Annotated in this window: 47 protein-coding genes and 1 tRNA gene (2 of these 48 running past the window's edge); 30 read left to right on the top strand and 18 right to left on the bottom strand. The window is 63.7% G+C overall.

Features of this window, described 5'->3' with window-relative positions; translation table 11 throughout:
• From mobA to QD228_RS14015, 7 genes are all read left to right on the top strand, one after another.
• Positions 1–664 carry the 3' portion of a molybdenum cofactor guanylyltransferase MobA gene (gene mobA, locus QD228_RS13985; RefSeq protein WP_077374547.1) on the top strand. 86 nt of this gene lie to the left of the window's left edge, so the window shows 664 of its 750 coding nt (coding positions 87–750); its start codon lies beyond the left edge, outside the window; the stop codon is at positions 662–664.
• A 464-nt stretch (positions 665–1,128) separates the two neighbouring features.
• Positions 1,129–1,752: a molybdopterin-guanine dinucleotide biosynthesis protein B gene (mobB, locus tag QD228_RS13990; RefSeq protein WP_279875943.1), complete on the top strand. Its 624-nt coding sequence runs from the start codon at positions 1,129–1,131 to the stop codon at positions 1,750–1,752.
• Between the two features lie 35 nt (positions 1,753–1,787).
• Entirely contained in the window at positions 1,788–3,158 is a 1,371-nt protein-coding gene (gene glp / locus QD228_RS13995) for a gephyrin-like molybdotransferase Glp (protein ID WP_279875913.1), read from the top strand.
• A gap of 167 nt (positions 3,159–3,325) precedes the next feature.
• Positions 3,326–4,141 (top strand): cyclic pyranopterin monophosphate synthase MoaC, encoded by an 816-nt coding sequence (gene moaC / locus QD228_RS14000; protein WP_077374543.1) that lies wholly within the window; start codon positions 3,326–3,328, stop codon positions 4,139–4,141.
• 1 nt (position 4,142) lies between these two features.
• The gene (locus tag QD228_RS14005; RefSeq protein WP_077374541.1) at positions 4,143–4,706 is read left to right on the top strand and encodes a molybdenum cofactor biosynthesis protein MoaE; all 564 of its coding nucleotides are present in this window, start codon (positions 4,143–4,145) and stop codon (positions 4,704–4,706) included.
• Positions 4,703–5,692 carry a GTP 3',8-cyclase MoaA gene (gene moaA / locus QD228_RS14010; RefSeq protein WP_084208155.1) on the top strand — a complete coding sequence of 330 codons (990 nt, stop codon included), beginning with the start codon at positions 4,703–4,705 and terminating at the stop codon, positions 5,690–5,692. The genes QD228_RS14005 and moaA overlap by 4 nt, the downstream gene beginning before the upstream one ends.
• A 238-nt stretch (positions 5,693–5,930) precedes the next feature.
• The gene (locus QD228_RS14015; protein ID WP_077374537.1) at positions 5,931–6,218 is read left to right on the top strand and encodes a hypothetical protein; all 288 of its coding nucleotides are present in this window, start codon (positions 5,931–5,933) and stop codon (positions 6,216–6,218) included.
• A 214-nt stretch (positions 6,219–6,432) separates the two neighbouring features.
• Here QD228_RS14015 and QD228_RS14020 read toward each other — a convergent pair whose 3' ends face one another.
• Positions 6,433–8,013 carry a ribonuclease J gene (locus tag QD228_RS14020; protein WP_084209644.1) on the bottom strand — a complete coding sequence of 527 codons (1,581 nt, stop codon included), beginning with the start codon at positions 8,011–8,013 and terminating at the stop codon, positions 6,433–6,435.
• Positions 8,014–8,376: 363 nt separating this feature from the next.
• Here QD228_RS14020 and purU point away from each other — a divergent pair, with 363 nt between their 5' ends.
• A complete protein-coding gene (purU, locus tag QD228_RS14025) occupies positions 8,377–9,231 on the top strand; it encodes a formyltetrahydrofolate deformylase (protein WP_077374535.1) in 855 nt (284 codons plus the stop codon).
• Positions 9,232–9,348: 117 nt separating this feature from the next.
• On the opposite strand, the gene QD228_RS14030 is transcribed toward purU, so the two are convergent.
• Positions 9,349–10,317, bottom strand: coding sequence for a LysR family transcriptional regulator (locus tag QD228_RS14030; RefSeq protein ID WP_077374533.1), 969 nt, complete (start codon positions 10,315–10,317; stop codon positions 9,349–9,351).
• Between the two features lie 181 nt (positions 10,318–10,498).
• Between QD228_RS14030 and trpB the strand changes: the two genes are divergently transcribed.
• From trpB to QD228_RS14050, 4 genes are all read left to right on the top strand, one after another.
• A complete protein-coding gene (trpB, locus tag QD228_RS14035) occupies positions 10,499–11,734 on the top strand; it encodes a tryptophan synthase subunit beta (RefSeq protein WP_077374435.1) in 1,236 nt (411 codons plus the stop codon).
• Between the two features lie 125 nt (positions 11,735–11,859).
• Positions 11,860–12,699, top strand: a complete 840-nt coding sequence (gene trpA / locus QD228_RS14040) for a tryptophan synthase subunit alpha (protein WP_084208158.1) — start codon at positions 11,860–11,862, stop codon at positions 12,697–12,699.
• Between the two features lie 470 nt (positions 12,700–13,169).
• Complete coding sequence (locus tag QD228_RS14045) at positions 13,170–15,545, top strand: EAL domain-containing protein (RefSeq protein WP_279875914.1); 2,376 nt, start codon at positions 13,170–13,172, stop codon at positions 15,543–15,545.
• A 96-nt stretch (positions 15,546–15,641) separates the two neighbouring features.
• Positions 15,642–15,718, top strand: a tRNA-Arg gene (locus tag QD228_RS14050).
• A gap of 274 nt (positions 15,719–15,992) precedes the next feature.
• On the opposite strand, the gene QD228_RS14055 is transcribed toward QD228_RS14050, so the two are convergent.
• The gene (locus QD228_RS14055; RefSeq protein WP_164850279.1) at positions 15,993–17,162 is read right to left on the bottom strand and encodes a glycosyltransferase; all 1,170 of its coding nucleotides are present in this window, start codon (positions 17,160–17,162) and stop codon (positions 15,993–15,995) included.
• A 327-nt stretch (positions 17,163–17,489) separates the two neighbouring features.
• On the opposite strand from QD228_RS14055, the gene QD228_RS14060 reads away from it, so the two are divergent.
• A complete protein-coding gene (locus tag QD228_RS14060; protein WP_279875915.1) occupies positions 17,490–18,347 on the top strand; it encodes a methyltransferase domain-containing protein in 858 nt (285 codons plus the stop codon).
• A 72-nt stretch (positions 18,348–18,419) separates the two neighbouring features.
• Positions 18,420–19,475 carry a methyltransferase gene (locus QD228_RS14065; RefSeq protein WP_191237424.1) on the top strand — a complete coding sequence of 352 codons (1,056 nt, stop codon included), beginning with the start codon at positions 18,420–18,422 and terminating at the stop codon, positions 19,473–19,475.
• A 45-nt stretch (positions 19,476–19,520) separates the two neighbouring features.
• On the opposite strand, the gene QD228_RS14070 is transcribed toward QD228_RS14065, so the two are convergent.
• On the bottom strand, positions 19,521–20,060 hold the full coding sequence (locus tag QD228_RS14070) for a GreA/GreB family elongation factor (protein ID WP_279875916.1): 540 nt from the start codon (positions 20,058–20,060) through the stop codon (positions 19,521–19,523).
• Between the two features lie 243 nt (positions 20,061–20,303).
• On the opposite strand from QD228_RS14070, the gene QD228_RS14075 reads away from it, so the two are divergent.
• From QD228_RS14075 to cysN, 6 genes are all read left to right on the top strand, one after another.
• Positions 20,304–20,993 (top strand): hypothetical protein, encoded by a 690-nt coding sequence (locus QD228_RS14075; RefSeq protein ID WP_077374285.1) that lies wholly within the window; start codon positions 20,304–20,306, stop codon positions 20,991–20,993.
• A 152-nt stretch (positions 20,994–21,145) separates the two neighbouring features.
• A complete protein-coding gene (locus tag QD228_RS14080) occupies positions 21,146–21,784 on the top strand; it encodes an NUDIX domain-containing protein (RefSeq protein WP_176504087.1) in 639 nt (212 codons plus the stop codon).
• A gap of 268 nt (positions 21,785–22,052) precedes the next feature.
• Complete coding sequence (locus QD228_RS14085; RefSeq protein ID WP_077374279.1) at positions 22,053–22,499, top strand: DUF1249 domain-containing protein; 447 nt, start codon at positions 22,053–22,055, stop codon at positions 22,497–22,499.
• Positions 22,500–22,705: 206 nt separating this feature from the next.
• Positions 22,706–23,440: a metallophosphoesterase gene (locus QD228_RS14090; protein WP_279875917.1), complete on the top strand. Its 735-nt coding sequence runs from the start codon at positions 22,706–22,708 to the stop codon at positions 23,438–23,440.
• Between the two features lie 278 nt (positions 23,441–23,718).
• Positions 23,719–24,630, top strand: coding sequence for a sulfate adenylyltransferase subunit CysD (cysD, locus tag QD228_RS14095; protein WP_279875918.1), 912 nt, complete (start codon positions 23,719–23,721; stop codon positions 24,628–24,630).
• A gap of 178 nt (positions 24,631–24,808) precedes the next feature.
• Positions 24,809–26,260 carry a sulfate adenylyltransferase subunit CysN gene (gene cysN, locus QD228_RS14100; protein ID WP_084208200.1) on the top strand — a complete coding sequence of 484 codons (1,452 nt, stop codon included), beginning with the start codon at positions 24,809–24,811 and terminating at the stop codon, positions 26,258–26,260.
• A gap of 231 nt (positions 26,261–26,491) precedes the next feature.
• On the opposite strand, the gene QD228_RS14105 is transcribed toward cysN, so the two are convergent.
• The gene (locus tag QD228_RS14105; RefSeq protein WP_279875919.1) at positions 26,492–27,709 is read right to left on the bottom strand and encodes a globin domain-containing protein; all 1,218 of its coding nucleotides are present in this window, start codon (positions 27,707–27,709) and stop codon (positions 26,492–26,494) included.
• Positions 27,710–27,966: 257 nt separating this feature from the next.
• Here QD228_RS14105 and norR point away from each other — a divergent pair, with 257 nt between their 5' ends.
• On the top strand, positions 27,967–29,712 hold the full coding sequence (gene norR, locus QD228_RS14110; RefSeq protein ID WP_279875920.1) for a nitric oxide reductase transcriptional regulator NorR: 1,746 nt from the start codon (positions 27,967–27,969) through the stop codon (positions 29,710–29,712).
• Between the two features lie 95 nt (positions 29,713–29,807).
• On the opposite strand, the gene cmoB is transcribed toward norR, so the two are convergent.
• Positions 29,808–30,836, bottom strand: coding sequence for a tRNA 5-methoxyuridine(34)/uridine 5-oxyacetic acid(34) synthase CmoB (gene cmoB / locus QD228_RS14115; RefSeq protein WP_279875921.1), 1,029 nt, complete (start codon positions 30,834–30,836; stop codon positions 29,808–29,810).
• A gap of 31 nt (positions 30,837–30,867) precedes the next feature.
• Positions 30,868–31,614, bottom strand: a complete 747-nt coding sequence (cmoA, locus tag QD228_RS14120) for a carboxy-S-adenosyl-L-methionine synthase CmoA (protein WP_176503991.1) — start codon at positions 31,612–31,614, stop codon at positions 30,868–30,870.
• A gap of 204 nt (positions 31,615–31,818) precedes the next feature.
• On the opposite strand from cmoA, the gene pgi reads away from it, so the two are divergent.
• The 6 genes from pgi to QD228_RS14150 all read left to right on the top strand — a co-directional run bounded on the left by pgi (position 31,819) and on the right by QD228_RS14150 (position 40,630).
• Complete coding sequence (gene pgi, locus QD228_RS14125; RefSeq protein ID WP_084208205.1) at positions 31,819–33,522, top strand: glucose-6-phosphate isomerase; 1,704 nt, start codon at positions 31,819–31,821, stop codon at positions 33,520–33,522.
• A gap of 139 nt (positions 33,523–33,661) precedes the next feature.
• Positions 33,662–34,408 (top strand): YqiA/YcfP family alpha/beta fold hydrolase, encoded by a 747-nt coding sequence (locus tag QD228_RS14130; RefSeq protein ID WP_279875922.1) that lies wholly within the window; start codon positions 33,662–33,664, stop codon positions 34,406–34,408.
• Positions 34,409–34,562: 154 nt separating this feature from the next.
• On the top strand, positions 34,563–36,443 hold the full coding sequence (parE, locus tag QD228_RS14135; protein ID WP_077374248.1) for a DNA topoisomerase IV subunit B: 1,881 nt from the start codon (positions 34,563–34,565) through the stop codon (positions 36,441–36,443).
• 161 nt (positions 36,444–36,604) lie between these two features.
• On the top strand, positions 36,605–38,881 hold the full coding sequence (parC, locus tag QD228_RS14140) for a DNA topoisomerase IV subunit A (protein WP_279855255.1): 2,277 nt from the start codon (positions 36,605–36,607) through the stop codon (positions 38,879–38,881).
• Positions 38,882–38,948: 67 nt separating this feature from the next.
• Positions 38,949–40,160, top strand: coding sequence for a phosphoserine phosphatase SerB (gene serB, locus QD228_RS14145; protein ID WP_077374242.1), 1,212 nt, complete (start codon positions 38,949–38,951; stop codon positions 40,158–40,160).
• A 221-nt stretch (positions 40,161–40,381) separates the two neighbouring features.
• A complete protein-coding gene (locus QD228_RS14150) occupies positions 40,382–40,630 on the top strand; it encodes a TIGR02647 family protein (protein ID WP_077374239.1) in 249 nt (82 codons plus the stop codon).
• Positions 40,631–40,737: 107 nt separating this feature from the next.
• Here QD228_RS14150 and QD228_RS14155 read toward each other — a convergent pair whose 3' ends face one another.
• A complete protein-coding gene (locus QD228_RS14155) occupies positions 40,738–41,097 on the bottom strand; it encodes a 5-carboxymethyl-2-hydroxymuconate Delta-isomerase (RefSeq protein ID WP_077374236.1) in 360 nt (119 codons plus the stop codon).
• A 174-nt stretch (positions 41,098–41,271) separates the two neighbouring features.
• Positions 41,272–42,375 (bottom strand): EF-P beta-lysylation protein EpmB, encoded by a 1,104-nt coding sequence (gene epmB, locus QD228_RS14160; RefSeq protein ID WP_279875923.1) that lies wholly within the window; start codon positions 42,373–42,375, stop codon positions 41,272–41,274.
• 156 nt (positions 42,376–42,531) lie between these two features.
• On the opposite strand from epmB, the gene efp reads away from it, so the two are divergent.
• Both efp and epmA read left to right on the top strand, forming a co-directional pair.
• A complete protein-coding gene (gene efp, locus QD228_RS14165) occupies positions 42,532–43,098 on the top strand; it encodes an elongation factor P (RefSeq protein WP_077374233.1) in 567 nt (188 codons plus the stop codon).
• A 162-nt stretch (positions 43,099–43,260) separates the two neighbouring features.
• Positions 43,261–44,295: an EF-P lysine aminoacylase EpmA gene (gene epmA / locus QD228_RS14170; RefSeq protein WP_279875944.1), complete on the top strand. Its 1,035-nt coding sequence runs from the start codon at positions 43,261–43,263 to the stop codon at positions 44,293–44,295.
• 484 nt (positions 44,296–44,779) lie between these two features.
• Here epmA and asd read toward each other — a convergent pair whose 3' ends face one another.
• Positions 44,780–45,688 (bottom strand): archaetidylserine decarboxylase, encoded by a 909-nt coding sequence (gene asd / locus QD228_RS14175; RefSeq protein ID WP_077374230.1) that lies wholly within the window; start codon positions 45,686–45,688, stop codon positions 44,780–44,782.
• Positions 45,689–45,842: 154 nt separating this feature from the next.
• Positions 45,843–46,736: a rhodanese-like domain-containing protein gene (locus QD228_RS14180; RefSeq protein ID WP_077374227.1), complete on the bottom strand. Its 894-nt coding sequence runs from the start codon at positions 46,734–46,736 to the stop codon at positions 45,843–45,845.
• A gap of 477 nt (positions 46,737–47,213) precedes the next feature.
• On the opposite strand from QD228_RS14180, the gene QD228_RS14185 reads away from it, so the two are divergent.
• A complete protein-coding gene (locus QD228_RS14185; RefSeq protein ID WP_084208211.1) occupies positions 47,214–48,548 on the top strand; it encodes an NCS2 family permease in 1,335 nt (444 codons plus the stop codon).
• Positions 48,549–48,648: 100 nt separating this feature from the next.
• Here QD228_RS14185 and QD228_RS14190 read toward each other — a convergent pair whose 3' ends face one another.
• The 7 genes from QD228_RS14190 to rsxC form a co-directional block, all read right to left on the bottom strand.
• Complete coding sequence (locus QD228_RS14190) at positions 48,649–48,936, bottom strand: hypothetical protein (RefSeq protein WP_077374218.1); 288 nt, start codon at positions 48,934–48,936, stop codon at positions 48,649–48,651.
• Positions 48,937–49,137: 201 nt separating this feature from the next.
• Entirely contained in the window at positions 49,138–51,345 is a 2,208-nt protein-coding gene (locus QD228_RS14195) for an EAL domain-containing protein (RefSeq protein ID WP_176494416.1), read from the bottom strand.
• A 149-nt stretch (positions 51,346–51,494) separates the two neighbouring features.
• Entirely contained in the window at positions 51,495–52,130 is a 636-nt protein-coding gene (gene nth / locus QD228_RS14200; RefSeq protein WP_279875924.1) for an endonuclease III, read from the bottom strand.
• Between the two features lie 133 nt (positions 52,131–52,263).
• Positions 52,264–52,974, bottom strand: coding sequence for an electron transport complex subunit E (locus QD228_RS14205; protein ID WP_084208213.1), 711 nt, complete (start codon positions 52,972–52,974; stop codon positions 52,264–52,266).
• Positions 52,967–53,746 carry an electron transport complex subunit RsxG gene (rsxG, locus tag QD228_RS14210; protein ID WP_279855250.1) on the bottom strand — a complete coding sequence of 260 codons (780 nt, stop codon included), beginning with the start codon at positions 53,744–53,746 and terminating at the stop codon, positions 52,967–52,969. The genes QD228_RS14205 and rsxG overlap by 8 nt, the downstream gene beginning before the upstream one ends.
• A complete protein-coding gene (rsxD, locus tag QD228_RS14215; protein ID WP_077374202.1) occupies positions 53,743–54,783 on the bottom strand; it encodes an electron transport complex subunit RsxD in 1,041 nt (346 codons plus the stop codon). The genes rsxG and rsxD overlap by 4 nt, the downstream gene beginning before the upstream one ends.
• A gap of 91 nt (positions 54,784–54,874) precedes the next feature.
• Positions 54,875–57,671, bottom strand: partial view of an electron transport complex subunit RsxC gene (gene rsxC / locus QD228_RS14220; RefSeq protein WP_279875925.1) — the 3' portion only. The gene runs 164 nt beyond the window's last position; the window shows 2,797 of its 2,961 coding nt (coding positions 165–2,961); its start codon lies off the right edge, out of view; the stop codon is at positions 54,875–54,877.

Raw genomic sequence — 57,671 nt, forward strand, 5'->3', positions numbered from 1 at the left:
TGAACAGCTGGCGGCCTCGCTGACGCCGGCCAACATCACCGGTGTGATCCTGGCAGGCGGCCAGGCCCGGCGCATGGGCGGTGTCGACAAGGGACTGGTCATGCTCAATGAGGTGCCCTTGATCGCGCATGTGCTGGCACGCCTCACGCCCCAGGTCGGTGAGCTGCTGATCAATGCCAATCGCTCGCATCAGGAATATGCCGCCTATGGTCATCCGTTGGTGGAAGACCGTGAGGCGGGCTATCACGGCCCTCTGATGGGCATGGCCAGTGCGCTGGCCGCCGCGCATACCGAGTGGGTGATGGTGGTGGCCTGCGACGTGCCGCACCTGCCCAATGACCTCGTGGATACCCTGAGCGTGGCGCTGATAGATCACGCCAACGGTGACAGGCTGGCCGGCTACCGTGTGCAGGGGGATGACACCTCGGCTGAGCCGGCGCTGCTGGCGGTGGCCGCCGATGACGAGCGCTATCACCCCGTCATCTGCCTCCTGCACCGTGGCCTTTTGCCATCACTGGAAGCCGCCCTGGCGGCAGGTGAGCGCAAGATCGACCGCTGGTTCGCGCAACATGTCTGGCTGACGGTGCAAGCGGGCAAGGCCGAAGACTTCGCCAATCTCAATACGCTGGATGAGTGCAGAGCGATGGAATCCGGCCCCCGCTGAGACTGCCCGCATCGATTGCCATTGCGGCGCGGCCGCTGCCGAGCCTGAGCCTGAGCCGCAGGACATTCAAGGCGTGTCATCCGACCCCACTCCGCTGGCCAGTCGAGTCATAATGATCCACGGTCAGTGCTCACCTGCCGTACATGTTGGAATTCAGCGGCGTATTGTCCTGCCGCGGCAGGCATGCCTGGCCTTGGACTTGCAGATTTACAGGCAAGCCTGTTGCGGCAGGCCACCCTTTTTTCATCATGTCGCCAGCGCTCCTCATGAGCGGCGCTGAGAGAAAAGGGCCCGACATGTGGGTCGATGCCATCAGAATCATCGAATCGTATCGGCCATCACGTCGTGAGCACGCCGGAAACCTCAAGAGAATCGTCATGCCCGAGTTGCCCACTGATGCCATGGGGCGCGAAGCGTCCACTGTCTCTCATTCTTGCTCTTCCGCTGATACCGGCGGCGGGGCGATGTCACCCGGTTGGGCGGCGAGACTTGCCGCCTCGGCCTGTCCGCTGTTGGGCATCGCCGCCTGGAGCGGCACGGGCAAGACCACCTTGCTGGAACAGTTGCTGCCGGCCTTGCGTGAGCGTGGTCTGCGAGTCGCCGTCATCAAGCACGCTCATCATGCCTTTGATGTGGATACGCCGGGCAAGGACAGTCATCGCCTGCGCTCGGCGGGGGCAACTCCCATGCTGGTTGCCTCTGCCCGGCGCTTTGCGCTGATGATGGAGACGCCCGATCAAGAGGAGGCGGATCTGGAGCAGCTTGTCGCGCAGCTCGATGGGCTGGCGGTGGATCTGATTCTCGTCGAGGGGTTCAAGCAGTGGCCATTGCCCAAGCTTGAGCTGCATCGCGCGGCCGTCGGCAAGCCGCTGCGGGCCTTGCATGACCCCTGGATACGGGCACTTGCCGTGCCGGGTCCAATGGATGAGCCAGTTGATGAGCCCGATGGCGAATTCCCGGTGGCGCTTCCCGCGGATCTGACGCGGCTGGATCTCGATGATATCGATGCCTTGGCGGCCTGGGTGGCGGCCTGGCCGGTGCAATGGCGATTGAATGGCGGCCAGCCCCGTCAGGAGGCGGCCTCTTGAGTCTGTCGTGCTTTGACCCAAGATTCGGTGAGCGGATGCTGAGTGTCGACGAGGCGCTTGCAGTGCTGGGAGGCAGTCTGGCGAAGCTCGCGGCGACACGGCCCACTCAGCGCGTGCCACTCGCCCAGGCCGTCGGACATGTTCTGGCTGAGCCGGTGATATCGCCATTGGACGTGCCTGCCCAGACAAATGCCGCGATGGACGGTATCGCGCTGGCCCACGCGTCGCTGGCTGCCGGCGCGCTGGATGAGGGGGATCGATGCCAGCTCCGAGTCATCGGCAGCTCGCTGGCAGGGCACCCCTGGACGGGGCGTGCCCTGGCTCCGGGGGAGGCATTGCGCATCACGACCGGTGCGGCCATGCCGGCGGGTGCTGACAGTGTGGTCATGCAGGAGCAGCTCGACTATTTCACGCCCGACGCCTCGCCTGATTCAATGCTTGATGCCGATAGCCAGGCGGGTGACGCCGAGACTGCCGAGCAGGTCGTGATTGACGGCGCCAGCAGCGTTCGCGCAGGGCAGAATGTGCGTCAGGCCGGCGAGGATATCGCCCGTGGTAGTGACGTGATCTCGGCGGGGCAATGGCTGTCGCCGGCGGCCATCGGGGTACTTGCATCGCTGGGACTGGCCGAACTCACCGTTCATCGTCCGCTGCGTGTAGCGATCTTCTCGACCGGTGATGAAGTGACGGCGCCGGGAGAGCCCTTGCCGGCCGGCGGCATCTATGATGCCAACCGTTTCAGCCTCACGGCTGCCTTGCATGCCGAGGGAGTCGAGGTGCTGGATCTCGGCATTCTGCGTGACCAGCGCGAGGCGTTGAGCATTGCCCTGCGAGATGCCGCGGCGCGGGCGGATCTGGTGATCACTTCCGGCGGCGTGTCGGTCGGCGAGGCAGATCATGTGCGCAGCGCGCTGGAGGCCTGTGGCCAGCTGGCGCTGTGGCGGATTGCCATGCGTCCCGGGCGCCCTCTGGCCTTTGGCGCACTGGCGGCAGAGGAAGGCCGGCAGGTGCCGTTCTTCGGTCTGCCCGGCAATCCGGTCGCCACCATGGTGACCTATCTGCAGTTCGTGCTGCCGGCGTTGCGCATGCTGGGGGGGCTGGGTCCGCTGAGCCCGGCACCGGCAGACCACTCGGAGACCCTGGCATGCTGGCAGTCACCGCGTCTGCAGATGGTGGCAGGCGAGACGCTGCGCTCACGGCCTGAACGAGTCGATTATCATCGCGGCCGGGTGACGCTCGATGACCAGGGGCGTCAGGTCGTGACTACTACTGGCCGCCAGGGATCGGGGATTCTGACTTCGATGCTGGCCGCGCAGTGTCTGATCGAGATCCCGGCAGGCTGCGCCTCCCTCCAGGCCGGCGACCCGGTCATGGTGCAATGGCTGGGGACGCGTGGCCTGTCCTGATGGCCTGCCAGGCCGAGCGATCGAACGCGGAGTTCGGCGGGTCGTCCGACATCCTCGGTCCGCCGACAGACCAAGAAACAGGATCTACCGGGCTGTCGTGACGACCGCCCATGCTTACAGAGGTAACCGCCACCCCCGGCGGACCTGATACGGATACGAGACAGCTAATGAGCCTTACCCATCTCAACGCCCGCGGCGAAGCCCATATGGTCGATGTCGCGGACAAGCAGGAAACCCGGCGCGAGGCCCGTGCCAGTGCGCGGGTCAGCATGCTGCCTGCCACGCTGGCCTTGTTGGCGGAGGGCGGCCTGCCCAAGGGAGATGTGCTGGCCACGGCGCGTATCGCCGGCATCCAGGCAGCCAAGCGCACCCATGAGCTGATCCCGCTCTGCCATGCCTTGATGCTCTCCAAGGTCACGGTCGATTTCACGCTGGATGAAGTGAACAGCTGTGTCGAGATACAGGTGTTCTGTCGCCTCAACGGCCGCACAGGTGTCGAGATGGAAGCGCTGACGGCTGCCTCCGTGGCAGCACTGACCCTGTATGACATGTGCAAGGCGGTGGATAAGGGCATCGTGATCGGCGACATCCAGCTGGAAACCAAGACAGGTGGCAAGAGCGGTGACTGGCAGCGTGAGGCCATGCAGGAGGAGGCGCCAGCCCCGACGGGAGTGCCGGCCGCCCTGGCAGTCGCATCCGAGGACGTGTCGCCTGTCACGGCGGTGAACGGCAATCTGCGCATCCTGTTTCTGGCCGAGCTGCGTGAGCGTCTCGACCTTGAGTCACTCTCGCTCAACCCTGCCACCCTGGCCGATGCCACGGTTGGTGGGCTCAAGCGCACCCTGGCACTGCGTGATCCGCAGCTGGAAGCGCTCAATGACTCGCGCGTGCTGTGCGCCGTGAACCAGGACATGGTGCGTGATGATCATCCTCTGAAGGCCGGTGATGAAGTCGCTTTCTTCCCGCCCGTCACGGGAGGCTGAGATGACGACACCCCTTGCGACTGCCGATCGGGCCTTTTCGGTCAGCATCCAGTCAGCGGATTTCGATATTCGCGCCGAGCAGGCGGCCCTGACCCATGCTCGGGGGGATATCGGTGCGGTGGTGACCTTTACCGGGCTGGTGCGTGATTTCAATGAACGCCCCGATGTCCAGGCACTGACACTGGAGCATTATCCCGGCATGACGGAGCGCAGCTTGCAGGCGTTGCTGGTGGAAGCGCAGGAACGTTTCGCGCTGACAGGGGCGCGTATCATCCATCGCATCGGGCGCCTGGCGCCCATGGACAATATCGTGCTGGTGCTGGTGGCGAGCGCGCATCGTCAGGCCGCCTTTGCCGGTTGTGACTTTCTGATGGACAACCTCAAGTCGCGTGCGCCTTTCTGGAAAAAGGAGCATACCGCCTCTGGCGATTACTGGGTGCAGGAGCGCTCCAGTGATCGCGATGCTCTGGAGCGCTGGCACTCTTCGGCAGAAGGCGCTCGGACACACTCTGCCAAGCAGGATTCCCTGACTCCTGTGACACCTCAGACCCTGGGAGATGGTTGATGGAAACCCTGGTCGATGATTTCGGGCGTCGCATTCGCTATGTGCGTCTCTCCGTGACGGATCGCTGTGACTTTCGCTGTGTCTATTGCATGAGCGAGGAGATGACATTTCTACCGCGGGACGAGGTATTGAGTCTCGAGGAAATCGCCCTGCTGGCACGCGCCTTCGTGGAGCTTGGGGTCGAAAAGATTCGCCTGACCGGTGGTGAGCCATTGGTCAGACGCGATATCGGTACTCTGGTGGAAGATATCGGCGCGCTTGACGGGCTGAAGGATTTCTCCATGACCACCAATGGGGCGGGCCTGGTCAAGCATGCCGCTCGTCTCAAGGCCGCCGGCATGCAGCGCCTCAACATCAGTCTTGATTCTCTGGATTCTGAGCGCTTCAAGGCCCTGACGCGTACGGGGGATCTCGACAAGGTGATCGCCGGTATCCGGGCCGCGCGGGCAGAAGGCTTTCGCATCAAGCTCAATGCTGTCGTGCTCAAGGGGCGCAATGATCATGAGGTCGTTTCTCTGGTCGACTTCGCGCGCCAGGAAGGGCTGGATATCAGCTTCATCGAGGAAATGCCGCTTGGGCAGGTGTCCGATCACGGGCGTGAGGAGACGTTCTGTTCCAGCGATGAAGTGCAGGCACGGATAGAGGAGCATCACGCGCTCATACCGACGCTGGAAGACAGTCTGGGACCGGCCCGGTATTTCCGCATGGCAGACAGTGAAACGCGCGTAGGCTTCATCTCGCCGCACAGTCATAACTTCTGCTCGACCTGCAATCGTGTTCGAGTGACGGTAGAAGGGCGTCTGCTGCTATGTCTGGGCAATGAGCACTCGCTGGATCTGCGTGCCATCATGCGCCGCGACCCCGGCAATATCGAACCTCTCAAGGCGGCCATCATCGAGGCGATGCATCTCAAGCCGGAGCGTCACCACTTCACGACCGATGGTGATGTCCAGATCGTCCGCTTCATGAACATGACCGGTGGCTGACGAAATCGCCATCTGAATCTCTTGGCTGGCTTTGGATATCCACTCGACAACACGATGAACCTTCACAAGAACCCTGCCTTCGAGCAGGGTTCTTGTTGGGCGGTGCTGTGGCAACACTGCCTTGCTTTTGACAAGGCTTGTCAGCTTTCAATTAAGGCTTATACTTTGCTGCAACATCCAATCAACTATCGTGTCCCTCATTGGATTCCAGTTTCGCCCGCATGGTGGAGGTAGCAAGATGACCGCAGAATCCCTGGAAAAGATCGCTCGCAACAAGAATGTCGCACGTGCAGCGGCACGCCAGTTGTCCATGGAACAACTGCACAAGCTTTCTGAAGTCATCAATGAAGTCATTGAGCAGAAAGCCGAGGAAGATGAACAGCGTCGCGAAGAAGAAATCGCCAAGGAGCGCAAGCTTGCCGAGATTCGTGATGCGATGATCGAAGCGGGTCTTTCCGTCGATGATCTGGTCAGTGACCAACCGAAGCGTCGCGGTCGTCCGCCGAAGAACAAGTCAGCACAGTAAGCGTTGCCCGGCACGGGGCCCCAGTGGATGAGGTGGATCACACTGGCGGTCATGACGGTAGAGTGGGACGTCTCTGCTGATGGATGTTCCAGCGTGCATTCAGGCATGAAAAAGCCCGATCGGTATTTTTCCGATCGGGCTTTTTCATGCTTCAAGGCAGGTGAAAGGCCGGGGGAATCGCAGTAGCCTGACAGGCTTGCCTGTCATGGCGTCTTCAGCTGTCACCCATGGTCATCACATGCAGAAAGAGCACCGGCTCGTGACGCAGATGATTGCGTAGCCAGCGATTGATTCTGCTGTTCAATTGCTGTTTCACGGTGTCGATGTCGGTGGTCTCGAGTCCGGCCAGGGTGTCATCGAGCCACTCGGCGAAGCTGTCTTCATCCAGTCTGGCCGTACCACTGACGTCCAGCATCAGGCGGCCGATACGCACCCAACCGGCTTCCTGCAGCGTCAGGGGCAAGGCGAGCGATACGCTGCCATGGCGTCCGAGACGCGCTCGTGCACGACGGTCCATCGAGTCAAGTGGCCGCACCTTGTCGTGCTCGATGATCCGCTCCTGCAACGTCAGACGCTTTTCCACGGACAGCCCCTGAGCATCGAGACGAATCACGTCACCATTGACGGGAATCAGCGGTGCCTCGATGCCCAGGGACTGTGCTACCTGGGTGTGCGCCAGCTGGTGACGGTATTCGCCGTGCACCGGCAGCAACCGCGTGGGTTTCAGCCAGCCGTAGAAGGTGCGCAGCTCCTCTTGGGCGGGATGGCCTGAGGCATGCAGATCCGGGAACTGCTTCTCTTCCATGATGCCGACGCCCAGGCGAGTCAGGGCATTGTGCAGCTTGCCGATCGCCAGTTCATTGCCGGGAATGGCCTTGGAGGAGAAGATGACCGTGTCGCCCGCCGCCAGCTCGAAATCAGGGTGGCGCGAGTTGGCCAGGCGTGAGAGTGCCGCCCGTGGCTCGCCCTGGCTGCCGGTCGCGATCACCATCACCTCTTCCGGCGGCAGATAGCCCAGGTCCTTTACCGGCACCAGCGGCGGGAAATCTTCCAGATAGCCCAGTCCGCGCGCCACCCGCACCATGCGTTCCATCGAGCGGCCCAGCAGCGTGACCCGACGGCCATTGCGAGCCGCCGCACGACCCAGTGCCAGGATGCGCGCCAGATTGCTCGCGAAGCAGGTCACCACGACCCGCCCACGGCAGCCGGCCAGCGTCTTCTCCAGTGCACGCGCCACCTCGCCTTCACTGCGTGAGTGGCCGGGCAGAGGGGCATTGGTGGAGTCGCCGACCACGAGATCGACCGGCGCCAGCGCCTGATAGCGCTCCGGGTCAGTGGGCTCACCGATCAGCGGCTCCGGGTCCAGCTTCCAGTCACCGGTGTGCATCACGCGATATTCCGGCGTGACGATCAGCAGCGAGCAGCTCTCGGGAATCGAGTGGGTCAACGGCAGCAGGCGCAAGGCGAAGGGCCCGGACTCGAAGCCTTCATCGACCTCGATGATCTGCAGGCTGGACGTCTCGAGTTCGCGTTCCGCGAACTTGGCCCGCAGCAGGCCCGCGGCCAGTGGTGTGGCGATGATCGGACAGCGCCATTTCGGCCACAGCCAGGCAACGGCACCGATATGGTCTTCGTGACCATGGGTAATCACCAGCATCTCCGGGCAGATGCCCAGGCTTGCCAGCGATTCGGTGTCGGGTACCTGCAAGGGGCCTTCAGGAAGATCCTGGCGAATCATCATGCCGCAATCCACGGCGATCCAGTGATCCTGGTAACCATATAGCGTCAGATTCATGCCGATCTCGCCACAGCCGCCCAGCGGCAGAAGATGCAGCGGTGGACGTTGTCTCTGACGGACTTGAACGCGGGGTTTCAACATGGATGTCATGCCATCAGTAAAATGTCACTCAACTATACGGGAATCCCGCAAAGCGCCACAAATGACGGCACTTCTCGCCGGCCACCCCGAGGGGCGAAACCGAGGTCGAATTGACAATTCATTCACTCTCGTTGAAGGGCGCTGCTTCGTCGCGTGTGATCGGCTACAATGGCGCACCTTTTGCCGGGAGCCATGGCGTCGATGCACGGACTCCCGAGCGTGTCGGTAGTCGTTACCGGCTGAATATCATTCCCCGCTTTCACAATGGTTGAACATACGATGTCACACGCCTATCGCCTGGTGGTGTCCTGCCCTGATCAGGTGGGAATTGTTGCCCGAGTCTCTACCTTCATCGCCGAGCAAGGCGGTTGGATCACCGAAGCCAATCAGCATTCCGATCTGGGTGCGGGTCGATTCTTCATGCGCTATGAGATCAACCCCGAGTCCATCGGCCTCAGCGCCGCTGAACTCAGCAAGCGCTTCGCGCCGATCGGGGAAGAGTTCGGGATGGAGTGGCGGGTGCATGACACGGCTGCTCGCAAGCGGGTCGTGCTGATGGTGTCCAAGGATTCCCATTGCCTGGTGGACCTGTTGCACCGCTGGCAGTCGGGGGATCTGGAATGCGATATCCCCTGTGTCATCTCCAATCACGAAGACATGCGCTCACTGGTCGAATGGCACGGCATTCCGTTCCACCATGTGCCGGTGGACAAGAATGACAAGGCGCCGGCATTTGCCGAGGTCGAACGACTGGTGGAAGAGGCCGAGGCCGACAGCATCGTGCTGGCGCGTTACATGCAGATCATCCCGCCGAGCCTCTGCGAGCGCTATGCCGGCCGCCTGATCAACATCCACCACAGCTTCCTGCCGTCCTTCATCGGTGCCAAGCCGTACCATCAGGCCTTCGGCCGCGGCGTGAAGCTGATCGGCGCTACCTGTCACTACGTGACCGAGGAGCTGGATGCCGGCCCGATCATCGAGCAGGACATCCATCGAGTCACCCATTGCCACACCGCGGAAGACCTGGTGCGCATCGGGCGTGACGTGGAGCAGAAGGTACTGTCGCGTGGCCTGCGCTGGCACCTGGAAGACCGCGTGCTGATCCACGGCAACAAGACCATCGTCTTTGCCTGATCCGCGCTCTGGGCTGACTGCCTGAGCCAAGCGGCTGAACCGAGACCGGCACCTGAAAGGGTGCCGGTCTTCTTGTTTCCTGCACCTGCCCGCAGGACGGCGTGGCGCAGGTGCCTGTCATGGGTTGCGAGAGGTGACAGGCGGAGTATTCAGCTCCCGTGCCAGCCAGTCGGCGAGGGCTTTTGCATGAGGGTGTCGTGCCCGTGTGCGACCGCTCTCGGGCAGCGTCAGCGTCAGGCAGGCGCGTGTCTCGACGAAGCCCCACGGCGCGATAAGGCGTCTGCTGCGCAGGTCCTCCTCGACCAGATAATCCGGCGTGATGCCCACGCCCAATCCCACCAGCGTCGCTTCCAACAGATAGTTGAGGTGCTCGAAGCCTTGCGCGTAGTGCAGTTGATCGCTGGACAGGCCCTGGCGTGAGCACCAGTCCGGCCAGGCCTGCGGGCGCGAGCGGGTGTGCAGCAGCGGCAAGGTCAGAAGAGTCTGTGGTGCGGGAGTCGCGGTGGTCTCGCCCAGCCAGTCAGTGTCCGGACGCAGCACCGGGCCGATGCGCTCCGTGCCGAGAATTCGCGTTTCCTGATGCTCAGCCTGGGTGAAGGGGGGAGTCTGAAAGCGCAGCACGCCATCCACGCCAGAGCGCAGGCCTTCGTTGTCGTCACTGGCAGTCAGATGCAGTTCAAGCTCCGGAAGGGCTGCCTTGAGTGCACCCAGCCGCGGAATGAACCAGCGGGCGAGGAAGGAGCCCGGGCAGCTGAGCACGAAGGGCGCGCGGGCATCACTGCGGGAAAGGTCCGCACAGACCCGTGCCAGGCCGCTCAAGTGATGGCGTGTGGCGGCCGCCAGCTCATGACCCGCCGGCGTCAGCTTCAGCCCGCGGCCAGCACGGTCGAACAGCTGTGTCCCCAGCGTTTCCTCAAGCTGGCGAATCTGACGACTGACGGCGCCGTGGGTCACGTGCAGCGCCTCGGCGGCACGCGACGCGCTCTCGAAGCGAGCCGCCACATCGAAGGCGCGCAAGGCATTCAGCGAGGGCAATGCCTCCAGAGAGGCGGGAGAGGATGAATCGGGCGGAGTCAGGCGGGCCATCGGATGTCTCCTGCTGAGTGTCCTGTGAGATAAACTCACACATCTTGGCGAATATATCGTTTTTCATCCCGCGTGCCGAGCGCTAGGATGGTCAGCATACTGTCGGGTGCACCACGCAGGCCAAGAACGCAGACGCCGCACCAGCGTGCCCCGCCACTGACATGACTTCGAGGAGATTTGCATGAGCCAGTCGACTGCTACCCTGCGTCAAGGCCCGGATGCCAAGGGCTTCTTTGGTGACTTCGGCGGCCGATTCGTCGCCGAGACGCTGATGCCGCTGATTCTGCACCTGCAGCGCGAGTATGAAGCCGCCAAGCAGGATCCGGCCTTCGCCGAGGAACTGGCCGGTCTCTCCGCGGATTATGTCGGGCGTCAGAGCCCGCTGTATTACGCCGAGCGTCTGACTGAGCATCTCGGAGGTGCCAAGGTCTATCTCAAGCGGGAAGATCTGATGCACACCGGCGCTCACAAGATCAACAATGCGCTGGGCCAGGTGCTGCTGGCACGCCGCATGGGCAAGCAGCGCATCATCGCCGAGACCGGTGCCGGCATGCACGGCGTGGCGACGGCCACCGTGGCGGCGCGTTTCGGTCTGGACTGCGTGATCTACATGGGCTCCACCGACATTCACCGTCAGCAGCCCAACGTTCAGCGCATGCAGTTGCTGGGCGCCAAGGTGATCCCGGTCACCGCCGGCGATGGCACCCTGAAGGATGCCATGAACGAGGCGCTGCGTGACTGGGTCACCAACGTCGACGATACCTTCTACATCATCGGTACTGTCGCGGGCCCACATCCGTATCCGCAGCTGGTGCGTGACTTCCAGTCCATCATCGGTCAGGAAACCCGCGTCCAGCTGCAGGAGAAGGAAGGCCGTCTGCCGGACTCGCTGGTCGCCTGCATCGGCGGGGGGTCCAACGCCATGGGGTTGTTCCATCCGTTCCTGGACGAGCAAAGCGTCGAGATCATCGGGGTCGAGGCTGCCGGTGAAGGTCTGGACACGCCGCGCCACGCCGCCAGTCTCAAGGGTGGCCTGCCGGGCGTGCTGCACGGTAACCGCACCTTCCTGCTGCAGGATGACGAGGGGCAGATCGGTGATGCGCACTCCATCTCCGCAGGGCTCGACTATCCGGGTATCGGCCCGGAACACGCCTGGTTGCACGACATCAAGCGTGCCGAGTATGTCGCCGCGACCGACCAGGAAGCACTGGACGCCTTCAAGATGCTGTGTCGCCTGGAAGGCATCATTCCGGCGCTGGAGTCTTCCCACGCGCTGGCGGAAGTCATCAAGCGTGCACCGGGCCTGCCGAAGGACCATCTGATGGTGGTCAATCTGAGCGGCCGCGGTGACAAGGACATGGCCACCGTTACCCATCATCTGGCGGACGAGCTGGGCCTGAATCCTGACGGCGAGTAACGCCGCGCCTGTCGCGCAATGCCCGGCGATGGAGAGGTCAGACGCTGACCGGGTCCATCCGCCCCATGTCTTCTTCGCCTGCAGGTGAATCGCTGCCTGCAGGTCAGCAAATTCGGAGTCTATTGATGAGCACTTCCGCTACTGACACCACTTCCAGCAGCCGTCTTGACCGCCGTTTCGCTGCCGTACGCAGCGAGAATCGCGCAGCGCTGGTGACCTACATCACCGCGGGTGACCCCGGCTATGATGCCAGCCTCGCGACCTTCCTCGGCATGGCCGAGGCCGGTGCCGATGTCATCGAGCTGGGCATGCCGTTCACCGACCCGATGGCCGATGGTCTGGCGATCCAGCATGCCACCCAGCGTGCCCTGAAGGCCGGCCAGACGATGGACCGTACCCTGGCGATGGTCACGGAATTCCGCAAGCAGGATCAGGACACGCCCATCGTGCTGATGGGTTACTACAACCCGATCTATCGTCGCGGTGTGGCCACCTTCCTCGAGCAGGCAAGCCAGGCCGGTGTCGATGGCCTGATCGTGGTCGACCTGCCGCCGGAGCACGACGATGAGCTGTGTGAGCCGGCCAATGCCGCCGGTATCAGCTTCATCCGACTCGCGACACCGACGACTGACAGCGCGCGCCTGCCGGGCGTGCTGGCCAATACCTCAGGCTTCCTCTACTACGTCTCCAGCAATGGCGTGACCGGTGGCGCTGCACCGACGGCCGAGAAGGTCGAGGCCGAAGTGGGCCGTATCCGGGAGCACACCGAGATTCCCGTCGCGGTCGGTTTCGGTATCCGTACCGCAGAGCAGGCGGCGCGTATCGGTCGTTTCGCCGACGGAGTCGTGGTCGGCTCGGCCCTGATCGATCTGCAGGCCAATGCCGAGACACCGGAGCAGGGCACCCAAGCGGTACATGCCTTGACCCGTGAACTGGCGGATGCGCTGAAGACGGCGCGCCACTGAGGGTTCGCTCAGGGGTAGCCAGCTCGCCTCTTCCCCTCGGGTAGTGACACAGCCACGCCTCGACCTCTGGTCGGGGCGTGGCTGTTTTCGTTCGTCTGTTTTCGTTCGGTCGTATCCGTCCGGCTGTGTCATCACGTTGTGCTGTCCTTCGAGCATTGCGCGGGAGGGTCTCGCGCGCTCTCGGATCCCACCACGCCAGAGAAGACCATCCTGCCGCGAAGGCTCGACATGGCAGTGCCTGCCTCGCGCTCGAGGCAGAGGATTCGTGAGATTTCGCCTTCATTCAACGCAGATTGAGGGTTACTTATACTCAAGGACAAGTGACACTTGACCAGCAGGATGAGAGGAGAGTCGGTGCCAAGGCGCCCGGCACTTCAGGAAGGAAAGATCGAGTGCGACCGACATGCTGACTGTGCCAGAAGCCATGAACCTTCAGGCAGCATCGGCAGGGAGATTGAAACGACATGTCCATGAATCCATCAGCGTCCTCCGCCGCGGCCACCTCCGCTGCTTCGGTTGACGGCCTGGAAGGCAGCAATTGCTTGCATCAGCTGTTGCAGCATACTTCCAATGGAGTGTGTGGATACGACCTTCAAGGGCGTGTGCAGTGGGTCAATCCGGCCTTCGAGGAGCTGACGGGATACCGGGCAGAAGACCTGGCCGGTCAGGTGCTCAGTGAATTTCTGACGGGTGAGGATTCCGACAGGACGGTGATCGCCAGAATGCATCAGCAGTGCGAGCTGGGTGAGCCCAGTGACGAGGAGCTGCTCCACCACGATGCGAATGGACGACCGCTGCGCCTTCGTCTGCGCTGCATACCGCTCATGGCCGCCGACGGCACCCTGACCGGTTATCTCGGCGTGCATACCGATGTGACCCAGGCGCATCTGGCGCTGGAGCTCAGCCATTCCCAGCTCAGATTGCTTGAGTCCGTCACGGCTGGCCAGCCGCTGGACAAGACCCTGCTGGACCTGTGTCAGGCCATCGAGGCCGTCGCGACTCGCGTGCGTTCCTCGCTGCTGCTTCTGGATGAGGCAGGTACACGAATCATCGGGGGGAAGGCGCCGAGCCTGCCTCCCAGCTTCATGCAGTTCACCTCCGGCCTGCGTATCGGGGAGGGGGTGGGCACCTGTGGTACGGCGATGTGGCGGCGTGAGCAGGTGCTGACCCCCGCCATCGGCGAGGACCCCGCCTGGGAGGGCTTCCGTCATCATCCCCACGCGCTGGGACTGGATGCCTGTCTCTCCATGCCCATCCTCGATGATGCAGGCAATCCGCTGGGAAGTTTCGCCTTCTATGCCACGTCCGGCGATGTCTTCAACGATAGCCATCTCGGCTTGCTGAAGGTCGCCGTCAACGTGGCTCGATTGGCGATAGAACGCCATCGGCGTGATGAGCAGCTCACCTATCAGGCGCTGCATGATGCATTGACGGGCCTGCCCAATCGTCGGCTGTTGCGTCGCAAGCTCGGAGCCTTCGCGGACCTCGCTCTGGAAGAAACGCGCGTCGGGGCGTTGATGTTCCTGGATCTGGATCATTTCAAGCGTCTGAACGATGTACTGGGGCATGACGCGGGAGATCGTGCCCTGATCCAGATCGCCGCCCGACTGGAGCAGTTGCTGGAGCCGGGCGATGTGCTCGCGCGCCAGGGCGGGGATGAGTTCATCGTGCTGCTGGCGCCTCGCTTCGGTGGCATGGAGGACGCCAGGGCCCGAGCGATGCACGTCGGCGAGGGATTGCTGGCACGTCTGCGGGTACCGGTTGAGCTGGAAGGGCGTGCGCATCAGTTGTCCGGCTCACTGGGCATCACGCTGTATCCGCGTCCGGATGAGGCGGACGAGGGGTATCAGACGCTTTCCGGGGCGGCAGAAGACGAGGGAGACGATTGGGGCCATCTGCTGCACGAGGCGGACATCGCGCTCTATGAGAGCAAGGGGGCCGGGCGTGCACGCATGTGCTTCTTCTCACCGGACATGCGCAATCGCATCATCGCCGCCACCCAGATGGAGCAATCCCTGCGCAGTGCGCTTTCCCGTCAGCATCTGGAAGTCCATCTCCAACCGCAATTCTCCCTGCAGTCGGATGCCTCGCTTGAGCATCAGCTGCCCAGGCTCTGTGGTCTTGAGGCGTTGCTGCGCTGGAATGACCCGCTGCTGGGGAATGTCTCGCCCGCGACCTTCATCCCGATCGCGGAAGAATCAGGGCTGATCGTCGAGCTGGGTCATTGGGTGCTGGGGCAAGCCTGTGCGGTGTTGGAAGACATGGCGATACGCGGACATCAGCTGCCGATCGCGGTGAATGTCAGTCAGGTACAGTTTCGCAGCGCGGAATTCGTGCCGCAGGTCGCAGCCCTGCTCAAGCGCCATGCCTTCGCGCCGGACATGTTGCGCATGGAGATCACCGAGAGCCTGGCGGCGGAAGATGAGGCCGACATGCTGGAGAAGGTCGACCAGCTGGCGGCGCTGGGGCTGACGTTCTCCATCGACGATTTCGGGATCGGCTATTCCAATCTTGCACGCCTGCGCCGCATGCCGCTCAGTGAACTGAAGATCGACCGCAGCTTCATCAAGGATCTGCGTCTCATCGATGACGACGGGCTGGCAGCGCCTGCACCTGGCGAGACTCCCGGACAGGAAGTCTGCCATGCCAACGAGATCGTGCGTGCGATGCTGGTGATGGCGCGTGCCCTGTCGCTGGAAGTGGTGGCAGAGGGAGTGGAGACCTCCGAGCAGTTCGAGGTGCTGCGTCAGCTGGGCTGTCAGCGTGTCCAGGGCTATCTGTTGGGGCGCCCCCGTCCCATGAAGGACGTGCTCGATGAGATCGAAGCCGGAGTGCTCGGCGCATGAGGCCGATGATGCTCTTGCCTGGCGTGAGGAGGGCGGCACGCGCGGGCCGAACGGGTTTATCTTGCCACTTCAATGGCTTATACTGCGCAGCGCTACGCCCCCTTAGCTCAGCTGGATAGAGCGGCCCCCTCCTAAGGGGCAGGTCGCAGGTTCGACTCCTGCAGGGGGCGCCAGCCCTTCATTCATCCCCGCGTCATTCTTTCCTGAATCTCTCGTCACTCTCTGTACAGGGTGTCTTTCTGCTGTCTCTCGCTTGCCTGCCCTCTGGCTTCCGGGTCACGTCCTACGCGCCCATGCGCCAGCAGCTTTCAGGGTGAGCCGGACCCCGGCTTGAGCAGCACGGCGCCTCATGCATGGCACGTCATTTATGATGCCCTGACCTGTTGCCCGGAGAATGGCAGTCGTGCCGGGCGGGGCAGGGCATCTCGTCATTCCATCGCGTTGTGTTCAGTCGCGATGTGCTGCCTCGGCATCCGTTGGCAGGGCCAGAAATTCCTGCATGATACGGGTGTCGCGGAAACGTTCGATCAACTCCGGATCCTCGGCGAGTGACGGCGGGTTCTCGAGCCCTTCGCGGATCTTGGCTGCCAGGCCTTCAATGCTGTTCTCGGAGATCAGCCGCGCCTGATCATGGATCAGCACATTGCGGACCCCACCGGGGACATCCGGCGCGACGCATGGCGTGCCGCAGCACATGCTTTCCACCAGCACGATTCCGAAGGCTTCACTGCGCGAGCTGAGAATGAACAGACGGGCATGCTTCATCCACGGGTAGGGATTGACCCGGCTGCCGATGAGATGGACCCGGTCGCCCACCCCGAGCTCGCGAATCAGGTTCTCCACACTCTCGCGCTTGGGCCCATCGCCGACGATGACCAGGTCTTCCTCGATATCGGCGGCGAGATAGGCCTTGATCAGGACATCCTGACGCTTCACGTCCGACAGGCGACATACCTGCACGACATAGGGACGTGATGGCAGCTCCACGGGCTCATCCGCCATCTGCGCGATGGCATCGAGATCGCAGACGTTGCCGATGGTGGCGAGGCGTCGAGGCGTGACAGCGTGTTGCGAGAGCAGTCGCTCGAGTTGCTCGCGGACATTGTCGGTATTGCAGATGATCTGCTTGTCGGCGTACAGGCGCTTGAGCAGGAATTTCTGACGCCAGCCCTGGCGGATGTCACCGGGCCAGGACACGGTGACCTGCCACAGGCGCGGGTCCTTGAGTGACCAGACCGTCTCGAAGGCGCCCTGGCCGCGCATGATCACCCGGTCGACGGGGCCATGGCGTGTTTCCAGGGTACGGATGAATCGCCGCAGGTAGGCGCCACCGTAATAGCCGCGCCAGACGAATCCAGAGCCCTTGATCAGAGGGTTGAGCACTGCGCGGGTGAAGAGGTCATACACCAGGCCAATGCCGGTCTTGCGGAATGCCTTGTCGAAGTCGATCTGGTGGACATGTACGCCCGGGTCCGGGATGAGTTCGAGTTCACCCTTGAGCACGAGCACATGCACCTCGTGACCTTCGCGGCACAGGACATTGGCCAGATTGACGGTGTTTCGCTGGATCCCGCCGATGTTGAGCTTGCGTACCACAAGCAGGACGCGTTGTTTCATGGTGGCCATCTGTCCGTAAAGATGTGGGATGAGCCATCAACTCCCAGCGGTGCCAGTGACGGAAGACTGCCGGGGATCCGGCGCTCGGTCTGAGGCAAGGGGAGCGGGATGAGCGGAGGGTGCCATGTTACGTGGATTCAATGAGCGGGGGAATGCCACCTTCCCGGCCGGATGTCAGGGCTCTGCGCCGCAGTCTGCTTGCATTCTGGCTTTGATGGAGTAGCCTACCTGCCGCCTTGTCCCGCGCGGCGCCTTTTCGGCGTCTGCACTGCCGACTGTCGTCCAGTCGTGACCTCCGATTCCTTCACGTTCGAGATCCTGTCTGCCATGTCTGATGCTTCCAACCCGCCTGTCCGAGGGGAGTCCCGTGTCCGTCGTGCCACGGCGGATCGTCATTTCGACGGGCTGGCGGAAAAGTTCGAGCGCGGCTTCTATACCACCGAGCGTGGCAGGGTGCGTCTGGCGCTGACTCGCCAGTTGATGGAGGAGCGTTTCGCCCATCTGCCGGCCACCCAGGTGCTCGAGGTCGGGGCCGGACTTGGTCAGATGGCGCACTGGTGGTTGTCGCGTGGCCATCAGCTGACGCTGGTCGAGCCTTCCGGTGAGATGCGTGAGCGCGCCATGCAGCGACTGTCCTCTCCAGAGGAGGATGCGGCCCCGCTGACGCAGGCCACCCTGACAGAGCGCCTGACCTGGGATGGACGTGATCTTCAGGGGTTCGCCGCCGCCACCCACCGACAATGGCCGGTGGTGGTCTGCCATGCCGTTCTTGAGTGGCTGGTCTCTCCGCGTGAAGGGTTTCTGCTGCTGGCACAGCTGCTGGCACCGGGTGGCGTGATGTCATTGAGCGTCTTCAATCGCGACGCGCTGGCATTCTCCAACGTCACCAAGGGCAACTTCGACAAGGTGCTGGACGGGCGGTTGGCCGGATGGGGGACGGGCAAGCGTCTGACGCCCATCTCGCCGCTGCGTGATGTCGAGATTCGCCAGTGGGCCGAGGAGGCCGGGCTTGAGGTGCGCGAGCTGACAGGGCTGCGAGTCTTCCATGATTATCTGCGCTCGCGCGACCCGCTGAGTGAGGGGGACATGCAGAAACTGCTGGCCCTCGAGTGCCAGCACTGGCGCACGCCCCCCTTCGTCCATCTCGGACGCTATCTGCACTATGAGCTGGTGCGCCCTGCCTGAGGTGTCACGGCGCAGGCTTCTGCGCCGTCTTGCTGTTCATCATCTGCCGTTTCCTATCTTTTCGGAGTCTTCATGTCTGCTCAAACCCCCGCCTGCCAGTTGCTTGAACGCCAGGACAGTGATTTCCGTGATTGGCTGTGGGTCGCTGCACCGCGTGATGACTGGTGGCTGTCATCGGACCGCCAGCGGCGTGTCTGGGGGCATGACACCGGCATCGTGAATGCCGCGCGGGAGGCCGGGCACCGGGTCAGTCATGCGGTGGCCTTTGCCGAAGCCCGCGCGGATACCACGATTGGCGAGGCGGCGGGTGCCTTGCTGTTCTGGCCCAAGGCGCATGCGCTGGGCGAGTGGTGGCTGGTGGCGCTGTGCCATGTATTGCCGGCAGGTACGCCGATCAAGGTGGTGGGCGAGGTCAACGGTGGTATCAAGCGCGCTGAGCGCATCCTCAAGGCACTGGGAATGACGGCCCGCAAGGACGATACCGCGCGTCGTTGCCAGCTGTGGTCATCCGCCACGCGTGAGTTGACGGCCGAACAGGCCGCCAGCAGTGAATCGCCACTGGCAGTGGCTGGAGAATGGACAGAAGGCTGGGGCGAATTCGAGGCGCTGGAGCTGCGCCTGACCAGCCATCCGGGCCTCTACGGCAATGCCAAGCTGGACCCGGGTACCGCGCTGCTGCTGGAGAACCTGCCGACCCGTGGCTACAAGCGGGCGCTGGATATCGGGGCGGGTGACGGCATCATCAGCTGCTGGCTGGCGCGTCACGGTGCGCGCGTGATGGCAGGCGATGTCAGTGCCTTCGCGGTGGAGGCGACCCGGCGCAGTCTGGCGCTCAACGGGCTTGAGGCGGACGTACGCCTGAGCGATGTCTTCGCGGCGTTCGAGGGCGAGCGGTTCGAGGCCATCGTGGCCAATCCGCCGTTCCATCATGAGCGCGATATCGATTACGGACCGGCGGCGCGTCTGATCAGCCAGGCGCCGGATCACCTGGTGCCGGGCGGTACCCTGACGCTGGTGGCCAATGCCTTCCTGCCCTATCCGGATCTGTTGCAGGCGGCCTTCGGCGAATTCGAGGTGCTGGCTGAAACGCGCCAGTTCAAGGTCTATCGTGCACGCAAGGCGCGCTGATCCTCTGTGGACTGATTCCCTGCGACCTGATGCCGAGCCCGCCGCTTACGCCTCCGGCGACTGATAGCGGATGGCCGTGATGATGTAGGTGGTCTCGCCGCCCGGCGCTGCCACGCTCACGTCATCATCCAGCCCCTTGCCCAGCAGTGCCCGGGCGAGGGGGGCATCGACGCTGATCCAGCGGCGAGCGTTGTCGGTCTCATCAGGGCCGACGATGCGTATCTCCATCTCCTCTCCCTGTTCATCCTCCAGCATCACGAAGGCCGCGAAATACACGCGCTCCAGATCCGCGGGCAGGCGGTCGACGATGGTCAGTTCATCCAGACGCTTTTCCAGATAGGCGATCTTGGCGATGGTCTGATTCAGTGCCTTCTTGTTGTAGGTGTAATCCGCATTCTCGCTGCGATCCCCCATGGCGGCGGCCTCGCCCGTCTTGCGCGACAGCTCCGGTCGCCTGACGCGCCTCAGGTGGTCGGCCAGCGCCTTCATCTTCGCGTGGCCCTGCGGGGTGATCACGTTGCTCTTCTTTTCCTGACGCGGATCGGTCTTGGGATCGCGCCAGCGCGTCATGTTACGACCTTGCATGTCTTTCTCCACAGCCTGCGAAAATGAAGGGCAAGCGCCCGCAAAGGGCGCTGTCTTGCGTTGAGGCCTGCGACCAAGGGGGATTGGCGGCAGATTCAAACGTTCGTTACAGTCTTGGCATGCCGTTCACGTTCTCGTGATATCGCCATTGCGGCAATTCGCCAGCACGCCTGCCAGGGCGCAGGTCTCAAGGGGCATTGCCGTATCATCCCGCCAACAATAATGAATTTCAGGGAGCTGTCCATGCCAATCCCGTCATCGCTACGCCGTACTCGTCGCGCCACGCATCGCGTCTACCAGCTGATGCTCTCAGGAGGCATGGCGCTGGGCATCACGCTGGCCGGCATGACCGGCGTCCAGGCCGCCGAAGGAGATGATGCCGTCTTCGGACTCATGAAACGCTGGGCCCAGGTCAACTATCAATCCTCCGGGGACGCTCAGGAAACCGGCATGGAGGCCTTGGGTAAGGAAGTGCGCGCGCTGGCGGACCAATACCCGGACAACGCCCATGTGCTGACCTGGGAGGGTATCATCCTGGCGTCGTGGGCCAAGGCGCGAGGGGGACTGGGGGCGCTGGATCTGGCCAAGGAAGCCAAGGCCACCCTTGAGCAGGCCATCAAGCTCGACCCCCGGGGCGACAATGCCTCTGCCTACGTGACGCTCGGGGCGCTGTATGACAAGGCGCCGGGGTGGCCGGTCGGCTTTGGCGATGATGACAAGGCGGGGGAGGTGCTGCGTCAGGGGCTGGCCGTCAATCCTCAGGGCATGGATACCAATTTCTACTATGCCGACTATCTGGCCTCCGAGGGCAGGAAGGCCGAGGCACTCAAGCATGCACGGCTCGCGCTCAAGGGCCCGGCTCGGCCCAATCGTGAGCTGGCCGATCAGGAGCTGAAGCGCGAGATCAAGGCACTGATCACACGACTGGAGTGAGTGTCGCGCACGCGGCTTCAGGACAACGGTGACCGTTCGGCGGCACTGGACGAGGGGCACTTCCTTCGGACAGTGCCGCTTTCACGTCCAGTGGGCGGGCTGGCCAGCGCAGGGCGAGGTCGGGATAATGCGACTTCAGCCAAGGAGGATGCATGAGCGATACACCAGAGCACGTGGCAGGGCAGCAGGTCTTTGCGCATGGCGATGTCGAACGGGTCGAGACCAGGGTGCTGCAGGACGGTTTCTTTCGCCTGGAGCAGCGCGAGCTTCGCCATCGGCGTTTCAACGGTGGCTGGAGTGATGTGATCCAGCGCGAGGTGCATGTTCGCCATGATGCCGTCGGTGTGCTGCCCTATGACCCGGTGACGGATCGTGTGGTCTTCGTCGAGCAGATCCGGGCCGGCATGCTCGAGGACGAGCGCACCCCCTGGAGTCTGGAGCCCATCGCCGGCCTGGTGGACAAGCAGGAAAGTGCGGCGGAGGTCGCGCGGCGTGAGGCGGTCGAGGAGGCCGGTTGCGAGTTGAAGGAGCTGATCGAGCTCTACCGCTATTACCCCAGCCCCGGCGCCTGCACCGAAGAGGTCACCCTGTTCATCGGGCTATGCGACAGCAGCGGACTGGGCGGGGTGCATGGGCTGGCGGAAGAGAACGAGGATATTCGCGTGCATGTGCTCGATTTCCAGGCGGCCCTGTCGCTTCTGGAGCAGGGCAGGCTTGGCAATGCCATGGCGATCATGGCCATGCAGTGGCTGTTGCGGGAGCGTGCTGCACTGCGGGTGATGCACGCCTGAGACAGCGAAGGCGTTGCTTGGCAATCCCCCGTGGCTCACGCAGGGTTCCTCAACCTGCCCACCAGAACTGCTATTCTAGAGGCTTGCTGCCACCGGCAGGCCGGCAGTCGATCAATGCCTGCGTCAGTGCCGAGCGCCGAAACCCCGCTGCCGGGCGCTCTCACGGCGCTTGATCTGTCGCGCTTTGCCCGCATCATGCCATGCACGATACAGGGTGTGCCCTGCTAGACAGCACGCCAATGTTCTGAGATTCGCAAGGAGTTTGCCCATGCAGGTCAAGAAAGCCTATGTGGCCGACCTAAAAGCACTCCATGCCGAGTGCGGGTCCAATTATCTGCGCCTCACGCGCATCCTCGGCAAGGCCGAGGCAGGTGACAGCTTCGCCTTTCCCTTGGCGGGCAATCAGGGCCACTTCGGTACTCTGTTGCTCGAGGTGGTCGAGTGCGCGCCCTATACCACCATGGTCACGGTTGCCCAGACTGGCGTGCTGGATCACATCATCGATTCCCCGCGGATGAGCGTGCATCTCTATCACGATGTACGCATGGCCGAAGTCACCGACTTCCAACGTCAACGGCATTTCTCGGGGCGCAACCGCTATCCGAACCCTCGCATGCACCAGCCGGATGAAAAGCTTCAGCTCAATCGTTTCCTCGGCGAGTGGTTGAGCCATGCTCAGGCTTTCGGGCAAGCCGATGTGCCCGAGTTGCCATGACGAGGCTGCCATGACGAGGTTCTCGTGACGAGGCTGTCGTGAGGCCCGCCGGGATGGGGGAGTGAGGGCAGCGCCAGCGTCATGGCCAGAAAGAGAATTCGCGTTGCGGATTCCATGCCTGACCGGCTGTCCGCTTGACTGCCTGAAAGAACCGCGATGGCCCGGCCATCGCGGTTCTGTTCTTTTTTCCGCTGTTCGAGAGACCCATGCGACTGATCCAGATAAGTGACTGTCATCTGCGTGCCGACCCTGACGCGCGCTCACGACTGGGCTTCCCCTTGCGTCAGCTGGAGGCCGTGATGGCGCATGCCTCAAGCCTGCGTCCTGATATCCTGCTGGTGACCGGGGATGTCAGCCAGGATGAGAGCCCTGCCTCCTACCGCCTGGCGGGGGAGCTGTTCGATGCCCTGGGGTGTCCGTGGTTCTGGTTCGCCGGCAATCATGACCACCCGGATTTCATGCAGGAGCTGCGTCCTTTCCATCAAGAGCTTGATCTTGGTGACTGGCGTCTGCTGTGTCTGGACTCGCGCATCTCTGGACAGGCAGGGGGCGAGCTTGGCCGCGAGCAGCTGGCGGCGCTGTCGCTGTCGCTCGAGGAGGATACGAGGCCGACGCTGCTGGCGATGCATCATCATCCAGTGCCGATCGACTCGGACTGGATGGATCAGCTGGGCCTGGCCGACCGTGATGCCCTGTGGGACACCCTGAGACATCACTCGCAGGTGCGGGCCATCCTGTGCGGCCATATCCATCAGGCTTTCGCCACCCGGCGCCCGAGCGGGCAGGGCAGTGTCGCCGTCTATGGCGTGCCCTCCACGTCAGACCAGTTCGCGCCGCTCAGCCATGATTTCGCCGTCGATGAAGCGGCACGGCCAGGCTTCAGGGTCGTGGATCTCGACGGAGAGCGCCTCGAGACCTGGGTGGAGCGTGTCAGCCTGTGAGCGCCTTCGCGCTCCCGCTCGCGGCGTTTCGCCATCGGCGTGGGGCTGACGTGCCCCGGGGCAGCGGAGGTCATGTATTCATTTTTGATCTTAAAAGATATTTTCTGATTCTTTGACGTTATCAAGGCGGCGCGGGTACCGTATCGGTATCCAGCATGCTCCGTGGGGGGTGAGAGAGTGAGAGTCATCTCGATCGACACGACCCGCGGGCACGCCCACTGATTGTCACGGGCCGCCTTCCAGGGCGACTCCCAGCGCTCACGAGGTTGCCGCACGCGATGCTTACCCCCGAACGTCAGACCCACCTCAACCAGCTCGAGGCCGAGTCCATCCACATCATTCGTGAAGTGGCGGCCGAGTTCTCCAATCCTGTCATGCTCTACTCCATCGGCAAGGACTCCGCCGTGATGCTGCATCTGGCGCGCAAGGCCTTCGCGCCGGGCGTGCCGCCGTTCCCCCTGATGCACGTCAACACCACCTGGAAATTCCAGGAGATGATCAAGTTCCGCGATGAGATGGCCGCGGAAGTCGGCATGGAACTGATCGAGCACATCAATCAGGAAGGCGTCGAGGCGAACATCAACCCGTTCGAGCACGGCAGCGCCAAGTACACCGACATCATGAAGACCCAGTCGCTGAAGCAGGCGCTGGACAAGCATGGTTTCGATGCGGCCTTCGGCGGTGCGCGTCGTGACGAGGAAGCCTCACGCGCCAAGGAACGCGTCTACTCCTTCCGTGACCAGTACCACCGCTGGGACCCCAAGAATCAGCGTCCGGAGCTGTGGAACATCTACAACTCCAAGATCAACAAGGGCGAGTCCATCCGCGTCTTCCCGCTCTCCAACTGGACCGAGCTGGACATCTGGCAGTACATCTACCTCGAGTCCATCAAGATCGTGCCGCTCTACTACTCCGCCGTGCGTCCGGTAGTGAAGCGTGATGGCCTCGACATCATGGTCGATGACGACCGTCTGCCGCTCAAGGAAGGCGAAGTGCCGGAGATGAAGTCCGTGCGCTTCCGCACCCTGGGCTGCTATCCGCTGACCGGCGCCGTGGAATCCACCGCCGCGACCCTGCCGGAAATCATCCAGGAAATGCTGCTGACCCGTACCAGCGAGCGCTCCGGTCGTGCCATCGATCACGATCAGGCAGGCTCCATGGAGAAGAAGAAGCGCGAAGGGTATTTCTAGTCGCCAATTCTCGCTAGGCCCATTGCCTCACGAGGCCCCATCCTGCTGATTCCGCCTCGTGCTTGATGATCTGAACGAACAATTCGCCTGATGAATCGGCTCGCAGCCTCACGAGACACTGGCTCGTGATACTGGCTCGCCAGCTCATCAGGCCCATGACAGCGGCAAGGAGAAGAGTGTGTCCCACGCGTCAGACAAGATTTCCGCGGATATCGAAGCCTACCTGCAAGAACACGAGCGCAAGGACCTGCTGCGCTTCATCACCTGCGGTAGCGTCGATGACGGCAAGTCGACCCTGATCGGTCGTCTGCTGTTCGACTCCAAGCTGATCTATGAAGATCAGCTGGCCTCCATCACCCAGGCCTCCAAGACCAGCGGCACCACCGGTGATGAAGTCGATCTGGCCCTGCTGGTCGATGGCCTGCAGTCCGAGCGCGAGCAGGGCATCACCATCGATGTCGCCTATCGCTTCTTCTCGACCGACAAGCGCAAGTTCATCATCGCCGACACCCCGGGACATGAGCAGTACACCCGCAACATGGCCACCGGTGCCTCGTCCGCGAGCCTGGCGATCATCCTGATCGATGCGCGCTACGGCGTGCAGACCCAGACCCGTCGTCACAGCTTCATCGCCGACCTGCTGGGTATCCAGCACCTGGTGATCGCGGTCAACAAGATGGATCTGGTCGACTACTCCGAGGCGCGCTTCAACGAGATCGTCGCCGAGTATCAGGAATTCGCCGACAAGTTGAATGCACCGGATATCCGCTTCGTGCCGATGTCTGCGCTCAAGGGCGACAACGTCGTCAATCGCAGCCCGTCACTCGACTGGTACACCGTCGATGGTCAGGCCGGACCGTCGCTGCTGGAGGTGCTGGAAACCGTCGAACTGACTCGCGATCAGAACCTCAGCGATCTGCGCTTCCCGGTGCAGTACGTCAATCGTCCCAACCTCGATTTCCGTGGCTATTGCGGCACGCTGGCGGCCGGTGTCGTGCGTCCGGGTGACAGCGTCAAGGTGCTGCCGTCCGGCAAGATCTCGACCATCGAGCGCATCGTCACCTTCGATGGCGACCTCGAGATCGCCTATCCGGGCCAGGCCATCACGCTGACGCTTGACGACGAGATCGACATCTCGCGCGGTGACTGGCTGGTGGCGGCAGACGCCGAACTGCCGCTCTCCAATGCGCTGGAAGCGGATGTCGTCTGGATGCACGAGAAGCCGCTGCAACCGGGCCGTCAGTACGATATCAAGCTGGCGACCCGTGATCTGACCGGGCAGGTCAGTGCCATCGATTACCTCTACGACGTCAACACGCTGGAACATCACGAGGGCGACAGCCTGGCACTGAACGCCATCGGCCGCGTCCAGCTCGAGCTGACCCAGTCGGTGCCGGTGGACGACTACCGTTCAAGCCCGGGCACCGGCAGCTTCATCGTCATCGATCGTCTGAGCAACGTGACCGTCGGCGCGGGCATGATTCGTGGCGTGGGCCGCTCCGGCACGCAGGCAACCACGCAGCAGACCGATTGGGCCGCGTTTGAAGCCGATCTCAACGCGCTGGTACGCAAGCACTTCCCGCACTGGGAAGCCCGCGACGTGCGCGAGCTGCTGGGCCGTGGCAACTGAGTCTTTGCAACAGAGTCTTGGCAACTGAGCCGTGGCAACTGAGCCTTGGCAATATGAGTCGCGGTAACGGAGTCGGGCCGGCACGGTCGACTCCGTCGCATGACCCGATAACAACAACGCTGGACACGCGATAACAACACGGCCTGCTGGATATGAAGCCGGAGAACGCAGAAGCCCCCATGGCCGCAAGGCGATGGGGGCTTTTTGCATGGCGCGGGTCACGTCAGCGCATCAGGCGGCAGCGGCGTCGATGGCGAGCGGTGCGGAGGGGCCGAAGTGCTCGTGATGGCACTGGGTGAGCGGTACGCCGATGCGATTGAGATGCTGGATCATGCTCTGCATGAAGCCATGCGGACCGATCACGAAGGCCTGCAGGGACTCGGCACTGGCACCTGTTGCGGCAATCTGACGTGCCAGCCAGTCGCGCTCGATGATGCCCAGGTGCGCATGCGTCGGCAGAGTGTCAGCCTTCTCGTAGCAGACCTGATAATGCAGCTGCTCGGGATACTGCGCGACCAGTGATTGCAGCGTGGTATCGAAGGCATGTACCTCGGGATTGCGGGCCGCATGCAGATAGATCACCTGACGGCCCGCCGCGAGCGCTGCCTCCAGCAGCGAGAGCATCGGTGTCTGGCCGACGCCGGCAGACAGCAGCAGTACCGGGGCCTCGGGGCTCTGGGGCGCGGCATGCTCGAAGGTCAGCTCGCCGGCCGGCGGCAGCAGATCGATCTCGTCACCCACATTCAGCGCATGCAGATACTGGCTGGACTGGCCGTGGTCTTCACGCTTGATCGAGATACGGCAGAAGTGCTCGTCCGGCGCGTGTGACAGGCTGTAATGACGGTGGATCACGCCCTGCGGCGTCGTCAGGCGCATGCCGATGTACTGGCCCGGCAGGAAGGAGAACATCGGACCTTCCACTGGCGCCAGGTACAGCGAGCGAATCTCGCGGCTCTCGTCCTCCGTGCGCACGATGCGAAAGCGGCGCAGCCCCTGCCAGCCGCCGCGGGTGGCAGCGAAGCTGTCATAGCGGCCCTGCTCGGCGGCGATCAGCACGGCGGCCAGCTCTCCGTAGAGGGCGCCCCAGGCGTCGGCGATCTCCGGCGTGACGGCGTCTCCCAGCACCTCACCGATGGCGGCCATCAGGCACTCGCCGACGATGGGGTAGTGCTCGGGCAGGATATTGAGCGAGACGTGCTTGCTGACCACGGGCGCGAGCAGGCGGTCCACCGCCTCACGCGAGTGGCGTGCGCCGACATAGGCGAGCACGGCGCCGGCCAGTGCACGGGCTTGACCACCACTGGCCTGGTGCGTCTGATTGAACAGCGGCTTCACTTCGGGATAGCGCTCGAACATCAGCGGATAGAAGCGCGCGGTAATGGCGTTGAGGTGCTCGGCGACGACGGGAGCGGTGGCGGCGATCAGGTCTTCCTGGGCGTTGGTCAGCATGGCGATACCTCGTGATGAATGTCGCCATGAAGAGAGCAAGGGCCATGCCAACTCGTCAGGCCAGTATCCATGCGTCCCCGAGAGCGGTGATGTGAAAAACACACGACGCGTGAAGGTGTCAAGATGACATCTTGCGTGTCAGGATGACATCATCTGTCGCCATGACGATGTCTTGCGACACGCCGTCGCGTGAGCCGCGTGCTCATCATCCAGTACCTCGCCCGCCATTTCCGGTTGACTGACGTCAGGAATCCCGCATGCCCGAGACTCCCTTGCCACGCAATGATACGCCCCTTGCCGCCCTGAACGCCTGGCTTGCTGCCTGGTTGACGGAAGAGGAGGGCGGCAAGCGGCGTGCCTTGCCATGGACCCGTCTGCTGGCCGCGATCATGCAGCGTCTGCCCGGAGAGGCCGCGACGCTGATGCGCTATCTGCCGGAGCGTGACGAGTTGCTGCCGCTGGCCACGCATGGGCTACCTGCCGAGGTGCGCGGCCGGCGCTTTGCGTTGTCAGAGCATCCGCGGCTCAAGGCGATTGCCGAGCACACCGGTGTCTATCGCTTCGCGGTGGACAGTGACCTGCCGGACCCCTTCGATGGCCTGCTGGGGGAAGTGCATGGGCCGGATCTGCTGGTGCACGACTGTGCGGGTATCGCGCTGCGCGAAGGGGACAGGTTGCTGGGCGTGATGACCTTCGATGCGCTGACACCCGGCGTGTTGGCCCCGCTGGAAGCGCTGGAGGTACGGCAGGTCGGCGATGCCGAGCTGGCAGACGTCCTGGCGCAGGAGCATCAGGAGCATCAGGAGCTTCATGACCTGCTGACGCTGCCCACCTGCTGTCTGGCGCTGGCATCACGGCTTGAGCGTGGGGCCGCTCCGCTGACCGGCATGGCAGCGCTTGCGCCGGGCATGACACCGCAGGCCCAGAGGACCTGTCCGCAGCGCGGGCCAGCGATGGCGAGACTGGAGGCACAGCTGGAAGCGGTAGCCGATACCGACATGACGGTGCTGGTGACGGGCGAGACCGGGGTGGGCAAGGAGGGCGTGGTCCAGCGGTTGCACGATGCGTCGCGTCGCGCCAGTCGGCCTCTGGTGCGCATCAACTGTGCCGCGCTGGCACCGGAACTGGTCGAGAGTGCGCTGTTCGGGCATCGGCGAGGGGCCTTCTCCGGCGCGTCCCATGATCACCGTGGCCATTTCGTGATGGCCGATGGCGGCACCCTGCTGCTGGACGAGATCGGTGAGCTGCCACTGGCGCTGCAGCCCAAGCTGCTGCGGGTGCTGCAGGAAGGTGAATTGCAGCCGCTGGGCAGCGATCGCGTGGTCAGGGTGGACGTGCGCGTCATCGCGGCGACCAATCGTGATCTCGAGGCCGAAGTCGCCGCCGGGCATTTCCGCGAAGATCTCTACCACCGCCTGAGCGTCTATCCGCTCAGGGTACCGCCGCTGCGTGAGCGCGGACGAGCGGATCTGCTGGCGCTGGCGGGAACCTTTCTCGAGCACAACCGCACGCGCCTCGGGCTTGGCAATCTGCGCCTGACGCCGGCGGCGGAGCGTCTGCTGTGTGACTACCCGTGGCCCGGCAACGTGCGTGAGCTGGAGCACTGCCTGAGTCGTGCCGCCCTGCATGCGCGGCTGGCGCAGGGGGCTCATCCGACGCGCCTGCGCGCCGATGGGCGTCAGCTGGTGGTGATCACGCCGGAGTTGCTGGGGCTGGAGGCGAGTGCCGAGGTGGCGCACGAGCAGGCCGGTGGCATTGCCCTCCACGCCGCACAGGAGGGGCATGGCACGATTCAGGCGGGGAGAGCGAACCCGGCGCTGCGTCATGTCCTGCAGGACATCGATGAAGCGCTGGGGTTGCGTGACGCCACCGAGGCGTTTCAGCGCGAGCACATCTCGCGGGTCTGGCTGGCGAGTGATCGCAACTGGGCAGAGGCCGCGCGCAGGCTCAAGGTCGATCGCGGCAATCTGTATCGACAGGCCCGGCGGTTGGGCATCGTGTGAGGCGAGAGACGAAAACGGCGGTGCTCGATGAGCGCCGCCGCCGGGTGTCGTCTGCCCTGGCGCAGACATCGCTGGGAGAGAAGGTGCTGCGCAGATCAGGCGCGCGTGGCGATCAGCACCGCACGCCGTGGTGCCGGATGGCCTTCACGGGTCAGGCGTGGGTCGTCAGGGTCGAGGAAGTCGCTCAGCGAGTGATAGGTCATCCACTCGGTCGAGCGTTGCTCATCCAGCGTGGTCACCGCTTCATCGACGATGCGCACGTCCTTGAAACCGGCGCGCTCACACCAGTGGGCCAGCGCCCGGGAGGACGGCAGGAAGTAGACATTGGGCATGGCGGCGTAGCGCTCGCCGGGCATCAGTACCGTCGTCACGTCACCTTCCACCACCAAGGTCTCCAGCACCAGTTCGCCGCCGGGGCGCAGGGCATCGCGCAGCTGGAAGAGGTGATCCATCGGCGAGGGGCGATGATAGAGCACCCCCATCGAGAACACGGTGTCGAAGGCGGCCATCTTCGCGGGGACGTCCTCGATGCCCACCGGCAGGAAGTGCAGGTTGCGCCCCTGGGGGTGATCCGCGCCGATGAAGTGACGCACGGCATGGAACTGGCAGTAGAAGCGCGGGGAAGGGTCGATCACCAGCGTGAAGGCGGCACCAGCGCCGACCATGCGCCAGCCGTGGTAACCATTGCCGCCCCCGACATCCAGCACGCGACGGTGAGTGAGATCCGACAGATGCGGCGCGAGGCGCTGCCACTTCCAGTCGGAGCGCCATTCGGTATCGATATGGATCTCGTCGAGCTGATAGGGGCCCTTGCGCCACGGCATCATGGCGCGCAGCAGATTCTCGCTCTGGCGTTGCTGCCCCGTGCTCAGGCCTGTCGGAAAGCATGCACCGACACGGTCGGCATCCAGCTGCACCTCGCGCTCGTCAGGTAGCGTCGGCAGCTTCTCCAGTGCCCCATGCCAGGCCTTGAGGTCAGCATGGCGCTTGCGGTCCAGACCCTTGGCCAGTTGCTCGGGCAGGGCGCCCAGCCAGCGGGCGAAGCCGTCACCGACGGCGCCTGGCTCACAGGCAAGCTCGGTGAAGGCGCGGTAAAGATCACGATCGTAGGGGGAAATGCTCATGCGCTGGGTCGGGTCCGTGCAGGCGTAGCGGTCATTCGGCGGCTTTGAAAGCGACCATCGAGGCAAAGTTCAGGTATTGCAGCCAGGTGTGGCTGCGCGCGAAGCCGGCGCGTGCCAGGCGCGCATGGTGAGTGGCGAGACTGTCGGGCTTCATCACGTCCTCCAGCGCTTCGCGTTTCTGCGAGATCTCGAGGTCGGAGTAGCCGTTGGCGCGCTTGAAGTCGTGATAGCGCTCGATCAACCAGGCGTTCTCGACCGGGTCGTCGCTGATGATCTTCTCGGACAGGATCAACACGCCGCCGGGCTCCAGCGCCGCAAACAGCTTGTCGATCACGGCGTCGCGGTCCTGCGGCGGCAGAAACTGCAGGGTGAAGTTGACCACGATCATCCCGGCAGGCTGGTACTCCAGGGTGCGGATATCGGCTTCACTGACGTTGATGCGATGGTCCGGGAAGGCGTCGGCGAGCTCGCGGCTGGCGCGCTCGACCATCGGCCGGGACAGATCGACGGCTTCGATCTCGATGTCCTGGGCCGCCATCTCACGTGCCAGTGCCATGCTGGCAGCCCCCAGCGAGCAGCCCAGATCATAGACGCGTGCGCCAGGGCGCAGGTGAGCGCGGGCCATCAGCCCCAGCATGGCGATGATCTGACCGTACCCCGGCACCGAACGGCGCAGCATGTCCGGGAAGCAGCTGACGACCTGTTCGTCGAAGGAGAAGCTGGCAACACGGTCAAGGGGTGTCGTAAATATCGCGTCACGGTAAGATGCATCACTCATGGATCAAGGCTTCATCGGGCAGAGGGCCTGGGCGACATGCCATTGGCCGGGGAGCGGCTGGGCTGAGTGCCCTGCTGGGCCCGCCATTCTACGCATTCGAGGTGCCTGACGCACCCGCCGCGGCTTGCCGATGATGCCTCCATCAACCGATTTCTGACCGGGCCACGCAGGGCCGGTCGCGACACTTCAAGGAGAGAGGTGGCCATGTCCACTCCATCGTCTGCACGTTCTGCCCGCCGTAACAGTCAGGCCTGGCAGGCCCTCGCGCGTCATCATCAGGAGCAGATGGCCGATGTGCACCTGAAGGACCTGTTCGCCGAGGATGCGGCGCAAGGGCGCGATCGAGTGACGACCTTCACCCGTTCTGCCGCGGGCCTGCGCCTGGATCTCTCCAAGCAGCGTCTCAAGCAGGAGACCCTGGAGCTGCTGCTGGAGCTGGCGCGGGAAACCGGTGTCGAGCAGGGCATCAAGCGTCTGCTGGCCGGTGAGCACGTCAATCGCTCGGAAGATCGCCCGGCCCTGCACGCGGCCCTGCGTCTGCCACGCTCAGCAAGTCTCGAGGTGGATGGCGAGGATGTGGTACCTGCCATCCACGAGAGCCTCGAGCGGCTCGCCGAGATGGTCGAGACCTTCCATAGCGGGCAGTGGCGTGGCGCCACCGGCAAGCCGATCACCGATGTGGTCAATCTGGGGGTCGGTGGCTCGGACCTGGGGCCGCTGATGGTCTCGAGCGCGCTGAGCGATTGCCGTCCCAAGGGCGTCCATGAGGTCGGCGTGCACTTCGCCTCGACCATGGATGGCTCACAGCTGGCGGACTACCTGCAGTCCTTCAGTCCGGAAACCACCTTGTTCATCCTGTCGTCCAAGTCGTTCTCCACCATCGACACGCTCTCCAATGCGCGCACCGCGCGTGACTGGCTGAAGTCGCGCCTTGACCCGCAAGGCCGTCTGGAAGGACTGATCAATCGCCAGCACTTCATCGGTGCATCCGCCAAGCCGGAGAAGATGAGCGAGTGGGGCATCGCGCCGGAACATCAGCTGCTGTTCTGGGACTGGGTCGGCGGGCGCTACTCGCTGTGGGGCACCATCGGACTGCCCATCGCGCTCAATGTCGGCATGGACAACTTCCGTCGCCTGCTGGCGGGGGCGCATGAGCTGGATGAACATTTCCGCACCGCACCGCTGGAAGACAATCTGCCGGTATTGCTGGCGCTGGCGGGTATCTGGAACAACAACTTCCTCGATATTCGCGCCCACTCCATCCTGCCCTACGACGGCCGCCTGGAATACTTCGCCAGCTACCTCGAGCAGCTGGAAATGGAATCCAACGGCAAGTCGGTCACCAACGATGGCGAGATGGTCGATTACTCCACCTGCCCGGTGCTGTGGGGCCAGCTGGGCCCGAACGCCCAGCATGCCTTCTATCAGCTGCTGCATCAGGGTACCCAGGCAGTGGAATGTGACTTCATCGCGCCGATGCGTCGCTATGACCATGTCGAGGACGCCGAGACCCGTGCCCACCTCAAGGCGCAGCACCGTCTGACACTGGCCAACTGCTTTGCCCAGTCGCGCGTGCTGATGCTGGGCGATGACGCGATACCGGGTGACGAGGCCCAGCCGAATCACAAGCGTTATCGTGGCAATCAGCCCTCGACCACCTTGCTGCTGGAAGCGCTGACGCCGGAAACCCTGGGGGCCCTGATCGCGCTCTACGAGCAGAAGGTCTTCGTCCAGGCCACCATCTGGGACATCAATCCGTTCGATCAGTGGGGCGTGGAGCTGGGCAAGCAGATCGCCACCGCCACGGAAGCGACCATGACCACGGGAGAAGGCTTCGAGCAGCTGGACGCTTCCAGTCGTGCCTTGATCGAGTCCGTGTGGGCCGCCCAGGGGCAGGACCCGCGCTGACGGGGGATCACGCAGGAGATCATCCTCTGTTGATTTATACAGTATTCTCGCTATCCTATATGGGAATCAATCGTTTACACTAGACACCTTGCCGCGAACCGAGCGTGAGCCGTTCGGTTCGCGCGTGTCGGGAGCGCTGATGAGCCGTCCCCATTACCCTGCGCAGGCAGGCGTTGTCGTTCCTCCGGTCAGGGGCGTGTTGTACCTGCATGGTTTCAACTCGGCCAGTTGCTCGCCCAAGGCGCAGTTGATGAAGCGTGCGGCCGCCGAATTCGGTCTGCCCTGCGTCGCGCCTGACATCCCACCGCAGCCCGCTGCCGGGCAGGCGTTGGTGGAGGAGGCCTACCAGGCGCTCTGCGCGCAGTTGGATCTCGACCCGGCTGACCCTGCCTGTGACGACGCCATCGTGGTGATCGGCAGCTCCATGGGTGGCTTTCTGAGCACCTGGCTTGCCGCGCGTGAGGCTGCGCGACTCGATGGACCCCAGGGCTGCGAGCAGAGCGTATGGCGTCAGGGGCCGCGCACGGTATTGATCAACCCAGCCGTGCGCCCGGTCAGGCTCGTCACGGCATGGCTGGGGTCGACCCACGCCAACCCCTATACCGGCGAGTCCTTCACCGTCACCGAAGCATTCGGGCCGGCGCTGGCCGCACTGGAAGCGATCCCCGTCACGCCGCAGCGCACCCTCGTGCTGCTTGCCACGGCGGACGAGACATTGGACGTCAACGATGCCGCAAGCCTCTATCAGGATTGCCGGCTGATCCTCACGCCGGGAGGGGATCATGGATTTGCCAGACTGGCGGAGTACCTGCCTGCCATCATGGCGCATGCCGGCCATCGTCTGGCCCCGTCGCTTGCGACATCCTTCCACGTCGCACCCTGCTAACGTGTCGAGGACGGTTGGGCGTGCGGGCCGGACAGGAAGATGAATCCGTCATCGGATCGTTCGGCCAGCGGCGACTCTCTTCAGAAAATCAGGCAGAGGCATCGCCATCCGTGATGCGTCTGCCGGACGTCAACACCAAGGACACAAGGCTGCGATGAGTCAGTACAGCGCCAGTTCCATCGAGGTTCTCTCCGGCCTCGAACCGGTCCGCAAGCGGCCCGGCATGTATACCGATACCACTCGGCCCAACCACCTGGTCCAGGAAGTCATCGACAACTCCGTCGATGAGGCGCTGGCGGGTCACGCGAAGGAAGTACGCGTGAAGCTGCTGGAAGACGGCGGTATCGAGGTGGCGGATGATGGTCGTGGCATGCCCACTGACATCCACCCCGAGCATGGTGTGACCGGGATCGAGCTGATCCTCACCAAGCTGCACGCGGGGGGCAAGTTCTCCCAGGACAGCTATCGCTTCTCGGGCGGCCTGCACGGCGTGGGGGTCTCGGTGGTCAACGCCCTGTCGACACGCCTTGAGGTGGAAGTCTGCCGTGAGGGTCTGCGTCAGCGCATTGCCTTCGAGAATGGCGAGAAGGTCGAGGAGCTGAGTCAGATCGGTACCGTCGGCAAGCGCAATACCGGCACTCTGGTGCGTTTCTGGCCGGACGAGAGCTACTTCGACAGTCCGCGTCTGGCGATGGCGCGCCTGCGTCACCTGCTGCGCGCCAAGGCGGTATTGTGCCCGGGGCTCAAGGTCGTGCTGACCGAGACGGATGGCAGCGAGACGGCCTGGCATTACGAGGATGGCCTGCGCGACTATCTGCTCGGCGCCACCGATGGTTTCGAGCGACTGCCGGAATCGCCGTTCGTCGGTCATTTCGAGGATGAGGAGCATGGCGTCGACTGGGCCATCCAGTGGCTGCCGGAAGGCGGCGAGCTGGTGCAGGAGCCCTACGTCAATCTGATCCCCACGCCGCTGGGCGGCACCCACGTCAATGGCCTGCGTTCCGGCCTGCTCGAGGCACTCAAGGAATTCTGTGACTACCGCAGTCTGCTGCCGCGTGGCGTCAAGCTGAGTGCGGATGACCTGTGGGAGCGCGCCGCCTTCGTGCTGTCGGTGAAGATGCTCGATCCACAGTTCGCCGGTCAGACCAAGGAGCGCCTGTCCTCGCGCAGTGTCGCGGCCTTCGTCTCCGGCGTGGTCAAGGACGCCTTCTCGCTGTGGCTCAATCATCATGTCGACCAGGCCGAGGCGCTGGCGGAACTGGTGATCTCGGCGGCCCAGCGCCGTCTGAAGAGCGCCAAGAAGGTCGCGCGCAAGAAGGTGACCTCCGGGCCTGCGCTACCGGGCAAGCTCTCGGATTGTTCAAGCTCCGACCCTGCCGACAGTGAGCTGTTTCTGGTCGAGGGGGACTCGGCCGGCGGCAGCGCCAAGCAGGGTCGCAACCGCGAGACCCAGGCGATCCTGCCGCTGCGCGGCAAGATCCTCAATACCTGGGAAGTCGAGTCGCATGACATCTACTCCTCCCAGGAAGTCCACGACATCGCGGTCGCCATCGGGCTGGACCCGGGCTCGGATGATCTCACCAAGCTGCGCTACCACAAGGTCTGCATCCTGGCGGATGCCGACTCCGATGGCCTGCACATCGCCACGCTGCTGTGCGCGCTGTTCGTGCGGCACTTCCCGGCGCTGGTGGATGCCGGGCGCGTCTTCGTCGCCATGCCGCCGCTGTATCGCATCGACCTGGGCAAGGAAGTCCATTACGCCCTGGACGAGAGCGAGAAGGCGCACATCCTCAAGCAGCTCGAGAGCAAGCGTGGCACGCCCAACGTGCAGCGCTTCAAGGGGCTGGGTGAGATGAACCCGCTGCAGCTGCGCGAGACCACCATGGCACCGGACACTCGCCGCCTGGTGCAGCTGACGCGCAGTGCGGATGACGGCACCCACGAGATGCTCGACATGCTGCTGGCCAAGAAGCGCGCCAGTGATCGCAAGAGCTGGCTCGAGGACTACGGCAACATGGCTGACATCGAGGTCTGATCATCGGTTGAGCTTTCACAGCCATTTGAACTTCGAAAGCCAACTGGGCTTCGAGAGCAGTTGAACTTCGAAAGCCAGACAAGCTGCGCGACAGCATTCTTTCGGGAGCGCCAGAGTCTTGCGCTCCCCGGTTTTACGCTCGTAATCAAGGTCAAGTGCCCATGAGCATGGATATCCAGGTCGCGGAGGGTGACGTCGAACGTCTGGCCCTGCGTGACTACACCGAAAAGGCGTACCTCGACTACTCGATGTACGTGATTCTCGACCGCGCCCTGCCGCATGTCGGTGATGGCATGAAGCCGGTACAGCGCCGCATCGTCTACGCCATGCGCGAGCTGTCCCTGACGGCCAACGCCAAGTACAAGAAGTCGGCGCGTACCGTTGGCGATGTGCTGGGCAAGTTCCACCCGCATGGTGACAGCGCCTGTTACGAGGCCATGGTGCTGATGGCGCAGCCGTTCAGCTATCGCTATCCGCTGGTGGATGGGCAGGGCAACTGGGGTAGCCAGGATGACCCCAAGTCCTTCGCGGCCATGCGTTACACCGAATCGCGTCTGTCGAAATATTCCGAGGTGCTGCTGTCCGAGCTCTCCCAGGGCACCGTCGACTGGGTGCCCAACTTCGATGGCACCATGAACGAGCCCAAGGTGCTGCCGGCGCGTCTGCCCAATGTGCTGCTCAACGGCACCACCGGCATCGCGGTGGGCATGGCGACCGACATTCCGCCGCACAACGTGCATGAAGTCGTGGCCGCCACACGCCACCTGCTGCGCAACCCGGACTCCGACAGCGATCAGCTGATGGACTTCCTGCCGGCACCGGATTTCCCCACCGAGGCGGAGATCATCACGCCGCGCACCGACCTCGCCAAGCTCTATCGCACCGGTCGTGGCAGCGTGAAGATGCGCGCCCGCTATGTGCTGGAAGAAGGCGATATCGTGATCACGGCGCTGCCGTATCAGGTCTCCGGCGCCAAGGTGATCGAGCAGATCGCCGCCCAGATGCAGGCCAAGAAGCTGCCGATGGTCGCGGACCTGCGCGATGAGTCCGACCACGAGAACCCGACGCGCCTGCTGATTCAGCCGCGCTCCAATCGGGTCGATATCGAAGGCCTGATGGCGCACCTGTTCGCCACCACGGATCTCGAGAAGAACGCGCGCGTCAACATGAACGTCATCGACCTCAAGGGTCGCCCGCGCGTGATGGCGCTGCACGAGATGCTGGCCGAGTGGCTGCGTTATCGTCGTGCCACCGTGCGTCGCCGTCTCGAGCATCGTCTGGCCAAGGTCGAGGATCGTCTGCATATCCTCGAGGGGCTGCTGACGGCTTACCTGAATCTCGACGAGGTGATTCGCATCATCCGCGAGGAGGAAGACCCCAAGGCCAGCCTGATCGAGACCTTCCAGCTTTCCGAGCGTCAGGCCGAGGCGATCCTCGAGCTGCGTCTGCGTCACTTGGCACGCCTCGAAGAGATGAAGCTGCGGGGCGAGCAGGACGAGCTCAAGCGCGAGCGCAAGCACCTCAAGCATCTGCTGGGCAATGACGAGGCCCTGACGGACCTGATCGACAGTGAGCTTGAGCAGGCTGCCACTGACTTCGGCGATGCACGTCGCTCGCCGCTGGTCGAACGCGGCGAGGCCAAGGCGCTGTCGGAAGTCGAGCTGATGGGTGCCGACCCGATCACCGTCGCGCTGTCCGAGAAGGGCTGGATCCGTGCCGCCAAGGGACATGATATCGACCCCGAAGGCCTGTCCTACAAGGCCGGCGATCGCTTCCATCTGGCGGCGCGCGGCAAGACCAATCAGCCGCTGGTGCTGCTGGATGACACCGGGCGCGCCTACACCCTGGCCGCGCACAATCTGCCCAGTGCGCGCGGGCAGGGCGAGCCGATCACCGGGCGCATGAATCCGGCGGCGGGGGCTTCGATGGTCGGGCTGCTGCTCGACGCACCCTCGGCGCGCTATCTGCTGGCCTCCGATGGTGGCTATGGCTTCGTGACCACGCTCGAGCAGCTGACCGGCAAGAACAAGTCCGGCAAGGCGGCGCTGACCTTGCCGCGCGGCTGTGCGGTACTGCCGCCGGTGGCGATCCCCGAGGTGCCTGAGACGGCGCAGGGGGATGCCGCGCCGCCGGAAGTGGCGGTGGTGTCCAACGAAGGGCGTCTGCTGGTCTTCCCGCTCGCCGAGTTGCCGGAAATGTCCAAGGGCAAGGGCAACAAGATGCTGTCGATTCCGGGCGAACGCGCCGCCAATCGTGAGGAATTCGTGCGCTCGCTGGTGGTCGTGCCTGCCGGGGCCACGCTGGTGGTGCACGCCGGCAAGCGCAAGACGCTGCTCAAGGGGGCGGATCTTGACTACTATCGTGGCGAGCGTGGCCGACGCGGCAGCAAGTTGCCCAAGGGCTTCCAGAAGGTCGATCGTCTGGCCGTAGACAGTTGATGATGCCAGTGGCGAGCTGCCCTGGAGGTAACCTCTTGATGATTCATTGCTCAGGAACGATTTTCCGATGACACAACGTATCTTGATCCGCGCCACCGGTGCGGCTCGTCCGGGACAGCTGGCAGGGCTCGGTCAGGCGCTGGCCCGCAGTGGCGCACGTCTGCTGGATATCAATCAGAGCGTGACCTTCGGGCTTGTGTCGCTGGAAGCGCTGGTGGCACTGGAGGCGCAGTCCGAACTGGAAGCGGCGCTGAGTGCTGCCGGGGAACAGCTGGGACTGGATGTGCAGGCCGTGCAGGTCGGCGCCGAGGAATATGCACGCTGGAGCCATCAGCTGGAGCGCCCGCGCTGGATTCTGACGCTGCTGGCGCCGCGGCTGCCGGCGGGCATTCTCGCCGAGGTCGGCGGCCTGACGGCGGAATTCGGTATCACCGTCGAGCTCATGCATCGCCTGTCGGGGCGTGAACCGCTGGATGGCGAGTCACCGGCCGAAGGCGCCTGTGTCGAGTGCTGGCTGCGCCTGCCGGAGCACGAGACCGACATCAATGCGCTGCGCGAGAAGGCGCTGGCGCTGGGCGCGCTGCATGGTGTCGATATCGCGATCCAGGAAGACGATATCTGGCGTCGTCATCGCCGCCTGATCTGCTTCGACATGGATTCGACCCTGATCAAGACCGAGGTGATCGATGAGCTGGCGCGTCGTCATGGGGTCGGCGAGGAAGTCTCGCAAGTCACCGAGCGTGCCATGCGCGGTGAGCTGGACTTCCAGGAAAGCTTCCGTGAGCGAATGAGCAAGCTCAAGGGGCTGGACGAGTCGGTGCTGGCGGAGATCGCCGCCAACCTGCCGCTGATGGATGGGGTCGAGCGTCTGATGGCCAATCTCAAGGCGCTGGGCTATCGCACCGCGATTCTCTCCGGTGGCTTCACCTACTTTGCGCGTCACCTCCAGCAGCTGCTGGGCTTCGATGAGATCCACGCCAACGAGCTGGTGATCGTCGATGGCAAGGTGACCGGTGAGGTGCGTGAACCGATCGTCGATGCCGAGCGCAAGGCACTGCTGCTGCGCGAGATCGCCGAGCGTCACGGCCTGCGCATGGAGCAGACCATCGCTGTCGGGGATGGTGCCAACGACCTCAAGATGCTTGCTGAAGCAGGGCTGGGCATCGCCTTCCGCGCCAAGCCGCTGGTACGTGAACAGGCGCGTCAGTCGATCTCGACGCTGGGGCTTGATGCCGTGCTCTATCTGATGGGCTACCGCCAGCAGGACCTCAAGCACTGAGTCTGCAGTGAGTGCCTGACGTTGCCTTATCGAAAACGCCCTCACCGCGGTTGCGGTGGGGGCGTTTTCGATGCTCGGGGCGGATGGGACGGGGTCTAGTCCCAAAGCAGCAGGGTGGTTTTGCGCACGGTGACTAGACTGGTGACAGGCGCCGACGACTCGGAGTCTGTCTGTTGTCGCCCTCCCAAAACGCCATTCGCCACGCCGTCAGGAGTTTGCCCATGCCGTCACCCTATGACGATGAACTGCACCTGCTGTGTCTGTTCCCGCATGACGCCGCCCTCAAGGGCTTGAAGATTCGCCACGATGCCAGTCCTGACATGGTCGCTGCGGCAGAACGTCTGCACGCCAAGGGCCTGACCACGCTGCCCGATGGTGGCTATCTGACCTCCGTGGGTCGTGAGGCTGCCGAGCATGCCCATCGTCTGAACGATCTGCTGCACGTTCCCCAGGCCATGACAGGGACCTGAACACCGCGCATGAGCCCCGGATACGGCGATATACGGGGCAGGTGCAATAACGCAAGACGCCCCGCGGCAGCCTGCCGGCGGGGCGTCTTGCGTTATTGCCTGAGGGGTCAGGCCTTGTGCTTGCGGTAGGTCGCGCGCGTGATCTCGACGATCTCCACGCTGACCTCGCGAGCGGCCTCGCAGTGCGGCTTGAGGGCTTCCATCAGGATGTCCGCCAGACGCGACTTGTCGTCATCGCTTCGGCCTTCCAGCTGATGGCAGTGAAGGTTGACGAAGCCATGCTTGTGCGCCAGTGGTGCCTGATTGCCCGCCAGGCGCCAGTGACGCCAGCTTTCCGCGCGCACCTTGATGTCGCTTTCCTTGAACAGGCCGCTTTGCATGGCGGCGGCATGCAGGTCATCCATGATCGCGTCCATGTCGAGGCTGGGGGCCAGACTGTCGGCATAATCAATGACGAGATGAGGCATGTGATGGGCTCCTTGAGCGTGGCCACGCCTCTTGGGGCGTGTGCCGATGGTGATGATGGCCAGCGATTCTAGCGAAATGGGGCCGCGATGGTAGCAGATTTTCGCAAGCGCACCGCGCATGGCGCAGTGCTGACCTCAAGGTCTGATCTCATCGGCTGATCTCATCGGTGGATTTCAGCTGCGGGCAATCAGCGTGGCTCTCGTAGGGTCCGGATGGTCATCATGGCCGACAGTCTGGGTGTGGTCTGCAAGGTGGCCCGGGGAGTGAGCACCACTCAGGGGCGTCTTGGAGCGGCGCCCGGGGATCTCGCGCACCAGACGTGGCATCAGGAAGCCGGGCAGATGCTCCAGCAGTGCCTCCATCAGGGCGCAGGCGTCTTCATCGCTGACCGCGAAGTGGGCGGCGCCCTGGACGGGGTCGAAGGCATGCAGGTAGTAGGGCAGCACCCCGCACTCGAACAGTCGCTCGGCGAGGGCCGTCTGCGTTTCCACCGAGTCATTGACGCCGCGTAGGATGACGCTCTGGTTGAGCAGGGTGACCCCGGCTGCCTTGAGGCGTGTCATGGCCGCGGCGACCTCCGCGTCCAGCTCGTTGGCGTGGTTGCTGTGGATGACCAGCACCTTCTGCAGTCGCGTCGCCTTCAGCCAGTCCAGCAGCTCGGCATTGACGCGATCCGGTATCACCACCGGCAGGCGGGTGTGGATGCGCAGACGCTTGAGATGCGGTATCTCGCCCAATGATTCCACCAGCCAGGCCAGTCGCCTGTCGGGAGACACGAGCGGGTCGCCACCCGAGAGGATGACCTCGTGGATGCGCTCATCGGCGCGCAGGTAGTCGAGAATGTCCTGCCATTGCGCGCGGCTGGGCTGGTGGTCTTCATAGGGAAAATGGCGCCGGAAACAATAGCGGCAATTGATCGCGCAGCCACCGCTGGCCATCAGCAGCACCCGGTTGGTGTACTTGTGGATCAGTCCCGGGAGCGGGGTGTGCTCCGCTTCTTCCAGCGGGTCGGTGACATAGCCGTCGAGCACGTCCGTCTCGCTGTCCAGTGGCAGCACCTGACGCAGCAGCGGGTCATTCGGGTCTTGGGGGCGGATGCGGCTGGCATAGGCCTCGGGAACGCGGATCGAGAACAGGGCATGGCCGTCGCTGGCGCCGGGAAGCCATTCGTGATCCAGTCCCAGGCGGTCCAGCAGCGCCTCGGGAGAGCGAATGACGTCGCGCAGCTGTGCACGCCAGTCACCGCGCGGACTCGAGTGGAGTGCGAGGGGCGTCACATCGTGACTTTCGCACGTCTCATGCGTGATGGTATGCAAGGATGGCGAGGTTCGGGTTATCATGCGCATCACTTCTTAGTCATGGTTGCTGCCCGTGAGGCGGCAATCTGGAATTCATGGCGGGCAAGACCCGTTAACGAGTCGAGAGCGAGCAAGATGGCCAATTATTCTACCAACGAATTCAAGTCCGGTCTGAAAGTGATGCTGGACAATGACCCCTGTGCCATCGTTGACAATGAGCTGGTCAAGCCGGGCAAGGGGCAGGCCTTCAATCGCGTCAAGCTGCGCAACCTGAAGACCGGTCGTGTGTGGGAGCGGACGTTCAAGTCCGGTGAGAGCATCGAAGCTGCCGACGTCATGGAAGTCGACATGGAATACCTCTACACCGACGGGGAAATGTGGCACTTCATGCGTACCGATGGCTCCTTCGAGCAGTATGCCGTCGATGGCAAGGCGCTGGGCGACAACATCAAGTGGCTGAAAGAGCAGGTCGTCTACACCATCACGCTGTGGAATGACAACGCGATCGCGGTGACTCCGCCGAACTTCATCGAGCTGGAAGTCGTCGAGACGGATCCGGGCCTCAAGGGTGACACCGCCAACGGTGGCTCCAAGCCGGCGACGCTGTCTTCCGGTGCCGTGGTGCGTGTCCCGCTGTTCATCAACCAGGGCGAAGTGCTCAAGGTCGATACGCGCAGCGCCGAGTACGTCTCGCGCGCCTGAGCCTTTTTGCTCACGTCGTGACCCCTCTGATGCCTCGCCTCGTGCGGGGCATCATCGTTTGTGCCGGTCAATCCTGCAGGCTGGCCACTGTCCCTTGCTGATCCACTCGTCGAGCTCGCCATGTCAGACGTCGATATTTCCTCTGATTCTCCCCAGACTCCCTTGCCGCAAGACTGGGCGCCCACCGCGACGCGAGAGCGCCTCGTGCAGCGCGCACGACTGATCAATGAGGTGCGGGCCTTCTTCGCCGAGCGTGAGGTGCTGGAGGTGGAGACGCCGGTGCTGGGGCAGGCCGGCTCGACCGACGTGGGGCTGGCCTCGTTGTCATCGTCGTTGCAACTGCCCGGTGAGCGTGAACGGGTGCCGATGTGGCTGCAGACCTCGCCGGAATTCCACATGAAGCGTCTGCTGGCGGCCGGCAGCGGGCCGATCTTCCAGATCGCGCGTGCCTTCCGCGATGGTGAGGTCAGTCGTCGCCACAATCCCGAGTTCTGCATGCTGGAATGGTATCGCCCCGGCATGAGTCTCGAGGGCCTGAGAGAAGAAACCTGTGAGCTGATCCAGCGCGTGATGGCGCTCGGGGCGCAGCTGACCGGCAAGTCGTCGCTGCTGGACACCTCTGATGCATCAGACGCCTCAGGGGCTGGTCCTGCCGTCACGGCCTACCGTGATCTCTTCCGGCGAGTGCTGTCACTGGACCCGTTCAGTGCCTCTCTGGACGAAGTGCGCGCGGCATGCGGGCGTGAGTGCGCTGTCGATGCCAGTGACTGGTCCCATGAGACCTGCCTGGATGCGCTGATGAGTCTGGTGATCGAGCCGACATTGGGACAGGGCGCCGTGGAGCTGGTAACGGACTATCCTGCGGCCCAGGCGGCGCTGGCACGCAAGCATCGGGATGCTGAAGGGGATTGGGTGGCCTCGCGTTTCGAGGCGTATGTCGCAGGGATCGAATTGGCCAACGGTTACGATGAGCTGACCGATGCCGCCGAGCAGGCATCGCGCTTCGCGGCTGACAATGCCGAGCGTCATGCGGCAGGCCTGCCGCAGGTCGCGGCAGACCAGCGCCTGGTGGCCGCCTTGCACGCCGGGATGCCGGCAGGCAGTGGTGTGGCGCTGGGGCTGGATCGTCTGATCATGCTGGCACTGGGTGAGCGTGATATTGCCGCAGTGGTTGCCTTTCCGGCAGCACGTGCTTGAGGTGTCACGTTGCTCGCAAGCAATTGCGTTTATCTTTGACACGCTAGGGACATCTGAGTCGTCTAGACTGCAGGTATCAGACAGGGAGTCTGATGTCGTCATACCGGCGTCGTAGCGGGGCAGACATTCCCTCTGGGTACCTGCTCCATCGATCGGCACGGGGTGAGGCGATTCACATGACCGAAGGAGTGGCTGTCGGGCGCCTTTCATCGGGCATGGTGACAAGGTGTCGACAGGGGTCTCGCATGAGCTTCACGGAGCCGCTCATGAGAGATTCCGGCAGTAGAGCCTCAAGAGAACTACGCCATTCAGGGAGGAAGACTCGCAGTTGGACGAACAGGCATGTCCAGGCACGTTGGCGAGATGCTGACGTGCAAGGATGCCAGAGGGGGCCGGTTGATACTGGTGCCTCAGTTGAAAAGGGAAGCCTGGCGGCTTCCCTTTTTTATGTGTCATCCATTGCCTTCGGCAGCGCTCCTGCCTGTCATTCGCTGTCTGGCGCGAAGGTTTCCTCATTGCCGAGGGCCGACTCGTCAACGACCTGCGACTCGCAGGAGGCTGGCCGCATGCCGAGTGACTGCCCCATGCTGACCTTCTGGCCCGGCATCAGGGTGTCATCGAACTCGACGCTGTCCGGGAAGCACATCACCACGGTGGAGCCGAGCTGGAAGCGACCCATCTCGGCGCCCCGTGCCAGCTCGATGAGTTGATCGAAGCGGGTCGTCTCGACATCGCCGGACAGTGGCGTGACCTGGCCGCTCCACACGGTCTTGATCGCCGCGACGATCATCGCGCCGACCAGCACCATGGCCATCGGGCCGTGTTCGGTCTCGAAGATGCAGACCAGGCGCTCATTGCGGGCGAAGAGGCCCGGCACATGCGTGGCGGTGGCTTCATTGACCGAGAACAGGCGTCCCGGCACGTAGGCCATCTCCACCAGGCGGCCCGCCAGGGGCATGTGGACGCGGTGATAGTCCTTCGGTGACAGATAGACGGTAGCGAAGCGGCCGTTGCGGAAGGGGGCGGCACGCTCCTCGCTGCCACCCAGCAGCTGGGTCAGCGAGAAGGCCTGACCCTTGGCCTGCACCAGGGTGCCGTGGCTGATGGCCCCGAACTGCGACAGCACACCATCGGCAGGCGAGACGAGTCCTTCCTCGATGGGGCGGGCCTCTTGCTTGAGGGCGCGGGTGAAGAAGTCGTTGAAGCAGGCGTAGGCGCGCGGATTCTCCTCGAGCGCCTCGTTCATGTTGACGTCGTAGGCCTTGATGAAACGTTCGATGAAGGTGTTCTTGACCCACGGGTTCTCGCAGGCGGCGATGCGCCCGATGAGGCGTGAGATCAGGTGCTGGGGTAACGGGTATTGGCTCAGAGAGAACAGCTTGGCACGATCCACGATGTTGATCCTTGCAGAAAAGAGAAGCCCGCCCCGAAGGGCGGGCGCTGACCAACGAGATGGCGGCCAGCAGGCTGGCAGCACCTTAGCCCATCGTCATTGGCCGCTCAAGCGCGGGGGCAGGCAGGGGCAGCAGCGAGCCCCCTCCGGCCGCTCAGCGTTCTATCGGCGTGTCCTCGCGATTGCCCCATTCCTTCCAGGAACCGGGATAGGCGCGAATGTCCTCGAACCCCAGTGCACGCCCCACCAGCCAGGTCAGGCCTGAGCGGTGGTGGCTCTGGCAGTGCGTCACCACATGCTGCTCGGGACTGATGCCCCGCGCGCCCAGCTCGGTGATCAGCTCGGCATAGTCACGAATGCGCAGGTCGCGCTCGCGGTCCATGGCCTCGGTCCACTCGAAGTGCACGGCGCCCGGGATATGGCCAAGGCGCGCATTCTGGCCTTTTTCTCCGCGATACTCCTCCAGTGAACGGGCATCCCACACCACGACCTTCTCCTCGGGGGCCTCGGCGGACAGGCGCTCGAGAATATCCTCGCGGGTCGCCATCACGCTGGTATCGACATAGGCGGCGTGATATTCGCTGGCCTGCCATTCGCTGGCAGCCTCACTCAGGGCAAGTCCTTCACCCTGCCAGGCATGCAGACCGCCGTTGAGATAACTGAAGCGCGTGTGGCCCAGCAGCGCGAGGGTCCACAGCAGACGACCTGCCCAGCCACCGCCTTCGTCGTCATAGGCGACGACATGGCTGTCCCGCGTAATGCCCAGCTCGGACATGATGTCGGACAGCGCCTGTGGGCTCGGCACGCCGGGGATCTCGTCCTCGTTGCTGCCGACCAGGCGCTTGAAGTCGAGCAGGCGTGCACCGGGCACATGACTGGCATGACTCTCGGCCTTGAGCGGAACATCGACGATCACGATGTCCGGGTGGTCAAGCAGCGGCAGCAGCTGCGCAGGCTCGACGATCAAGGGCAGCAGGTTCTGCTCGGAGCTGAACGAGGCGGAGGCCGTCGGGTCGCAAGACGTTGACTGGGAAGAGGAGGGTGACATGGCGTGGTCCTTGCTTCATCGATGGGGATGATCCTTGTGAGCATCATGGCATGCTGGCGGCCAGTGGCGTCAAGTCGCGGCTTGCGGGGCAGATGGCGGACGCCAGGCGGGAGATGGCAGGCACTGCCATGCGCCGCTGCAGCGGTTCTGGCGAGAAACGCTCAATTCGTGCTGACTTTGCGTCTATAATGCTGCCCGTCACATGCCGGGCGAAGAATGTGACGCGCAAGTGGTGGCGAGCGCTGGTCGTCATGCACAGCGTCATGCACGGAGACGGTGCGTCATTCGCAGTGCCTTGCGCTGGTGCCATGCTCTGGCGCATCAGTGCCTTGCGCTGCGGCGTCTGTCCGTCCCTGCCTGTCAGGGACGAATCGCCACATCCGGCAGTGTCCTGCAAAGCGCACAGCCTCTGAAACGCCTGCAGTGAAATCCGTCTTGTCTCCAACCAATCGCGACCTAGTCCACGGGAGTCTCACCTTGTTCGAGCGCCTCTTTTCACTTCGCGCCGAAGGCACCACGACGCGCACGGAAGTGCTGGCAGGCATTGCCACCTTCCTGGCTTCGATGTACATCATCGTGGTCAATCCCGGCATTCTGTCCGCTACGGGCATGCCGTTCAGTGCCGCACTGACCGCCACCGTGCTGGTCAGCTTCTTCGGCAGCCTGATGATGGGACTGTACGCCCGCAATCCGATCCTGGTGGCACCGGGCATGGGCATCAATGCCCTGTTCGCCTACACCATGGTGCTGGGGACCGGCATGCGCTGGGAGGTCGCGCTGGGGTGCGTCTTCTGGGCGGGTGTCATCTTCGCCATCCTGGCGCTGTTCAACGTGCGACGTCTGGTCATCGATGCGATTCCCGCTCAGCTGCGCTATGCGATTGCCTGCGGTATCGGCCTGTTCATCACCCTGATCGGGCTGGTGAATGCCAAGCTGATCGTATCCAACCCCGTCACCGTGGTCAGCGTCGCCCCCATGACGCCCTCGCTGGTGATCTTCATGATCGGGCTGGCGCTGACGGCGGTTCTGGTCGCCAGACGTATCCATGGCGCCTTGATCATCGGCATCGTGGCGACCACGCTGATGGCGGCCACCATCGGCCGTCTGTGGGGGGACGGGACTGCCTACTTCCCGCCCGAGATCGCGCAGCCGACGCTGGTCAACTTCACCGGCATCTTCGCGGCACCTGATTTCAGCGGCCTGCTGGCACTGGATTTCATGGGCTCACTGAAGATCGCCTACGTGCCCTTCATCTTCGTCATCCTGTTCACGGTATTCTTCGATGCCCTGTCCACCTTCATGGCAGTCGCTGAGGCGGGCAATCTGAAGGATGAGAATGGTGACCCGCGCAACATCCGTCGCTCGATGATGGTCGATGCCTTCTCGGCGCTGGTCTCCGCACCGCTGGGCACCAGCCCTGCCAACGCCTATATCGAATCGGCGGCCGGTATCAGCCAGGGTGGGCGCACCGGTCTCGTCGCCGTGGTCGTGGCACTGTGCTTCCTGCCGTTCCTGTTCCTGGCGCCGTTGCTGTCGCTGGTGCCTGCCATCGCCACCGCGCCGGCGCTGATTCTGGTCGGCGTGTTCATGATGGAGCCGATTCGCAAGATTCACTGGCACCAGTTCGATGATGCGATTCCGGCCTTCATCGCCATGGTGATGATCCCGCTGACCTACTCCATCACCCACGGGATCGTGTTCGGCTTCCTGAGCTTCGTGATCATCAAGCTGGGGGTTGGCAAGGCGCGGGAGATTCGCCCGACCATGTGGGTGCTGTTCGCGCTGTCGATCCTGCTGTTGCTGGAAGGCTGAGGGGACGCGATTGCGTCGGACGCCTTCTCTCGGTCGAGAACGAAAAAATCCCGCCAGTCTTGGACTGGCGGGATTTTTTGTGGCCGACGAGATGGCGCGATCAGGCGATCATCCAGCCCAGGAAGGTAAGTCCGAGGAACACCAGCAGGATGCCGCCGATGATCGAACCTCTGAGCAGTGACGTGACGCCCTTGAACAGCAGATATAGCCCGAACACCAGGCCCAGCAGACTGAACAGGGAGGTGCTCATGCCCAGCTCACCGGCCAGACCACTGAAGAAGCCCTTGAGGGCGTCGTCGAAATTGGCGAAGAAGCCGCTCAGGCCCTCCACGATGAAGCGGATGGCGGCGCCAAGCTGAGTGCCGATCCAGTTGAAGAAGTCTTCCATTGCGCACGGTATCCGGACAGAAAAGAGGCCACAGTGTGCCATGAATGCAGCGTGGACGCTGTCGTGCTGTTGCACTGCGGCATGTGGGCCCGAGCGTCACTCCTCACTCACCCGCTCACTTTTACTCTCACTCGCACTTTTACTCTCACTCGCACTCTCACTCGCACTCTCACTCCAAGTCCCGCTCCCACTCTTGCAGCATCAGGTGTCCAGGTACCTGGCGGTGAAATCGTCGATCCCCATGGGCTTGTCCATCAGGTAGCCCTGCAGGGCGTCGCAGCCCATCTCCAGCAGCAGCTCTCGCTGTCTGGAGGTCTCAACGCCTTCCGCCACCACGCACATGCCCAGTTCATGCCCCAGCTGCACCATGAAGTTCACCATCCGGCGGTTCATCTCGTCGTTCTCGAGATCATTGACGAAGCTGCGATCCACCTTGAGCTCATCGAAGGGCAGGTGCTTGATGTAGGTCAGCGAGGAGAAGCCGGTGCCGAAATCATCCAGTGACAGCCGCAGTCCCAGCGAGCGCAATTCATGCATGCGTGCCACCGTGGCTGGCATGTCGGTCGCGAAGACATTCTCGGTCAGTTCCAGTTGCAGGTATTCAGGGGAGAGGGTGTGCTGGCCGAGCGTTCTGGCGACATTGCTGACGTAGTGCGGTGATTCCAGCTGTTTGACGCTGACGTTGACAGATAGATAGAGCTCGGCGAAACCGGTGCCGTTCTGCCAGCCCGCCAGCAGCCTGCACGCCTGTTCCAGTACCCAGTCGCCGAGGCTGTCGATCAGCTGGCTCTTCTCGGCCAGCGGGATGAATTCATAGGGGGAGATGTTGCCGAACCGAGGATGTCGCCAGCGCAACAGGCATTCAGCGCCGACCAGCTTGAGCCCTCTGTCGAATTGCGGCTGAAGCTCCATGTAAAGCTCTTCGTGCTCGATGGCGCGACGCAGGTCATTTTCCAGCTGCACGGCCCGCTCAAGCTCCACGCGCATGCTGGGGTCAAAGCGCACGGTCTGGTTGCGTCCGGCTTCCTTGGCGCGATACATCGCGATATCGGCGCGGCGAATGAGCTCCTCCGCACTCAGGGCGCGATCATGGAACATGATGCTGCCCAGACTGGCCGAGCTGTGATGATCCAGTGGCTGCGACTGCGGGTCGGAGAGCGTATAGGGCTGGTTGAGCGCCTGCTGCAGACGCTCCATCAGCTCATCCAGCTCACGACAGGCTGCCTGCGGGTCATGGCTCAAGGGCTGTACCAGGATGACGAACTCGTCCCCGCCAAAGCGCGCGACAAGATCCGTCTCCCGTACCTGGCCGGTCAGACGGTGGGCCACTTCGATCAACAGATGGTCGCCGGTGGTATGCCCCAGCAGGTCATTGATCTTCTTGAAGTGATCCAGGTCGATGAAGATGAGCGCCCCGTGAGTGTCTCTGGCGTCCGTGATGATGATCGCCTGCTGCAGCGCATCAATCAGCGTGGCGCGATTGGCCAGCTTGGTGAGAGGGTCGAAGCGACTGTGCTGATGCAGCAGGGCTTCTGATTCGACGATGCGCGTGATGTCGGTGATGGAACCGATCATGCGCAGGGGAGTGCCGTCGTGATCACGCTCGATCACGTCCCCCTTGTCGATGACCCAGACGACATTCCCGTCCCGTGTCAGCATGCGATGGCGATGGTAGTAGGGTGTCCCGCCTTCCAGGCAGTCCTGGATGGCGACCATGACTTCCGGCGTGTCCTCGGGATGCAGCAGGCTGGCGAACTCCTCGAGGCTGTTGTGCAGCTCGTCGTGGGGGACGTTCAGGATCTCGGACCAGCGCCGATTGTGCGTCACGGAGCTGTTGGTGATGTTCCAGTCCCAGAAGCCTTCCAGCGAGGTGTCATAGATATGATCGATATGACGGCTCTTGCGCTCATGCTCACGGACTTCCGCGGTGATGTTGTGCGCCAGCACGGCGACCAGCGGCTTGCCATGAATGTCATGGAAGGGCTGCTTGATGGAGCGGAAATGATTGATCTCGCCGGTGGTGCCGTCGGTGGCATCCTCGAAGACCTGCTCACGCTCGAACTTGCTGAGCACCTGCTCCACGCTGCGGCGGAAGAAGCGGCTCTGCTCGGTATTGCCGGTGTAATGACTGTCGTCGCGTCCGATGATGTCTTCGAGCGTGGTGCCGTAGAAGTCGGTCAGGGTGCGATTGGCGAAGCGAAACAGCCCCTTGGCATCCTTGATGAACAGGATGTCGGGATGGGTGTCGACCAGCGTGCGCAGCAGATGGTTCTCGGCTTGCAGCGCCTCGAGACGTGACGACATGGCCTGCAGTCGTGCATGCAGGCTGTCGTCGTCAGACGCTAGGGTCTCGGTGGAGACTTCTGAATGCGAAGGGTGGCGTCCCTCGGCATCGGAAGGTGCGGCCATGGCGGGTTCCCGGGGCGATGGAGATAGCCTCCAGTCTACGTTGCCGCTCGGTTGAATAGGCAGGGAGGCGGGGTCCTCGCTCAGTCAACGTTCACGCCTGCCGGCCACGCATGGTCAAGCCCCCCGATGACGCCTGGTGTCCTGATGTGTTAGAGGTCTACCTTGTCCTTGTACTCGCAGAGGTCCTCGATCACGCAGCTGCCGCAGCGTGGTTTGCGTGCCACGCAGGTGTAGCGGCCATGCAGGATCAGCCAGTGATGGGCGTCGACCAGAAACTCCTTCGGTACATGGCGCATCAGCTTGTGCTCGACCTCCAGCACGTTCTTGCCCGGCGCGATTCGCGTGCGATTGGAGACGCGGAAGATGTGCGTGTCCACCGCCATGGTCGGCTGACCGAAGGCGGTGTTGAGCACCACGTTGGCGGTCTTGCGGCCCACGCCGGGCAACGCTTCCAGTGCCTCGCGGGTCTGCGGCACCTCACTTCCATGCTGCTCGATCAGCATGCGGCAGGTCTTGATGACGTTCTCGGCCTTGGTATTGAAAAGCCCGATCGTCTTGATGTACTCCTTCAGTCCCTCGACGCCCAGCGCCAGAATGCTCTCCGGGGTATTGGCGACCGGATACAGCCTGGCGGTGGCCTTGTTGACGCTCACATCCGTGGCCTGCGCCGAGAGCAGGACCGCGATCAACAGCTCGAAGGGCGTCGACCACTCAAGCTCCGTGCGTGGCTCTGGATTCTCGTTGCGCAGGCGGGTGAAGATCTCGAGACGTTTCTGGGCGTTCATGGCAGCTCGGTGTCAGGTCGGCGAGGTTCGGTCAGTGTCTGTCTGGAGGAACGCAGCTGGCCTCCAGACAGGGAAAGGCAGACAGGGGAAACAGACAGAATAAAGCAGGCAGGCCTGGGCTCAGGCCCACGTATCAGGAAATCGTGCCGGTGACGCGCACGCGACGCGAGGCCTTGGGCGCATCCACGGCTGCTGCCTTGCGGCGCTGCTCGAGGCGCTCATCGATGGTCTTCTTGCCCGCGATGATCAGTCCCATGCAGAAGAAGGCGCCGGGCGGCAGCACCAGGAACAGGAAGGAGTAGTCCGGGAACAGCGTCAGCTTCCAGTCTGCGGCCACCGGCCCGAGCAGCAGCTCCATGCCCGCAAACAGCGTGCCCTGACCGAACAGCTCGCGCATGCCGCCCAGCAGTACCAGCACGGCCATGAAGCCCAGCCCCATCATCAGCCCATCGGTGGCCGCCGGCAGCACCGGGTGCTTGGCGGCGAAGGCATCGGCACGCCCGAGAATCGCGCAGTTGGTGACGATCAGCGGAATGAAGATGCCCAGAATCTGGTAGAGCTCATAGGTATACGCCTTCATCAACAGCTCAGCGCAGGTCACGAAGGAGGCGATGATCATCACGAAGGCCGGCAGGCGTACCGCCGACGGCACCAGATTGCGGATCAGTGACACCGCCACGTTGGAGCCGACCAACACCAGCAGGGTGGCGAGTCCCAGGCCGATGGCATTGACGACGCTGGCGGTGACGGCCAGCAGCGGACACAGGCCCAGCAGCTGTACCAGCGCCGGGTTGTTGTCCCACAGGCCGTCGCGGCTGATCTTGCCAAGTGAGATATCACTCATGAGGTTCATCTCCGCCGTGTTCAGAAGTCGCTGATGGCGCAAGCGTGCCGTCAGCGGAGGGAGCGTGTGCGGTGTCCTGTGCCTTGGCGGCGCGGCGTGTCGCGGTCAGCGTCTCGCTGTCGCCGGCCAGCAGCGCCGTGCGATGCGCCATGAAGTAGATCAGAGCCTGACGCACGGCCCCCACGACTGCACGCGGGGTGATGGTCGCGCCGGTGAACTGGTCGAAGTCTCCGCCATCCTTCTGCACCTTCCACTCCACCGAGCTGAGCGTCTGGTCGTCGAACTCATGGATCCATCCGGACTTGCGGGCTTCGATCTTGTCGCCCAGTCCCGGGGTCTCGGCGTGCTTGACGGCGCGCACGCCGGCCACGCTGCCATCTGCCCGGATACCGACCAGCAGGCGGATATCGCCGCTGTAGCCCTTGCCGGTGACCACCGGCAGCAGCACTGCGACGGTCTTGCCATCCCGAGTGGCGCGCCAGCCGGTGTCGGCGCTTTCCAGTCCCAGCACCTGGGAGGGCGGCAGGACGAAGGCATCGTCGAGCAGGTCATTGTCGTGCAGTGACGGCGGGATGATCTCGGCAAGCGCGGCGCTCTGGGCGGCACGCTCGTTGTCCGCGATGGTGTCGGCGGTGGTCATCTGGGTGACGGCCACTACGCCGGCGGTGACGATGGCGAACACCGCCAGGCCCGAGGCGGCCCGCGCGATGTTGTGCTTCAGGCCTCGCGCGGCCTGGGCTTGCTGTTCGGGTTGATCCGGCGTCAGGCTCATGCCTTGTCCTCCAGCTTGATGCCGCGACGGGCCTTCTTGTGACCATAGCTGCGGGGCTGCGTGTAGTAATCGATGAACGGTACGCTGAAGTTCATCAGCAGCACCGCAAAGGCGATGGCATCCGGATAGGCACCGAAGGTGCGAATCAGATAGATCAGCACGCCGATACCCGCGCCGTAGTAGAGCTTGCCCTTGTTGGAGGTCGCCGCCGTGACGGGGTCGGTGGCGATGAAGAAGGCACCGAAGATCGCCGCGCCGCATAGCAGGTGGAATAGCGGGCTTGCATGCTGATCGCCCTCCATCAAGAAGAAGATGCCCGAGATCACGCTCAGGCTGCCCAGCATCGCCACCGGGATATGCCAGGTGATCAGGCGACGTGCCAGCAGCACCAGGCCGCCGAGGCCCCAGGCGATGGCGGTCTGCTGCCAGGCCAGCAGGTTGGCGGCGGGCAGCAGGCTCGGGTCGGCCCAGAACTCGCTGCTGGAAAGCTCGCCCTTGTTGCGGAAGGCGTCCAGCGGTGTGGCGCCGGTCAGGGCATCCGGCGTGGCGATCATGCCGAAGAACTGCCTGAGGCTGTCGGCGAAGCCGAGCGTGAAGCCATCGGGGGCCGACCAGCGCGACATCTCGACCGGGAAGGAGATCAGCAGCAGCGCATAGGCGACCATCGCCGGATTGAACGGATTCTGGCCCAGGCCGCCGTAGAGCTGCTTGGCGACCACGATGGCCGCGACCACGCCGGTCAGTACCAGCCACCAGGGGGCCAGCGGCGGCAGCGAGACGGCCAGCAGCACGCAGGTGACGAGCGCCGAGTTGTCCTTGAGGAAGAAGCTGACCGGCCGTCCGCGCAGCTTGAGCAACAGCGCCTCGAGCGCGATGCCGGTCAGGCAGGCGAAGACGAGATTGAACAGCACGCCCCAGCCATAGTGCCAGCAGAGTACGGCGATGCCCGGCAGCGTGGCAGCCAGCACCCAGGCCATCACGCGCGAGGTGGCGGTGGGCCCATGGGCATGGGGAGAGCTTGCGTGCATCAGGCTCATGAGGCGTTCAGATCCTTGCGGTAAATGGACAATGACGTGTGGCGTGCGGTGCAGCGGCCTGCCAAGGGGGCGGTGAAGGAACGCGCGTCACTCATTGCGCGTCCACCAGTGCCTGTACCTCGGCCAGCGACTCGCGGGCGTGTTCCAGATTGCGGTGCGTACGGTCGACCTTGGTGGCCAGTCGCTGGCGGCTTTCGTCATCCGCCTCGCTCAGTGCCGCCTCTGCCTTGCGATGGGCCGCCTCGGCCGCCTTGACCGCGATGGTGACCTGCTTGTGACGCTTGGCGAGGTTCTCGGCGCGCGATGCCTCGATCTCGGCCTGGGAGAGCGTCACGTTGCTGGCCATGCTGCCACGTCCCACCGATCCTGCGGCAGCCTTGGGGGCCTCGGGAATCAATTCACCCGCGCCCTTGGCGGCAGGCGGCGCGACAGTGCCGTCAGCTTGCGCGCTGGTCAGGCGAACCTCGGCGGCGCGCAGGTTTTCCTGTGCGGTGGCCAGCAGGGTCTGCAGGTCCTCGATATCGCCTTCACCGCTTTCGCTGGCGCGAGCCAGCGCCTTCTCGGCCTTCTTGACCGCGATATTGGCGGCTGCACGCGCCGTCTTGAACGCCTTGAGATCGGCAGCCGGCGCTGCGGCTGCAGGGGCAGCGGCGCCTGTCGTGGAGGTGCTTGCCGCCGCAGGGGCAGCTGACTCGCTGGCCGCCTTGAGGTCGGCTTCGGCCTTGGCAAGTCGCGCCCTGGCATCTGTCACGCTGGCCTCCAGCGCCGCGATGTCACCCTCACCGCTATCCTGTGCCGTCTTGAGGGCCTTCTCGGCCTTCTTGACGGCGATGTTGGCGGCGGCACGCGCCGTCTTGAGCGCCTTGAGATCGGCTGCCGGGGCAGCGGCGCCTGTCGTGGAAGTGCTGGCCGGCGCAGGGGCAGCTGACTCGCTGGTCTCGCTGGCGGCCTTGAGGTCGGCTTCGGCCTTGGCCAGTCGGGCCCTGGCGTCCGTGACGCTGGCCTCCAGCGCCGCGATGTCGCCTTCGCCACTGTCTTGCGCCGTCTTGAGGGCCTTCTCGGCCTTCTTGACGGCGATGTTGGCGGCGGCACGCGCCGTCTTGAGCGCCTTGAGGTCGCCAGCCGAAGCTGCGGCAGCTGGGGCTGCGGCGGCGGGGGCGGACGCGCCGGTGGCAGCAGAGGCGGGGGCCGCAGCGGCGGACTCGCTTGCCTCACTGGCGGCCTTGAGGGCGCTCTCGGCGCTGGCAAGCTTGGCCTTGGCCGCGGTCACGTTGGCCTCAAGCGCCGCAAGATCACTGGCGCTGCTCTCGCCACTGTCCTGAGCCGCCTTGAGCGCCTTCTCGGCCTTCTTGAGGGCGATGTTGGCTGCGGCGCGCGCCGTCTTGAAGGCTTTGATATCGGTGGCCGGTGCCGGTTGGGCAGCCGTGGTCGCTGTGGAGGCCGAGGTCGACGTCGTGTCTGCGGTGGCACTGGCATCGGCGCGCGCTGCGGCGGCCTTCTGGGCGGCCTGGGCACGCTGTTGGCGCTTGGCTTCCTTCTCGGCTTCCTCGCGTGCCATGCGCGCCTGCTTGAACTCGAAGCGGTGACGGGCGCGCTCTGACTTGCGCGCCTCGTGCTGGGCGGTACGTATCTCGCCCTTGGCGAAGCGGTAATACTGCACCAGCGGAATCTGGCTGGGGCAGACATAGGAGCAGGCACCGCACTCGATGCAGTCCGCGAGGTTGTAGAGCTCGGCCTTGTCGAACTCGCGAGACTTGGAGAACCAGTAGAGCTGCTGCGGGAGCAGCTCCGCCGGACATGCCTGCTCGCACATGCCACAGCGGATGCAGGGTTGCTCGACAGCAGGGGCCGGCACCGCCTCAGGCGAGGAGGCCAGCAGACAATTGGTGGTCTTGATGATCGGCAGGGCGTCACTCTCGAGGGTGAAGCCCATCATCGGCCCACCCATCACCAGACGGGCGATGCCGCTCGCAGAAGGAGCAGCCAGGCGCAGCAGGTCACCGATGGCGGTGCCCAGGCGGGCCTCGACGTTGTGCGGGTGCTGCAGGGCCTCGCCGGTCAGGGTGACGACCCGCGAGATCATCGGCTCGCCGAAGCACACCGCACGCTGCACCGCGCGCACGGTGCCCGGATTGTGCACCACCACGCCGACATCCGCAGGTAGGCCGCGACTGGGCACTTCGCGGCCCGTCAGCAGCTTGATCAGCTGCTTCTCACCACCGGAGGGGTACTTGGTCGGCACCACCACGACTTCCAGACGTGAATCCAGTGGCGGCAGGCGCTTGTCGGCACGCCGGGCGCGAATCGCCTGCTCCAGCGCGATGACGGCCTCGGGCTTGTTGTCCTCGATACCGATCAGGATGTACTCGGGGCCGATCAGGCTGGCGAGAATCTCGAGCCCTTCGATCAGCGCTTCCGGATGCGTGCGCATGGTCAGGTCGTCGGCGGTGATGTAAGGCTCACACTCCGCCGCGTTGAGGATCAGGGTGTCGATGGCGTGGCGCTCACGCACGCGCGCCTTCACCGCCGAGGGGAAGCCCGCGCCGCCCTGGCCGACCACGCCGGCATCCTGCAGGCGCTGGATCAGGTCCTGGGCTTCCTGCTGGCGCCAGTCGCGCCAGGCCTCAAGGCGCGCCCATTCATCGATCTCGCCGTCACGCTCGATCACGATGCACAGATCTTCCAGGCCCGAGACGTGAGGGATCTGACGCGGCTCGATGGCGGTGACCACGCCGGTGATGCTGGCATGCACTGGCGCGGAGATCATGCCCTGGGCGCGAGCGATCAGCTCGCCGGTCTTCACGCGCTGGCCGATCTCCACCAGCGGCTGGGCGGGCGCGCCGATATGCTGACTGAGCGGCAGTACCACCTCATGGGGCAGCGGGGCG

The sequence above is a fragment of the Cobetia sp. 3AK genome, assembly GCF_029846335.1.
Lineage (GTDB): Bacteria > Pseudomonadota > Gammaproteobacteria > Pseudomonadales > Halomonadaceae > Cobetia > Cobetia marina.

What these genes read in the sequence shown, in the direction of transcription:
- nth (WP_279875924.1), bottom strand. Translation starts at nt 52,130, where the DNA reads ATGAACGCCCAGAAACGTCTCGAGATCTTCACCCGCCTGCGCAACGAG.
- QD228_RS14015 (WP_077374537.1), top strand. Translation starts at nt 5,931, where the DNA reads ATGACCGCAGAATCCCTGGAAAAGATCGCTCGCAACAAGAATGTCGCA.
- rsxD (WP_077374202.1), bottom strand. Translation starts at nt 54,783, where the DNA reads ATGAGCCTGATGCACGCAAGCTCTCCCCATGCCCATGGGCCCACCGCC.
- cysD (WP_279875918.1), top strand. Translation starts at nt 23,719, where the DNA reads ATGCTTACCCCCGAACGTCAGACCCACCTCAACCAGCTCGAGGCCGAG.
- QD228_RS14060 (WP_279875915.1), top strand. Translation starts at nt 17,490, where the DNA reads ATGTCTGATGCTTCCAACCCGCCTGTCCGAGGGGAGTCCCGTGTCCGT.
- QD228_RS14090 (WP_279875917.1), top strand. Translation starts at nt 22,706, where the DNA reads ATGCGACTGATCCAGATAAGTGACTGTCATCTGCGTGCCGACCCTGAC.
- QD228_RS14075 (WP_077374285.1), top strand. Translation starts at nt 20,304, where the DNA reads ATGCCAATCCCGTCATCGCTACGCCGTACTCGTCGCGCCACGCATCGC.
- QD228_RS14030 (WP_077374533.1), bottom strand. Translation starts at nt 10,317, where the DNA reads ATGGCCCGCCTGACTCCGCCCGATTCATCCTCTCCCGCCTCTCTGGAG.
- QD228_RS14065 (WP_191237424.1), top strand. Translation starts at nt 18,420, where the DNA reads ATGTCTGCTCAAACCCCCGCCTGCCAGTTGCTTGAACGCCAGGACAGT.
- trpA (WP_084208158.1), top strand. Translation starts at nt 11,860, where the DNA reads ATGAGCACTTCCGCTACTGACACCACTTCCAGCAGCCGTCTTGACCGC.
- serB (WP_077374242.1), top strand. Translation starts at nt 38,949, where the DNA reads ATGACACAACGTATCTTGATCCGCGCCACCGGTGCGGCTCGTCCGGGA.
- mobB (WP_279875943.1), top strand. Translation starts at nt 1,129, where the DNA reads ATGTCACCCGGTTGGGCGGCGAGACTTGCCGCCTCGGCCTGTCCGCTG.
- rsxG (WP_279855250.1), bottom strand. Translation starts at nt 53,746, where the DNA reads ATGAGCCTGACGCCGGATCAACCCGAACAGCAAGCCCAGGCCGCGCGA.
- QD228_RS14085 (WP_077374279.1), top strand. Translation starts at nt 22,053, where the DNA reads ATGCAGGTCAAGAAAGCCTATGTGGCCGACCTAAAAGCACTCCATGCC.
- QD228_RS14105 (WP_279875919.1), bottom strand. Translation starts at nt 27,709, where the DNA reads ATGCTGACCAACGCCCAGGAAGACCTGATCGCCGCCACCGCTCCCGTC.
- QD228_RS14045 (WP_279875914.1), top strand. Translation starts at nt 13,170, where the DNA reads ATGAATCCATCAGCGTCCTCCGCCGCGGCCACCTCCGCTGCTTCGGTT.
- QD228_RS14055 (WP_164850279.1), bottom strand. Translation starts at nt 17,162, where the DNA reads ATGAAACAACGCGTCCTGCTTGTGGTACGCAAGCTCAACATCGGCGGG.
- QD228_RS14020 (WP_084209644.1), bottom strand. Translation starts at nt 8,013, where the DNA reads ATGAATCTGACGCTATATGGTTACCAGGATCACTGGATCGCCGTGGAT.
- moaC (WP_077374543.1), top strand. Translation starts at nt 3,326, where the DNA reads ATGAGCCTTACCCATCTCAACGCCCGCGGCGAAGCCCATATGGTCGAT.
- QD228_RS14070 (WP_279875916.1), bottom strand. Translation starts at nt 20,060, where the DNA reads ATGCAAGGTCGTAACATGACGCGCTGGCGCGATCCCAAGACCGATCCG.
- cmoB (WP_279875921.1), bottom strand. Translation starts at nt 30,836, where the DNA reads ATGAGCATTTCCCCCTACGATCGTGATCTTTACCGCGCCTTCACCGAG.
- QD228_RS14150 (WP_077374239.1), top strand. Translation starts at nt 40,382, where the DNA reads ATGCCGTCACCCTATGACGATGAACTGCACCTGCTGTGTCTGTTCCCG.
- parE (WP_077374248.1), top strand. Translation starts at nt 34,563, where the DNA reads ATGAGTCAGTACAGCGCCAGTTCCATCGAGGTTCTCTCCGGCCTCGAA.
- parC (WP_279855255.1), top strand. Translation starts at nt 36,605, where the DNA reads ATGAGCATGGATATCCAGGTCGCGGAGGGTGACGTCGAACGTCTGGCC.
- QD228_RS14080 (WP_176504087.1), top strand. Translation starts at nt 21,146, where the DNA reads ATGAGCGATACACCAGAGCACGTGGCAGGGCAGCAGGTCTTTGCGCAT.
- QD228_RS14130 (WP_279875922.1), top strand. Translation starts at nt 33,662, where the DNA reads ATGAGCCGTCCCCATTACCCTGCGCAGGCAGGCGTTGTCGTTCCTCCG.
- QD228_RS14190 (WP_077374218.1), bottom strand. Translation starts at nt 48,936, where the DNA reads ATGGAAGACTTCTTCAACTGGATCGGCACTCAGCTTGGCGCCGCCATC.
- cmoA (WP_176503991.1), bottom strand. Translation starts at nt 31,614, where the DNA reads ATGAGTGATGCATCTTACCGTGACGCGATATTTACGACACCCCTTGAC.
- efp (WP_077374233.1), top strand. Translation starts at nt 42,532, where the DNA reads ATGGCCAATTATTCTACCAACGAATTCAAGTCCGGTCTGAAAGTGATG.
- QD228_RS14195 (WP_176494416.1), bottom strand. Translation starts at nt 51,345, where the DNA reads ATGGCCGCACCTTCCGATGCCGAGGGACGCCACCCTTCGCATTCAGAA.
- norR (WP_279875920.1), top strand. Translation starts at nt 27,967, where the DNA reads ATGCCCGAGACTCCCTTGCCACGCAATGATACGCCCCTTGCCGCCCTG.
- QD228_RS14005 (WP_077374541.1), top strand. Translation starts at nt 4,143, where the DNA reads ATGACGACACCCCTTGCGACTGCCGATCGGGCCTTTTCGGTCAGCATC.
- pgi (WP_084208205.1), top strand. Translation starts at nt 31,819, where the DNA reads ATGTCCACTCCATCGTCTGCACGTTCTGCCCGCCGTAACAGTCAGGCC.
- glp (WP_279875913.1), top strand. Translation starts at nt 1,788, where the DNA reads ATGCTGAGTGTCGACGAGGCGCTTGCAGTGCTGGGAGGCAGTCTGGCG.
- QD228_RS14180 (WP_077374227.1), bottom strand. Translation starts at nt 46,736, where the DNA reads ATGTCACCCTCCTCTTCCCAGTCAACGTCTTGCGACCCGACGGCCTCC.
- QD228_RS14205 (WP_084208213.1), bottom strand. Translation starts at nt 52,974, where the DNA reads ATGAGTGATATCTCACTTGGCAAGATCAGCCGCGACGGCCTGTGGGAC.
- purU (WP_077374535.1), top strand. Translation starts at nt 8,377, where the DNA reads ATGTCACACGCCTATCGCCTGGTGGTGTCCTGCCCTGATCAGGTGGGA.
- QD228_RS14155 (WP_077374236.1), bottom strand. Translation starts at nt 41,097, where the DNA reads ATGCCTCATCTCGTCATTGATTATGCCGACAGTCTGGCCCCCAGCCTC.
- trpB (WP_077374435.1), top strand. Translation starts at nt 10,499, where the DNA reads ATGAGCCAGTCGACTGCTACCCTGCGTCAAGGCCCGGATGCCAAGGGC.